This is a genomic window from Cellulomonas algicola, assembly GCF_019024305.1.
In the GTDB taxonomy this organism is placed as follows: domain Bacteria; phylum Actinomycetota; class Actinomycetes; order Actinomycetales; family Cellulomonadaceae; genus Cellulomonas; species Cellulomonas algicola.
Window position 1 is genome coordinate 1 of the sequence record NZ_JAHKSJ010000022.1, and the last position, 55,147, is coordinate 55,147.

Sequence of the window (55,147 nt, forward strand, 5' to 3'; positions counted from 1 at the left end):
CGGCGCCGGCCGCGCGGCGGGCGGCGACGCGGCGGGCGCGCGCGGTGCGCCACGACCCGACGACGCCGGCGGGGGCGGCGGCCATGAGGACGACGAGCGCGAGGCCGAACGCGAGCAGCGCGAGGTTGCCGTCGAGCCGCTGCGCGAGGTCGTCGGGTACGGGCAAGGCGTCGACGAGCGTCGCGACGAGCCACGGCAGCAGGACGACGAGCACCGCGCCGACCGCAGCACCGGCGAGCGAGCCGAGCCCGCCCACGACGACCGCGACGAGCAGCAGGAGCGACGTCGCGAGCCCGTACCCGCCGGGCGTGACGGACTGCGTGACGAGCACGAGGACGGCGCCTCCGAGCCCGGCGGCGGCGGACGCGACGACGAACGCGAGCACCTTGGTGCGGCCGGGCGCGATCCCGGCGAGGGCCGCGGCGGTCGCGTCGTCGCGGACGGCGCGCATCCGCAGCCCGGTCCGGCCGCGCGCGAGCACGTGCAGCGCGCCGACGACGGCGGCGGCGACGGCGATCGCGAGCCACGCGTGCCACTGCTCGAGGGCGGTGACCCGGTCCAGCGCGTCGGGTACGCGCTCGAGCGGCGCGCGCACCCCCTGGTCACCGCCGAGGCCCGGGACGGTGGACGCGACGGCGGGCAGCGCGACGACGAGCGTGAGCGTGAGGCCCGCGAGGTACGGGCCGTGCAGGCGCGCACCGGCGAGCCCGAGGAGCAGCCCGACCGCCCCGGACAGCGCGACGGCCCCGACGAGCCCGGCGAGGACGCGCACGACGCCCGGCGCGTCGGCCAGCGCGGACGCGGTGAGCGCATACCCGTACCCGCCCGCGGCCATGAGCGCGGAGTGGCCGAGCGAGAGCTGCCCGGACAGCCCGACGAGCACGGTGAGCCCGGCGGTCGCGCACAGGTAGGCCGCGACGAGCGCGAGCTGGTAGTTGCGGTACGGGTCGAGCAGGGACGTCCCGGCGACGCCGGCGAGCGTGCCGAGCAGGGCGACGACGACGACGCGCGGCGGGCCGGCGGCGGGCAGCAGGCTCATGCGCGCCTCGCCTCCACCCCGGCGACCAGACCCTGCGGCCGGACCAGGAGCACGACGACGAGCAGCGCGAGCACCGCGATCGGCGTGACGCCCGCCCCGAGGTACCCGGTGACGAGGCTCATGAGGACGCCGACGCCGGTCCCCCCGACGAGCGCGCCGCCCGGGGAGTCGAGCCCGCCCACGACGGCGACGGTGAACGCGAGGACGAACAGCACGTCGGTCGCGTGCGGGTCGAGACCGAGCTCGGTGGGCAGCAGCAGCAGCGCCGCGAGCGCGGCGACCGCCGACGCGAGCGCCCAGGCGACCGTCCGCATGCGCGCGACGCGCACGCCGAGCAACCGGGAGACCTCGGGCGCGAAGGCGGACGCGCGCAGCTGCAGGCCGAGCGTGGTGCGGGTGAACAGCAGCCGCAGGCCGAGCATGAGCCCGAGCGCCACGGCGACGACGAGCACGTCGTAGGGCGACCCGAGGGGCACCCCGCCGACGGACCACGGCTGGTCGCTCACGGGCGGCGCGACGGGGACGTGCTGCGGCCCGGCGACGATCCCGAGCGCGGACTGCAGGACCATGACGAGCCCGATCGCGAGGATCACGCCGCCCAGCGGCGTCGTCGCGTACCGCATGAGCCCGCGTTCGACCGCGGCGCCGAGCAGCCCGCCCGCGACGACCCCGGCGAGCGCGCCCCACCACCACCCGCCGGTGGCCTGCGCGACCCCGACCGCGACGTACGCGGCGACGACGGCCATCGCCCCGGCCGCGAAGTTGACGAGGCGCGCGGCCCGCCAGATGAGCACGAGCGACAGCGCGAAGAGCGCGAGCACCGTGCCGCGCGCGACACCGCCGCCGACGAGGAAGACGAACCGGTCCACTCAGAACCCCAGGTAGGCGTGTCGGAGGGCCTCGTCGTGCGCGAGGTCCCGGGCGGGTCGGGACGCGACGACGCGCCCCAGGTCGAGCACGACGCCACGATCGGCGACGGAGAGCGCGGCGGCGACGTTCTGCTCGGCCAGCAGGACGGCGAGCCCGTCGTCGCAGCGGGCCCGCAGGAGCGCCATGATCTGCGCGACGACCTGCGGCGCGAGGCCGAGCGACGGCTCGTCGAGCAGCAGCACCCGCGGTCGCGCGACGAGCGCGCGGCCGATCGCGAGCATCTGCCGCTCCCCGCCCGAGAGCTGGTGCCCGAGGGCGGCACGTCGTCGGTCGAGCGACGGGAACAGCCCGTACACCTCCTCGACCGCCGCACGACGGGCGCCTGCTGAGCGGTGCGCCGTGAGCCCGCCGAGCTGCAGGTTCTCGTCGACCGTGAGCTCGACGACCACGCCCCGGCCCTCGGGGACGTGCGCGAGCCCGCGTCGGGCGCGGTCCTCGACGCCGACGCACTGCAGGTCGTCGCCCGCGAGCGCGACCGCGCCGGCCGCGAGCGGCAGCAGCCCCGAGGCGGCCCGGAGCAGCGTGGTCTTGCCCGCGCCGTTGGCACCGACGAGCGCGACGAGCGCCCCCGGCCGGACCTCGAGCGTGACGTCGTGGAGCACGGGCGCGCCGCCGTACCCCGTCGTGAGGCCGTGCACGGCGAGCGCGGGGGTCATCGGCCTCCTCCCCCGGTCGCGCTCCCGAGGCCGCCCGTCGCGCCGGGTGCCCGCAGGTCCCGACCTGTGTGTGGGGCGGTGTCGGCGGCGATGCCGAGGTACGCCTCCTCGACACGCGGGTCGCGCCGGACGTCCTCGGGCGCGCCGGTCGCGATGACGTGCCCGAAGTCGAGCACGACGACCCGGTCGCTCACGCCCATGACGAAGTCGACGTGGTGCTCGACGAGCAGCACCGCGGTGCCGTCGGCGGCGACGCGCCGGACGACGGCGCCGAGCACGGCGATGTCCTCGTGACCGAGCCCGCCGGCCGGCTCGTCGAGCAGCAGCAGGCGGGGACGGGCGACGAGCGCGCGGGCGAGCGCGACGGCGGCGCGCTCGGCGTACGGCAACGAGCCGACGGGCTGCGACGCGCGCGCCGCGAGCCCGAGGTCCGCGAGCTGCGCGTCGGCGCGCGCGGCGGCGTCGACCCCGCCGCCCGGCACGCCGACGGCGACGTTCTCCCGCACGCTCAGGCCGGGGAACAGCCCGAGGCCCTGGAGCGTGCGGGCGACGCCGCGGCGCGCGAGACCTGCGGTGGGGCCCAGCGGGCGCCCCTCGAAGGTGACCGTCCCGCGCGCGGGTCGCACGAGCCCGCAGACGGCGTTGAAGACCGTGGTCTTGCCTGCGCCGTTGGGGCCGATGAGGGCGACGACCTCGCCGTCGGACACGTCGAGGTCGACGTCCTCGACCGCGGTGAGCCCGCCGAAGCGGACGGTGAGACCCCGGACGACGAGGCGCGGCCCGGTCGGCGCCGCCCCCTCGATGGGCGGTCCGGCTGTCGGGCTGCGCAGACTCACGGTCGACCTCTCGTGCACCTCGTCGTGACGCGATGCGCCGAGGCTACAACAGAAACCGACCAGCCGGTATGCCCCCCACCGCGCAGGGTGCCCTGCGGGCGTCAGCCTCACGGGTCAGGCGTGCGGCACGCCGGCGATCATGCCGCCGTCCACCACCAGCTCGGTCCCGGTCACGTACGCGGAGTCCGCCGACGCGAGGAAGAGCACCGCCCCCACGACGTCCTCGGGCGTCGCCGTGCGCCCGAGCGGGATGCGCTGGCGCGACGCGTCGAGACGTTCGGTCATGGGCGTCACCACGAACCCCGGGTGCACCGAGTTCACACGGATCCCCGCGGGGCCGAGCTCGACCGCGAGCGACTTCGTCAGGCCGCGCACGCCGAACTTCGACGCCACGTACCCGTGCAGCCCCGCGTCGCCCCGCATGCCCTCGACCGACGAGATGTTGACGATCGAGCCGCGCCCGGCAGCCCGCATGCCCGGCACCACCGCCCGCGCACCGAGGAACGTGCCCGTGAGGTTGACCGCGATCACGGCGTCCCACTGGTCCTTGCCGTACCGCTCGAGCCGCCCCGCGTTCGCGATCCCTGCGTTGTTGACGAGCACGTCGACGACACCGAGCGCCGCCGCCGCCCCGACCGCCGCGGCCCACGACTCCTCCGACGTCACGTCGAGCGGCACCGCGAGCGCGCCCGGCCCGAGCTCGGCCGCGAGCCGCTCGGCCTCGTCGACCAGCACGTCGCCCACGACGACGGCCGCCCCCGCTGCGTGCAGCGCGCGCACGTACGCCGCGCCGAGCCCGCGTGCGCCGCCGCTGACGAGCGCCACCGATCCGTCGAGCCGTGCCATGCGGACCTCCGGAGGTCGTCGGCGTGGTCCCGGGACGCGGCAGGAGCGCCGGGCCCGGCTGTCCCGGGTCAGGCGACGCGCACGACGAGCCGCCCGGTCGTCCCGCCGCCCGCGAGCCGCGCGACCGCCTCGGGCGCCCGCTCGAACGGCACGACGTCGCTCACGACGGGGCGCACCGCACCCTGCTCGACGAGGCCCGTGAGCGCCCGGTGCGCGAGCCGGACGAGGTCCGGTCGCCGCCGCGCGTAGAGCGCCCAGTGCAGCCCGAGGACGCCGTAGTTCTTCACGAGGGCATGGCCCGCGCGGGCGTCCTGGATCGTGCCGCCCGCGAAGCCGACGACCACGATGCGCCCCTCGAACGCGACGCACCGCGTCGCCGCCTCGTACGCGTCACCGCCGACCGGGTCGACGACCACGTCGACGCCCGCCCCGCCGGTGGCGTCCCGCACGGCGGCGGCGACGTCCTGCGCGGACCGGTCCACGACCACGTGCGCGCCGGCGTCACGGGCCGCGGCAGCCTTCGCCTCCGACCCGACGACACCCACGACCCGCGCCCCGGCAGCGGCGGCGAGCTGCACGGTGGCGGTCCCGACACCGCCCGCGGCGGCGGTGACGAGCACGCTCTCGCCGCGCCGCAGGCCCGCCCGCCGGTGCAGCGCGAACCACGCCGTCTGGTACGCGATGACGAACCCGGCGGCCTGCTCGTCGGACAGCCCGGCGGGGGCGGGCCACACCTCGTGCGCGTCGAGCACCGCGCGCTCGGCGAGCACCCCGATCCGCGACCCGACGACGCGGTCGCCGACGGCCACGTGCTCGACGCCGTCGCCGACCGCGAGCACGTCCCCGCACAGCTCGATGCCGGGCACGAACGGCAGCGGCGGCCGCTCCTGGTACTGCCCGCGCGCGAGCAGGACGTCGGGGAAGTTCACCGCGACCGCGCGGACGCCCACGAGCACCTGCCCGGGCCCCGTGGCCGGGTCGGGCACCTCCGCGAGGCGCAGCACGTCGACGGGCTCGCCGTACCGCTCCACGTGCCACGCGCGCACGGCTCAGCCCTCCGGACGGGCGGCGATGCCCGCGAGGAACAGGTCGGTGAGCTGCGCGGCGACCTGCTCCTTGGTCTCCGGCCCGTCGGACGAGAACCACGTCGGCAGGTAGTGCACGTCGGCGAAGAAGTGCGCGACGATCACGCCGCGCGGCACGTCCGTGCGGTAGTACCCCTCGGCCTGGCCCTTCTCCAGCAGCGCCGCGAACGTGTCGTGGTACGCGCGGCGGCGTCGCGTGACCTCCTGCTGACGCGGCTGCGACAGCATGTGCACGCTGCGGAAGAAGACGGTGCCCTCGAGCAGGAAGTCGATCGACGTCTCGATGACGTCGACGCACGCCTCCCGCAGGAGGACGTCGGCGGGCTCGTCGCGCGCCGCGATCGCCTCGAGGTGGTCGGTCTGGAGCGTGAGCATCCGGTCGTAGACGGCGAAGAGCAGGTCGTCCTTCGACTGGAAGTAGTGGTACATGGCGCCCTTGGTGACGCCCGCCGCGTCGACGACCTGCTGCACGGAGGTGTTCGCGTACCCCTGGGCCGCGAACAGCCCGAGTGCGGCCCGCAGGACGTCGTCGGCCACGCTGGTCTGCTTCATGCGGTCATCCTTCCCCCCACGGGCGCACGCTGACGCCACCGTCGAGCACGAGCGTCTGCCCCGTCACCCAGGCGGCGTCACCGGACAGCAGGAACGCGACGGGTCCGGCGACGTCCTCGGGCTCCCCGATCCGCCCGAGCGGGTACCGCGCCGCGACGGCCGTCTCGTCGTCCTCGTAGAGGCGGCGGGCCAGCTGCGTGCGGACCACGGCGGGCGCCACCGCGTTGACGCGCACGCGCGGCGCGAGCTCGACCGCGAGCTGCGCGGTGAGGTTGAGCAGCGCGGCCTTGGAGACGCCGTACAGCGCGATGCCGGGGCTCGACGTCAGCCCCGCGGCCGACCCCGTGCACACGACCGACGCACCCTCGTGCGCGCCGAGCCCGGCCGCGACGGCGTCCCGCGTCCACTCGAGGGCGGCGACGACGTTGACCGCGAGGATCTTGTCGACGGCAGCCCGCTCGATGTCGAGCAGCGGACCGTAGACCGGGTTGATGCCGGCGTTGTTGACGAGGTGGTCGAGCCGGCCGAACCGGTCGACGGCCGTGGCGACCGCGGCGGCCCGGTGCTCGGGGTCGTCGACCTTGCCGGCGACGCCGACGGCACGGTCGGGCCCGATCGCGGCGACGGCCTCGTCGAGCGTCTCGGCGCGCCGGCCGGTGAGGACGACGCGCGCCCCCTCGTCCGCGAGCCGCTGCGCGACCGCGAGCCCGATGCCCCGGCTCGCACCCGTCACCAGGGCGACCCTGCCGTCGAACCTGTTCATCACGTCCTCTCGCCGCGGCCTGCCGGACGCCCGTGCGACCGCCACGCAGGCTGTCGATGCGCGGGCGAGCGCGAAACCGACCGTTCGGTATGTCGCGACAGTACACGACCCGGCCCCGGAGCGATGCGCGCGCGGCCAGGACGCGCAGCACCCGGCCCGCCGACCACTACCGTGTGAGCGTGAACACGAGCACCGCCCCCCACCGGCCCGCGCGCGCGCTGCCCACGGGCACCCAGCACACCCTCACCCGCGGCGACGCCCGCGTGGTGGTCGCCGCCGTCGGCGCGAGCCTGCGCGAGTACACCGTCGGCGGCGTCGACGTCGTCCTGCCGTTCGCCGAGACCGAGTCGGCCCCCGCGTACTCGGGCGCGGTCCTCGCCCCCTGGCCCAACCGGCTCACGGACGGCGAGTACGCGTTCGACGGCACCGACTACGAGGTGCCCGTCACGGAGCACGCACGCCGGACCGCGCTGCACGGCCTCGTCGCGTACGTCGCGTTCACCGCGAGCGAGCACACCGACGACCGGCTCGTCCTCGAGCACACGATCGTCCCGACGCCGGGCTACCCGTGGTCCGTGCACCTCGCGGTCGCCTACACGCTCGACGACGAGGGCCTGCGCATCGAGGTGACCGCGGCCAACGTCGACGAGACCACCGCCCCCTACGGCATCGGCTTCCACCCGTGGCTCTCCCCGGGCGACGCGACCGTCGACGAGTGCACCCTGCAGGTCGACGCCGACGTGCACGTCACCGTGGACGACCGGCTGCTCCCGACCGGCGCCGAGCCGGTGAGCGGCACGTTCGACCTGCGCACCGCCGTCCCGCTGCGCGGTGTGGAGCTCGACGACGCGTGGGTCGGCGTCACGCGCGACGACGCGGGCCTGTCCTGGATCCGCCTGGGACGCCCCGACGGCCGGACGGTCGCGATGTGGGCCGACGAGAGCTTCGTCGCGTGGCAGGTGTGCACGGGCGACGGCATCCCGCGCCTCGACCGCCGCGGCGTCGCAGCCGAGCCGATGACGTGCGTCGCCGACGCGTTCCGCACGGGCACGGACCTGGTCCGGCTCGAGCCGGGGGCGAGCCACCGGGTCGCATGGGGTCTGCGCCTGCTCTGACCGCAGCCGCCGTCGAGGGCGTCCGGGCTCCCGCCTGGGCGCCCTCGTCATGTCCGAGGCGAGGCGCACCGAGTCGCGGGGGGCCGAGCGGCGCCGACGAGGCGCGCGAGGCGCGGGGGCCGAGCGGCGCCGACGGGGCGCGCGAGGTTCAGCGCACGCGAGGATCAGCGCACGCGCGGACCAGCGGATGCGAGGACTAGCGGATGCGGCGGGGTGAGCCGGGCGCGGTGGTCGGCCGGTCAGCGGCCGTAGTACTCGCCGTCCTCCTGGACGCCCTTGGCGTACTCCCAGTGCCACGGCTCGAACGGCCCGCTGCCGCCGCGCTTCGCCCAGGCCGGGTTCTCCCAGCCGAACGCGGGCCCGTTGTCGAGGATCCACGCCCACTTGGCGCCCGACGTCTGCGTCTGGCAGAGGTCGACGGCGAGGCCCCAGCCGTGGTTGCTCTTGCCGGGGGCGGCGGCGAGGCCGCCCTTCTGCGCCTTCACGACGCGCTGCTGCGCGAGCGAGCGGTAGCCGGAGCTGAGGCACAGGTCGCCGCCGAACCGCGCGACGAACGCCTGGTTGAACTCGGCGAGCGAGACGGCCGCGTCCGCGCGGAGCTGCGTGTGCCCGTCCCACAGGGTGCACAGGTCGGCCGTCCGGAGCAGGCCGTTCTCCCCCGCGGGCCGGTCGGTGCCGTCGCAGCCGGGGAGCGCGGAGCGGATCTCGGTGCGGCTCGTGCCCGCGGCCTCACGGGCGGCGAGCGCGCCGTCGGCCGAGACGAGGGACGACGGCGGGAGGATCGACAGCGACGACGCGGTGAGCGCCGAGACGGTGTCGGGCAGGGACTCCTCGGCCGCGCGCGAGTCGGAGCCCGGCACGCCGACCCCCTCGAGCGCACCCTGGCTGACGGTCGGGATGACGACGGTGACGCCGGCGAGCGCACCGAGGACACCGAGGCGGACCGCGAGGCGCGGCATCCGGGCCGGGTGGCGGTCGGTCGGGCGGACCGTCGCGGTGCGCGAGCGGGTCGGTCGCTCGACGTCGGCCTCGGTCTCCGTGGCGACGGCCGCGCGCGCCGAGGCCCAGGGGGCGGCGGGCTCGGGCTCGTCGTCGAGCGGCAGCGGTGCCATGACGGTCGTCTCGACGGCGGACCGGGCGGCGGGAGCGGACGACGCGGTGGAGGCGAGCGCCGACCACGCCGGTGCGGGCGCGGGGCGCGGGTGGGCGGCGGTCGCGCCGGGCTCGGTCGCGTGCGGCGCGCGCTCCTCGGCCACGACGTCCGGCCGGGCGACGGGCGCCTGCGGCGCGGCGGCGGGCGAGAAGGGCCGCGGGGAGGGTGCCGAGGTCGTGGGCGCGGACGCGGTCCAGGACGGGCCGGGGTTCGCGGGGACCCGCGGCGACGCGGCGCGCGCTCCGGCACCGGTCGCCGGCGTGGCCGTCCGTGGCGCGGGCGCCGTCACGCGGGAACCGGGTGCGGGCGGCGTGGTGCGCGAGCCAGGTGCGGGCATCGTCGTGCGCGTACCGGGCGCGGGCACCGTCGTACGCGAGCCGGGCGCGGGCACCGTCGTGCGCGGACCGGGCGCGGGGAGCGTCGTGCGCGAGCCCGGCGCGGGCAGCGTCGTGCGGGAGGCGCCGGACGCGGGAGAGGTCCGTGCGGTCGCGGCGACCCCGTAGGTCGAGCGCGGGGCCGGCTGGGCGGACCCGCCGTCGGGCCGCGGCTGGCTCCACGACGGGAGCGCAGGTCCGGCGGGCTGCGGGGCGGAGGTCACGGGGACGCCCGGGGGCGTGAGCACGGCGGTGGACGTCTGCTCGGCGGCGCGACGCTCGGCCTCACGGAGGCTGCGACGGGTCGGCCGGGGGGTCGCCTCGTTGTGCTCGGGCCCCACGACACCTCCACTCGCTCGGTCCACGCTGGCGGACGTCCGCGGCCGGGGAGGCGTCCCTCTCGGGGCGGCTCCGGCGACCGCGGTCACGAAACCATAACGGGTCGCGGTCGCGCTTCCAAGCCCCCTGGACAGCCGTCCAGGGCCTGCGCACGGCGACACGCGGTGCACATCGGGCGGATCTGGGCCACCGGGTGACCGGACCCACAGGTCAGCGTCGCATCCGACCCGGACCGGCGTCCGGGTCGGATCAGAACGCCTGGCCGCGCTGCATGGCGTCACGGACCTCGCCGACGAGCTCCTCGAGGATGTCCTCGAGGAAGACGACGCCGACCGTCCGACCGTCGTCGTCGACGCGCGCGAGGTGCGCCCCGGACCGCTGCATCGCGGCGAGCGCGTCCTCGACCTCGTCCCCCGGCGCGACGACCGCGAGCGCGCGCACGCGCCACGTCGGCACCGGCACCTGGCGGGCGTCCGCGTCGGCGTAGAGCACGTCCTTGAGGTGCAGGTAGCCCGCGGGGTGGCCGTCGTCGTCGAGCACGGGGAACCGGCTGTACCCGGTGCGCGCGACGAGCCGCTCGACCTCCTCGGGCGTCCCCCCGGGACCCACGGTGACGAGGGAGTCGACGGGCACCATGACGTCGCCCGCGGTCCGGTCCGAGAACTCGAGCGCGCCCGCGAGCAGGCCCTGCTCGTCCTCGAGAAGCCCCTCGGCCTGCGACCGCTCGACGATCGAGTGGACCTCCTGCGCGGTGAACGCCGACGACACCTCGTCCTTCGGCTCGACCCCGGCCAGCCGCAGCGCGTGGTTGGCGAGCCAGTTGAGCGCGGCGATGACGGGCCGGACCATGCGGGCGATCCAGACGAGCGGCGGGCCGAACATCAGCACGGCGCGCTCGGGTCCGGCGACCGCGAGGTTCTTCGGCACCATCTCGCCGAGCACGACGTGCAGGTAGACGACGATCGCCAGGGCCAGCACGAACGCGATGGGGTGCGTGAGGTCCTCGCTCACGCCCAGCGCGTGCAGCGGGTCCTCGATGAGGTGCGCGAGCGCGGGCTCGGCGACGACGCCGAGGCTCGTCGAGCACACGGTGATGCCGAGCTGCGCGCACGCGAGCATGAGCGAGACGTGCTCCATCGCCCACAGCACCGTGCGCGCGCGGCGGTCGCCGGCCTCCGCGAGCGGCTCGACCTGGCTGCGTCGCGCGGAGATGATCGCGAACTCGGCGCCGACGAAGAAGGCGTTGCCGGCGAGCAGGAGCGCGCCGACCAGGAGGGCGAGGTTGCTGCTCACGCGTCGCCCTCCTCGTCCTCGCCGGTCGCGACGGCCTGGACCCGGACGCGCTCGACGCGGCGGCCGGCCATGCGCTCGACGACGAGGCGGACGCGGTCGACGACGATCTCGTCGCCCTGCTCGGGGATCCGGCCGAGCACGTACATGAGCAGGCCGCCGAGCGTCTCGTAGGGGCCGTCCTCGGGCACCCGCAGGCCGGTGACCTCGGCGAGCTCGTCGGGACGCAGCACCCCCGCGAGCACCCAGGAGCCGTCGGCGGACTGCGCGGCGGACTGCCGTCGCCGGTCGTGCTCGTCGGCGACGTCCCCGACGAGCTCCTCGACGACGTCCTCGAGCGTGACGACGCCCGAGGTGCCGCCGTACTCGTCGACGACGACCGCGAGCTGCCCGCCCTGCCGCAGCTCGACGAGCAGGGGTCCGAGGTGCACGGTCTCGGGGACGCGCGGCACGTCGACCATGAGCGCCGCGGCGGGGACCTCGGCGCGCTTCTCGTAGGGCACGGCGACGGCGCGACGCAGGTGCACGAGGCCCACGACGTCGTCGGCGGAGTCGCCGATGACGAGGAACCGGGAGTGCCCGCTCGTGCGCGCGAGCGCGATGACGTCGGCGGCCGAGTCCTCGTCGCGTCGCACGAGCACGAGCCGCCCGCGGTCGGTCATGACGTCGACGGCCGTGAGCTCGGAGAACTCGACGGAGTTGATGAGCAGCGTCGCGGTCGACTCGTCGAGCGTCCCGACCTCGGCGGACCGCCGGACGAGCGCGGCGAGCTCCTGCGGCGACCGTCCGCCGGCGAGCTCCTCGCGCGGCTCGACGCCCACGCGCCGCAGGATCGCGTTCGCGCTGCCGTTGAACAGCGAGATGAGCGGCCGCAGGGTCGTGGTGAACCCGCGCTGGAGCGGGGCGACGGCGCGCGCGGTCCCGAGCGGGCGGCTGATCGCGAAGTTCTTCGGGATGAGCTCGCCGACGACCATCGAGAAGCCGTTGACCAGCACGATCGCGAGCAGGCCCGCGAGCGCGCCGCCGATGACCCGGCCGAGCGGCGACGACTCGAGCGGCCCGCCGAGCAGGCGGACGACCGCGGGCTGCGTCGTGTAGCCGAGCAGGATCGTGGTGATCGTGATGCCGACCTGCGCGCCGGACAGCTCGGTCGACAGCCGCCGCAGCGCCTTGACGACGGACTGCCCGCGCCGGTCGTCGGGTGCGGTCTGCTTGTCGACGACGCCCGGGTCGAGCGTGACGAGCGAGAACTCGGCGGCGACGAACACCGCGGTGCCGAGCGTGAGGAGGACGCCGAGGCCCACGAGGAGCCACTCGGTCAGCACGGGTCACCGCCCGGGGGTGCGACGGGCGAGGGGTCGACGTGCGGGCGGGAGGGGACGGGGAGGCCGGCGCCGTCGCCACCGGGCTGGTCGGCCCGCTGGGGTCGCCGGCAGCTACTTGAGCCGCTCATGGTGGCGACATCCTACGGTCCGGTCCGCCGCCGCGCCGGGTGCGCACGGGGGTCGGTCCTGCACCGGTCCGACACGTCTTCCCCCCGCCTCCCCCGCCGAGGTTCCGGGTGCGGGAGGGGTGGCTGTGCCACGCTGACCTCATGACGAACAGCAGCGGTGCGCAGCCGCCCGCGCCGTCCGGAGGTGCCGCGACGACCGTCCTCGTGGTCGAGGACGAGCCGGCCATCGCGCAGGCGATCGCGCACCGCTTCTCCGCCGAGGGGTGGCGCGTCGAGGCCGCCGCGGACGGCCCGTCGGGCGTCGCCGCCGCGACGCGGGTGCGCCCCGACGTCGTCGTCCTCGACATCATGCTGCCGGGCATCGACGGCCTCGAGGTGTGCCGCCAGATCCAGGCCGAGCGCCCGGTGCCGGTCCTCATGCTCACCGCGCGCGACGACGAGACGGACATGCTCGTCGGCCTGGGCGTCGGCGCCGACGACTACATGACGAAGCCGTTCTCGATGCGCGAGCTCGTCGCCCGCACGAAGGCGCTGCTGCGCCGTCAGGAGCGCGCCGCGCGTGCCGCGGAGATCGCGGTCGCGACGACGCCCGACCCGCCGCTCGTCATCGGCGACGTGTCGATCGACCGCGCGCAGCGCCGCGTGCAGCGCGGCGACCAGGAGGTCCACCTCACGCCCACGGAGTTCGACCTGCTCGTCGCGCTCGCGAACTCGTCGCGCACGGTGCTCACGCGCGAGCGGCTGCTCGCGGAGGTGTGGGACTGGGTCGACGCGAGCGGCACGCGCACGGTCGACTCCCACGTGAAGGCGCTGCGCCGCAAGCTCGGCGCGGACCTCATCCGCACGGTGCACGGCGTCGGCTACGCGTTCGAGCCCGCGGACGAGGGCTCGGCGGCGAGGTCCGAGGGGTCGTGAGCGCGCCGCGTCACGTGCGCGGCGAGGGGAGGTCACGGTTGCCGGACGTCCGCCCGCTGGACCGGTTCCGCTCGATCAAGATCAAGCTCGGCGTGCTCGTCGCGGCGTCGGTCGCGCTGGCGTCGTTCATCACGTGGGTCGGCCTGTCGCAGTTCCACCTGGGTCCGAGCCGCACGCTGCCGATCGCGATCGCGCTGTCGCTCGTCGTGACGCAGCTGCTCGCGCGCGGCATGACGTCGCCGCTGCGGGAGATGACGCACGCAGCGGGCCGGATGGCCGACGGCGACTACAGCCAGCGGGTGCAGGCGACGAGCAACGACGAGGTCGGCCAGCTCGCCGAGGCGTTCAACACGATGTCGGACGACCTCGAGCAGGCGGACACGTTCCGGCGCGAGCTCGTCGCGAACGTCGCGCACGAGCTGCGCACCCCGGTGACGGCGCTGCAGGCGCAGCTCGAGAACATCGTCGACGGCGTGAGCGAGCCCGACCCGGTGACGATGCAGGCGGCGCTCGCGCAGACGGAGCGCCTGGGGCGGCTCGTCACGTACCTGCTCGACCTGTCCCGCCTCGAGGCGGGCGACGTGCCGCTGCAGATCGAGGAGGTCCGGCTCGACGACTTCCTGCACGAGGCCGCGGACGGCGCGGCGCTCGTGGGGTCGACCAAGCGGCTGCGTTTCCCGGTGCACGTCGAGCCCGAGGACCTGTCGGTCCAGGCGGACCCCGAGCGGCTGCACCAGGTGGTCGCGAACCTGCTGCACAACGCGGTCCGGCACTCCCCGCCGGACGACGAGGTGCTGCTGGTCGCGTCGCGCGTCGGCACGGACGTCCGGATCGACGTCGTGGACCACGGTCCGGGCATCGCGCCGGAGCAGCGGGCGCACGTGTTCGAGCGGTTCGTGCGCGGCAACACCCCGGCGATCACCGGGCAGGGCTCGACGGGCGGCACCGGGCTGGGGCTGGCGATCGTGCGCTGGGCGGTCGACCTGCACGGCGGCCGGATCGAGGTCGCGGACGAGGGTCCGGGCTGCACGATGCGCGTGACGCTCCCGGGCCGTCCGGCGACGCCGCGGGCGCGCACCGCCTGACCCCATTGTTCTAGTCGCGTTAGAACAGTAGGGTCACGGCATGGCCACGACGAAGCCCTTGCCGAGCCACGACCGCGTCATCGCGGTCTCCCACCTGTCGAAGACCTTCGGACCCGTCCGGGCGGTCGACGACCTGACCTTCGAGGTGCACCCCGGCCGCGTGACCGGGTTCCTCGGCCCGAACGGCGCCGGCAAGACGACGACGCTGCGCATGCTGCTCGGGCTCGTCCGCCCGACCTCGGGCACCGCCACCATCGGCGGCCGCCCGTACCACCGCCTTCCCCGCCCGCTGCGCTCCGTGGGCGCCGCCCTGGAGGCGTCGAGCTTCCACCCCGGCCGCACCGCGCTCGACCACCTGCGCACGTACGCGCCGCAGGTCGGCGTGCCCGACGCACGCGCGAGCGAGGTCCTCGACCTCGTCGGGCTCGGCGGCGCGGCGGACCGCCGCGTCGGCGGGTTCTCGCTCGGCATGCGCCAGCGGCTCGCGCTCGCCACCACGCTGCTCGGCGACCCGCCCGTCCTGCTGCTCGACGAGCCGGCGAACGGCCTCGACCCCGAGGGCATCCGCTGGCTCCGCGTGTTCCTGCGCGCCCTGGCCGCCGAGGGGCGCACGGTCCTCGTCTCGAGCCACGTCCTGTCGGAGGTCGAGCAGACCGTCGACGACGTCGTGATCATCGCGCGCGGCCGCCTCGTGCACGCGTCGCCGCTCGACGACCTGGTCCGGCTCGCGCGCCCGCAGGTGCGCGTCGTCTCCCCCGACGCGGCCGGCCTCACCGCGCTGCTGGCGCGCGGCGGCTGGACCCGTGCGGGTGACCCGGACACGACCGGGCACGCCGTGGACCTCGTCGACGTCGACGCCGCGACCGTCGGCGCCGCGGCGTTCGCGGCGGGGCTCGAGCTGCACGAGCTGAGCACGCGGAACCCCGGGCTGGAAGGACTGTTCCTCGACATGGTCGCGACGCCGGCCGCCCCGACGCACCCGGAGGTGGCGGCCTGATGGGCGCGGCACTGAGGACCGAGTACCGCAAGCTCGTCACGACCCGCCTGTGGTGGGTCCTGCTGCTCGCGATGGTCGGCTACATGGCGTTCATCGCCCCGATCATGGCGTTCGTCGTCACGCAGGGCGGCGACATGGGCACCGTCCCGGGCGGCGAGGGCGGCGGTCCCCTGCCGCCCGACGCGATCGTCCGCACCGTCTACACGATCGCCGTCACGCTCGGCTACACGTTCCCGCTCGTCGTGGGCACCCTCGCCGTCACCACGGAGTTCCGGCACCAGACGATCACACCGACCCTGCTCGCCGAGCCGCGACGCAGCGTCGTGCTGGGCGCCAAGCTGCTCGCCGGCGCGGTGCTCGGGCTCGTCTTCGGCGTCGTCGGCACGGCGACCGTCGCGGGCGCCGGGGCGCTCGTCGTCTCGCTCGCGGGCCAGCCGACGTACCTCGACCTCGCGTCGACGTGGCGGGTGCTCGCGCTGTCCGCGGTGGCGCTGGCCCTGTGGGCCGTCGTCGGGGTCGGGTTCGGCAGCGTCCTGACCAACCAGGTCGCGGCCATCGTCGTGATCCTCGCGTTCACGCAGTTCCTCGAGCCGCTGCTGCGGTTCGGCCTCGCCGCCACGTCGTGGGGCGACGGCATCGCGCGGTTCTTCCCCGGGGCCGCGGCCGAGGCGCTGTCCGGCGGGAGCCTGTACGCCGAGATGGGGGCGACCCAGCTGCTCAGCCCGCTCCAGGGTGCCGCCGTCCTGACCGGGTACGCGCTGCTCTTCGCGGCGATCGGCCGGTTCACGACGTTCCGCCGCGATATCACCTGACGGGATCCGCTCGTCTCGCATGCTGTCGGGAGCGGGCCAAGCCATGACCTCCGCAGGTCTCGCGGCGACCTCGGCTTGAGCCCGCACCGACGGCGGCGTTGCCCGCCGTTGACCCTCGTGTGCCGACCAGGTGAAGACGGTCGGCAGATCGTCCGCCACCCCGTCCCCCGGCCGGGCCGAAGCCCCGACAGGCCGTAATGTTGTCATCAACAGATCCGGCGACGACGCGGTCACGAACCGCAGCGGAAGTGGGCGATCCCAGCGTGACCCAGAAGGCGGAGCCTGACTCGACCCGTGCCGACTTCGGCGCGAACGAGTGGCTCGTGGACGAGCTGTACGAGCAGTTCAAGCAGGACCGGAACGCGGTGGACCCCGCGTGGTGGGACTTCTTCGAGGGCTACAAGCCCGGCGAGACCGAGACCCCGAGCGGGTCCAACGGGTCGCCGGCCCCGGCGGCCGCCCCGTCGGCCCCCGCCCCGCAGACGCCCCCGCCGTCCCCGGCCCCCGCAGCCCCGCCGGCGGTGAGCGCCCCCGCGGCGCCCGCACCCACCGGGACGACCGAGCCGCCCGCCATCACGTCGCCGATCGCGACCGCGCAGCCGGCGACCGCGCCCTACGCGCAGGTCGCGCAGCGCCCGACGCGCATCGAGGCCGCCGAGTCGGGCGACGACGTGCAGAAGCTCCGCGGCCCGGCGGCGCGCGTCGTGACCAACATGGAGGCCTCCCTCGAGGTCCCGACCGCGACGTCGGTGCGCGCCGTGCCGGCCAAGCTCATGGTCGACAACCGCATCGTCATCAACAACCACCTCGCCCGCGGCCGCGGCGGGAAGGTGTCGTTCACGCACCTCATCGGCTACGCGCTCGTCGAGGCGCTCGCCGACATGCCGGCCATGAACGCGGCGTACACGCTCGTCGACGGCAAGCCCGGCGTCCTGCAGCCCGCGCACGTCGCGCTCGGCATCGCGATCGACCTCGCGAAGCCCGACGGCACCCGCCAGCTCCTCGTGCCGTCGATCAAGAAGGCGGACACGCTCGACTTCGCGCAGTTCTGGAACGCCTACGAGGACGTCGTGCGCCGGGCGCGCGGCAACAAGCTCGCGGTCGACGACTTCGCGGGCACGACGATCTCGCTCACCAACCCGGGCACGATCGGCACGGTCCACTCGGTCCCGCGCCTCATGCAGGGTCAGGGCACGATCATCGGCGTCGGCGCGATGGACTACCCCGCCGAGTTCGCGGGCACGTCCGAGGACCGCCTCAACGCGATGGGCGTCTCGAAGGTCCTCACGCTCACGAGCACCTACGACCACCGGATCATCCAGGGCGCGCAGTCGGGCGACTTCCTGCGCATCCTCGGCCTCAAGCTGCTCGGCGAGGACGGCTTCTACGACCGCGTGTTCGCGGCGCTGCGCGTCCCGTACGAGCCCGTGCGCTGGGTCCGCGACACGTCGAACGACCCCGACGACGAGGCCATGAAGCCCGCCCGCATCGGCGAGCTCGTGCACGCCTACCGCTCCCGCGGGCACCTCATGGCGGACACCGACCCGCTCGCCTACCGCCAGCGCAAGCACCCCGACCTCGACGTGCAGAACCACGGCCTCACGCTGTGGGACCTCGACCGCACGTTCCCGACGGGCGGGTTCACCGGCAAGCCCCGCGCGCGCCTGCGCGACGTGCTCGGCCTGCTGCGCGACTCGTACTGCCGCAGCGTCGGCGTCGAGTACATGCACCTGCAGGACCCGCGCCAGCGCCGCTGGCTGCAGGAGCGCCTGGAGTCCGGCTACGCCCGCACGCCGCGCGAGGACCAGCTGCGCATCCTGCGTCGCCTCAACGCCGCCGAGGCGTTCGAGACGTTCCTGCAGACCAAGTACGTCGGCCAGAAGCGCTTCTCGCTCGAGGGCGGCGAGTCCGTCATCGCGCTGCTCGACGCGATCCTGTCGAAGGCCGCGAACGCGGGCCTCGACGAGGTCGGCATCGGCATGGCGCACCGCGGCCGGCTCAACGTGCTCGCGAACATCGCCGGCAAGTCGTACGCGCAGATCTTCAGCGAGTTCGAGGGCAACCAGGACCCGAAGTCGGTCCAGGGCTCGGGCGACGTGAAGTACCACCTCGGCACCGAGGGCACCTTCACGGCCGAGTCGGGCGCGACCACCCAGGTCTACCTCGCCGCGAACCCGTCGCACCTCGAGGCCGTCGACCCGGTCCTCGAGGGCATCGTGCGCGCCAAGCAGGACCGCATCGACCTGGGCGGCGACGGCTTCTCCGTCCTGCCGATCCTCGTGCACGGCGACGCGGCGTTCGCGGGCCAGGGCGTGGTCTTCGAGACGCTCAACCTGGCGCAGCTGCGCGGGTACCGCACGGGCGGCACGATCCACGTCATCATCAACAACCAGGTCGGCTTCACGACGGGCCCGTCGTCGTCGCGCTCGTCGCAGTACGCGACCGACGTGGTCAAGGGCCTCCAGGTCCCGGTGTTCCACGTGAACGGCGACGACCCCGAGGCGTGCGTCCGCGTCGCCGAGCTCGCGTTCGAGTACCGCGAGCAGTTCGACCGCGACGTCGTCATCGACATGCTGTGCTACCGCCGCCGCGGTCACAACGAGGGCGACGACCCGTCGATGACGCAGCCGCTCATGTACAACCTCATCGAGGCCAAGCGCTCGGTCCGCAAGATCTACACCGAGACGCTCGTCGCGCGCGGCGACATCTCGCTGACCGAGGCCGAGCAGGCGCTGCAGGACTACCAGCAGCAGCTCGAGCGCGTGTTCGCGGAGACGCGCGAGGACGGCTGGACGCCGCCGCCCGCCGAGGCCGAGGCCGTCGCGGGCCTCGAGCGCCCGGAGTCGCAGCTCGAGGACGCCGGCATCATGGTCGGCTGGAAGACCGCGGTCGACCGGGGCACGCTCGAGCGCATCGGCAAGGCGCACGTGCGCCCGCCGGAGGGCTTCACCGTCCACCCGAAGCTGCAGCAGCTGCTCAACAAGCGCGAGCAGATGTCGCGCGACGGCGGCATCGACTGGGGCTTCGGCGAGCTGCTCGCGTTCGGCTCGCTGCTCGTCGAGGGCACGCCCGTGCGCCTCGCGGGCCAGGACTCGCGTCGCGGCACGTTCGTGCAGCGGCACGCCGTGTTCCACGACCGCGAGACCGGCGCCGAGTGGACGCCGCTGCTCTACCTGTCCGCGGACCAGGCGAAGTTCTGGGTCTACGACTCCTCGCTGTCGGAGTACGCGGCCCTCGGGTTCGAGTACGGCTACTCGGTCGAGCGCCCCGACGCGCTCGTGCTGTGGGAGGCGCAGTTCGGCGACTTCGTCAACGGCGCGCAGACCGTCATCGACGAGTTCATCTCCTCCGCCGAGCAGAAGTGGGGCCAGCGCTCGTCCGTCGTGCTGCTGCTGCCGCACGGCTACGAGGGCCAGGGACCGGACCACTCGTCGGCGCGCATCGAGCGGTTCCTCCAGATGGCCGCCGAGGACAACATGGTCATCGCGCAGCCGTCGACGCCCGCGTCGCACTTCCACCTGCTGCGCCGGCAGGCGTACCACCGGCCGCGCAAGCCGCTCGTGGTCTTCACGCCGAAGTCGATGCTGCGGCTCAAGGCCGCGTCGTCCGCGGTCGAGGACTTCACGACCGGCACGTTCCGCCCGGTCATCGGCGACGACCTCGCCGCGGCCAAGGCCGGCCAGGTGAACCGCGTGGTGCTGTGCTCGGGCAAGGTCTACTGGGACCTCCTGGCGGAGCGTGTCAAGACCGGCGACGAGCACACCGCGATCGTGCGGTTCGAGCAGCTCTACCCGCTCGACGAGGACGCCGTCCGCGAGGCGCTCGCGCCCTACGGCGACGCCGAGCTCGTGTGGGTCCAGGACGAGCCGCGCAACCAGGGCCCGTGGACGTACCTGTCGACGCACCTGCCGCAGCTCATCGGCCGCGAGCTGCGGGTCGTGTCCCGCCCGGAGTCGGCGTCGCCGGCCGCCGGGTCCGCCAAGCAGCACCAGGCGCAGCAGGCCCGGCTCCTCGAGCAGGCGTACGCGCGCTGACGTCCCCGCGGACGACACGAACCCCTCGGCCCTTCGTCGGAAGGTGCCGGGGGGTTCGTCGTCGGTGGCGCGCCGGCAGCGCGGGCGTCAGCCGACCGGGACCTCGACGCTGAACGTGCGGCGGTAGGCCTGCGGGCTCGTGCCGAGGGTGCGTGCGAAGTGGTGCCGCAGCACGGCCGCGGTGCCGAAGCCGCAGAGGCGGGCGATCTCCTCGACGGTCGCGTCGGAGCGCTCGAGCATCTCCTGCGCGCGCACGAGCCGCTGGCGGGTGATCCAGGCGGCGGGCGTCGTGCCGGTCTCCGACTTGAAGCGGCGCGCGAAGGTCCGCTCGGAGACGAACGCGCGCGCGGCGAGGTCAGGGACGGTGAGGTCCTGGTCGAGGTTCTCGACCATCCACGCGAGCAGCGGGGCGAGCGTGTCGGCGTCGCACGGCAGCGGCGTGTCGACGTACTGCGCCTGGCCCCCGTCCCGGTGCGGGGGCACGACCATGCGGCGCGCGACGGCGGAGGCCATCGCGGCACCGAGCTCGCGGCGCACGAGGTGGAGCGCGGCGTCGATGCCGGCGGCGGTCCCCGCGCTCGTGATGACGCGGTCGTCGTCGACGTACAGCACCGCGGGGTCGATGACCGCGGAGGGGTACCGGCGCGCGAGCTCGGTGGTGTACATCCAGTGCGTCGTGCAGCGTCGCCCGTCGAGCAGCCCGGCCTCGCCGAGCGCGAACGCGCCGCTGCAGATGCTCATGACCCAGGCACCCCGGTCGTGGGCGCGGCGCAGGGTGTCGAGGACCGCGTCGGGGACCTGCGTCGGCTCGCCGTACGCGGTCATCACGACGAGGTCGACGTCGTCGGCGGCCTCGAGCCCGTGCTCGACGAGCAGGGAGAAGCCGGCCTTGGTGGTGACGAGACCGGGCTCCGGGGCGCACACCGTGAAGTCGAAGCGCGGGCCGCCGGTGTCGGTGCGGTCGATCCCGAACACCTCGCAGGTGACGCCGAGCTCGAAGGGGGCCGTGTTCGGCAGGACGATCGCGGCGACGGAACGGAGCATGCCGCCAGTATCCCCACAGCAGTGGCGGAAACTCAACGGTCATCGTCAGTTCTGCCACTCGTGGCGCGACTTCGATGGTCGGAGAATTTCTGCCATGACCACTTTCTGGATCCTCGTCGCACTCGCCGCCGCGGCCTGGTGGGTCACCCGCCTCGTCCTGGCCGTCCGCGGGGACGGTCTCGGCACCACGCCGCCGCCGTCGTCGCACGCCGACTGGTCCGACGCAACCTCGGACCTCCCGTCCGAGCCGTTCCGCGTCGCCGGCTGACGCCGCACCCGCAGCCACCCGTGGGGCGGCGACGCCGGTCCACCGCCGGGGTCGCCGCCCCGCGACCGTCGACCACCCCCCACCCCGTCGGGCGACAGGCCCACCGATGAGCCGCGTCCGGCGCCCCCGCCCTGAGAGACTGTCCGCGGGACGGTGCCGCAGGCGCCGCACGACGGCGAAGGCGAGGGCACGGTGGGCGAGCTGCGGCTGGCGGTGGTCGGTGACGAGCTGGCCGCCGGCGTCGGCGACCCGAAGGGGCTCGGCTGGGTCGGTCGCGTCGTCGCCCGCACCCCCACCCCGGAGCCGCTGACCGCCCTCACGCTCGCCGTCCCGGGCGAGACGACGTCCGGGCTCGGCGCCCGCTGGGAGGACGAGGTCGGCCGCCGGGTCTCCGCCGACGCCGACAACCGCCTCGTCGTGGCGCTCGGCCGCGCCGACGTCGACGCGGGCCTGTCGCTCGCGCGCTCCCGGCTCAACCTCGCCAACATCCTCGACGTCGCCGAGCAGCGCCGGATCCCCGCGTTCGTCGTCGGCCCTCCCCCGGGCTCGACGGCGGACGCCGAGAAGCTGGCCGACCTGTCGGCCGCGTTCGCCGACGTCGCGACCCGCCGCCGCGTGCCGTACGTCGACACGTTCACGCCGCTCGCGGCCCACGACCAGTGGCTGGGCGACCTCGCCGCGGGCAACGGCGTGCTCCCCGGTCAGGCCGGGTACGGCCTCATCGCCTGGCTCGTCCTGCACACGGGCTGGCACGCCTGGCTCGGGCTGCCGGACGACGCGGCCTGACGCCCCTTCCGGCGCGCCTCACGCGCGACATCCGCTCCGCGCACGACGACGCCCGCACCCCTCGACGGGGCCGGGCGTCGCTGCTGCTCAGCGCAGCGTCTGGCGGACCGCGGCGAGCGCGGTGTCGAGGACGGTCCGCAGCGTGTCGACCGTGAGCTGCTCGACCTTCCCCTGGGCGTCCGCCCGGCGCAGGTCGGCGCGCAGCTCGTCCCGGAAGCGACCGAGCATCGCCTCGGCGTCGGTGCGCCGCACGTGCGAGGCCGCGTGCGCGTCGGTCGGCGCGGGCGGCTGGTGCTGCACGGCCGTGGCGCGGGCTTGCTGCGCGGCGGCGGCGAGGTCGGCGCGCAGCCCGCGCATCTCCCCCCGGACGTCGGCGCGCACCGATGCGGCACGGTCGCGCACCGTGTCGGCGATGCCCTCCTCGAGGTCGGCGAGGTCGGCCTCGCGCGCGGCGAGCTCGGCCCGCCCGGCGTCGGTCAGCGAGTAGGTGCTCTTGCGCTCCTGGTCGACGCGGACGACCAGGCCCTCCTCCTCGAGCCGGGCGAGGCGGGGGTAGATCGTGCCGGCGCTCGGACGGTAGGTGCCGCCGAACCGGTCGGAGAGCGCGGTGATGAGCTCGTACCCGTGCTTGGGCCCGGACTCCAGCAGGGACAGCAGGTAGAGCCGCAGCTGCCCGTGCGCGAACACGGGAGCCATCATCGTGCGGCCCCGCGCAGCACCGTGATGTGGCCGGAGACCGAGCTCGCCTGCACGAAGCACGCGCCGTCGCCGGTGCGCAGGTCGACCTTGCGCTGGCCCGGCATCGAGCCCTTGTACTCCTCGTCGTCGACGACGAGACGCCCGGACACCGACTGCGCGCGGACCTGGACGCCCTTGCCGTACGGCAGGCGCACGGTGACGTCGCCCGAGACGCTCGACGCGGTGAGCGACGAGGTCCCGGAGGTGACGTCGAGCGTGAGCGCGCCGGACACGGTGTTCGCCTGGACCAGGGTCAGCTCGCCGGACGCCGCGAGCTCGCCCGACACGGAGTTGAGCTTGAGGTCGCCCGCGTGGTCGCGGACGACGACCTCGCCCGAGACGGTGTTGGCCGACAGCCGGCCGCGGGTGCCGTCGACGACGAGCGACCCGGACACGGTCGACACCGACGAGTCCGACACCGTGCCGGCGAGCAGGCCCTCGGCGCTGACCGTGCCGACCTTGGCGTAGACCTCGCGCGGGACGGCGATGTGCACGTCGGCGCGATCCTTGTCGCGGAAGTTGCGGACCTTCTCGAGCCACCCCTCCCAGCCGCTGAGGGTGAACGAGTAGCCGACGCGGAGCTCGCCGTCGACGAGCGTGATCTCGAGCGGCCGTCCCTCGACGTCGTGCACCTCGATCCGCGCGCCAGGCTCGTCGCGCGCGACGACGTCGACGCGACCGCCGACGAGCTGCACGCGCAGGGCTGCGACCTGCTCGACCTCGATGATCTGGGGGTGGGCGACGACCCACGTCTCGGTGGCCATGCTGCTGCTCCTCTTCGCGATATATCTCGTTCCGTCGAACACGTTATATCGCGTCTGTCGCGACACGCAACCCCCGGGTACGACGAAGGCGCGCACCCCGCCGGTCGGTCGGGTGCGCGCCTCGCCGGGGGCACGCAGGTGGTGCAGAGGTCAGGACACGAGGCCCGCCTGCCGCAGCTCGACCGTGAGGTCGTGCGGGTTCGACGACGCCGCCATGGCCTCCTCGTACGTGATGACGTCGTCCCGGACCAGCTGGAACAGGTGCTGGTCGAACGTCTGCATCTTGTAGAAGTCGCCGTCCTTGATGAGGTCGATGAGCGGCGGGCCGCCCAGCGGGTCGAGGATCGCCTCGGCCGTACGGCCGGTGTTGACCATGACCTCGACCGCCGCACGCCGGCCCGTCCCGTCGGCCCGACGCACCAGACGCTGCGACACGATGCCGCGCAGCGCCTGCGCCAGGGCCACGCGCACCTGCTTCTGCTCGTGGGGCGGGAAGAAGTCGATGATGCGGTTGATCGTCTCCGGGGCGTCGATCGTGTGCAGCGTCGAGAGGACCAGGTGGCCGGTCTCCGCGGCGGACAGCGCCGCGCGGACCGTCTCCACGTCACGCATCTCGCCGACCAGGATCACGTCGGGGTCCTGCCGCATCGCGGCGCGCAGCGCGACCGTGAAGTCGGCGGTGTCCTGGCGGACCTCGCGCTGCGACACGATCGCCTTCTTGTCGTGGTGCAGGATCTCGATCGGGTCCTCGATCGTGACGATGTTGACCTCGCGGTACGTGTTGATGAGGTCGACCATCGACGCGAGCGTCGTCGTCTTGCCCGACCCCGTCGGGCCCGTCACCAGCACCAGGCCGCGCGGCTCGAGCGCGAGCTCCCCCACCACCTCCGGCAGCCCCAGCGTGCCGAGCGACTCGGCGCCCACGGCGACCCGCCGGAACACCAGGCCGTACGTGCCGCGCGCCTGGTAGGCGTTCACGCGGAACCGCCCGACGCCCGAGAGCGAGTACGCGAAGTCCGCCTCGTGCGTCGTGCGGAACTTCTCCACCAGGTCGTCGGGCAGGACCTCCTCGAGCATCCGCTCGGTGTCCGACGGGCGCAGGTCCGGCACCTGCAGCTTGCGCAGCCGCCCGTCGACGCGCACGCGCGGCGCGGAGCCGACCTTGCAGTGCAGGTCGGAGCCGCCCGTGCTGGCGAGGGCGTGCAGGAACGGGATGACGGACTGCGTGCTCTGGGTCACGCAGCCCTTATCGGCCGGATTGCCCGCCGACTTGAGCGGACGTCAGGGGGCCTCGTGCGATGTGGGACGATGGAGGGCAACCAGCACACACGTCGAGGAGACGATCCATGAGCAAGCGCGGCCGCAAGCGTCGTTCCCGAGCGGGCAACGGCGCGAACCACGGCAAGCGTCCCAACGCCTGACACAGGCCGGGACGCTCCCGCACGCACGAAGGCCCGGACCCCTCGCGGGGACCGGGCCTTCGGCACGTCAGGGCTGCGGCGAGCGCAGGTGCACCGTCAGCTGCTCGTGGATGCGGACCCGCAACGTGTCGGGTGCCACCTCCTGGCAGCCGCGTCGCACCAGGTGCTTCACGACGACGTCGAGGTCGTACTCGTGCAGGCACCCCTGGCACTCGGCCAGGTGCGTCCGCACCGTCTGGGCGTCGACGTCGGCCAGCTCGGCGTCCAGGTACTCCCAGAGCCGGTCCAGCGCGTCCTCGCAGTTGTTGCCGCACCCGCCGGTCAGCTGCGCGACCGACTCGTCCATCTCGCTCATCGAGCACCCTCCGGCGCACTGGGTGCCGCCGCCACCAGGCCGCGCTCGCGCGCGTAGTCCGTGAGCAGCTCCCGCAGCTGCGCACGCCCCCGGTGGAGCCGGGACATCACCGTCCCGATCGGCGTCCCCATGATCTCGGCGATCTCCTTGTACGCGAACCCCTCGACGTCGGCGAGGTACACCGCGATCCGGAACTCCTCAGGGATGCGCTGGAGCGCGTCCTTGACGTCGGAGTCCGGGAGGTGGTCCAGCGCCTCCGCCTCGGCGGAACGCAGGCCGCTCGACGTGTGCGACTCCGCACGCGCGAGCTGCCAGTCCTCGATCTCCTCCGACCGCGACTGCTGCGGCTCGCGCTGCTTCTTGCGGTAGGAGTTGATGTACGTGTTCGTCAGGATCCGGTAGAGCCACGCCTTGAGGTTCGTGCCCGGCCGGTACTGGTGGAACGCCGCGAACGCCTTGGTGAAGGTCTCCTGCACCAGGTCCTCGGCGTCCGCCGGGTTGCGCGTCATCCGCAGGGCAGCGCCGTACAGCTGGTCCAGGTAGACCAGCGCCTCGGCCTCGAACCGCTCGGTCCGGGCGCCCTCGTCCTCGGCGTCGGGTGCGCGGTGGGTGTCCTCGCTCATCGCCCACGAGCCTAGCCCCGCCGACGGGGTCGCACCGGTGGGGGCACCGTCGGTGGACGGCACACCCGCCCAGCCGATGAGGACGCCGGGCACGACGGGGGCGGGCGCACGGGTCGGCGCCTGGACTGTCGGGCTCATGCGCTGCACAACGACACGTACGCGCGACGCATTCCCGCCCGCGCGGCGCGTCGGCATCCCGCCCCCGCGGCGCGTCGCCCTCCCGCCCTCGCGGCGCGACGCCCCCGCGCGCACTAGCGTGGCCGACATGACGACACCGTCGACCGGTTCGGAGTTCCTCCGGCTGCTGCGCGAGCAGATCGGGCACGAGTTCGACGCCCACCAGCAGTACGTCGCGATCGCGGTGTGGTGCGACGGCCAGGACCTGCCGCAGCTGGCCCGGCACTACTACCGGCAGGCGCTCGAAGAGCGCAACCACGCGATGATGCTCGTCCAGTACCTGCTGGACCGGGACCTCGACGTCGAGATCCCGCCGGGCAGCGCGGTCCGCAACCACTTCTCCTCGGTCGTCGAGCCGGTCGCGCTCGCGCTCGCGCAGGAGCAGCAGGTCACCGAGCAGATCGAGGCGATCTTCCGGGCCGCCCGCACCGAGGGCGACGCGCTCGGCGAGCAGTTCCTGCTGTGGTTCCTCAAGGAGCAGGTCGAGGAGGTCGCCTCCGCCCGCACCCTGCTCACCGTCGCCACGCGCGCCGGCGACAACCTGTTCGACCTCGAGAACTTCGTCGCCCGGGAGACCATCGGCGACGGCGGCGAGTCACCCGACGCACCGGCCGCGGCCGGCGGCGTCCTGTAAGGAGGAGCTCCCGTGCTGCTGCGCCGTATCGCCCGACCCCTGTTCGCCACCTGGTTCGTCGTCGAGGGCCTCGACGTCGTGCGCCACCCCGCCGTGCACGCGGCCCACGCGCGCGCCGCGCTCGACACGGTCGACGCCCGCGTGCCCGCGGCCGTGCGCGGTGCCGGCGCCACGCGCGGGGTCCTCGGCCTCGAGCTCACCGAGCGCCAGCTGCGGTCCGCGGTCCAGGCGCACGGCGCCGCGCTCGCGGTCGCCGGCGGGCTGCTCGCGATCGGGAAGGCGCCGCGCACCGCGGCGCTCGCCCTCGCGGCGCTCACCGCGCCGCTCGTCGTCGTCAACCTCCCCGACAAGGGCCTCGACCGGGACCCCGTGGTCAAGGCCGAGCGACGCACGCGGCTCGTGCGTGCCGTGTCCGCCCTCGGGGGCGCGCTGCTCGCCGCGGCCGACTACGAGGGCCGTCCGGGCCTGTCGTGGCGCGTCCAGCAGCACCGCGCGCACCACGCGTCCGACGACTGACCCGGCCGGACGCCGTCACGCGGTGCCCGTCGGGTGGTCGCTCCGATCGGCGCGCGGGCCGTCCTCGGTAGCCTGGCGCCATGACCGCCCTCGACTCCCACCCGCAGCCGACCGCCGCGCTCTGGACCGCCCCGCAGGCCGCCGGACCGCTCGACGCGCTCGTCGAGGTGCCCGGGTCGAAGTCGCTCAGCAACCGCTACCTCGTGCTCGCCGCGATCGCCGACGGTCCGAGCCGGCTGCGCGCGGTCCTGTCCTCGCGCGACACGCGGTTGATGGGCCAGGCGCTCGAGACCCTCGGCGTGGGCGTCGAGACGGGGACGGACTGGCTCGTCTCGCCCGCACCCCTGCGCGGGCACGTGACGATCGACTGCGGGCTCGCCGGGACGGTCATGCGGTTCCTGCCCGCCGTCGCTGCCCTGGCCGACGGCCCGGTCCACTTCAAGGGCGACCCCGAGGCGCTCGTGCGCCCGATGGGTCCGGTGATCCAGGCGCTGCGCGCACTGGGCGTGCGCGTCGACGAGGACGGCGAGCCCGGCCACCTGCCGATCACGGTGCACGGCCGCGGCGCGGTGCGCGGCGGTCACGTCGACGTCGACGCGTCCGGGTCCAGCCAGTTCGTGTCGGGCCTCCTGCTCGCGGGCGCCCGGTTCGACCAGGGCCTGACGGTCCGGCACACGGGCCGCACGCTGCCGAGCCTGCCCCACATCGAGATGACCGTCGACGTCCTGCGCGCGGCGGGTGTCGAGGTCGACGACTCCCGGCCGGACATCTGGCACGTCGCCCCCGGGCGGGTCGCCGGGCGGGACGTGCGCGTCGAGCCCGACCTGTCGAACGCCGGCGCGTTCCTGGTCGCCGCGCTCGCCGTCGGGGGGACGGTGCGCGTGCCCGGCTGGCCGTCGGCGACGACGCAGCCCGGTGGCCTGCTGCCCGGCATCCTCGAGCGCATGGGCGCGACGACGCGGCTCGACGGCGACGTGCTCTCGGTGACGGGCACCGGGACGGTGCGCGGCGTCGACCTCGACCTCAAGCCCGCGGGCGAGCTCGCGCCGACGATCGCGGCGCTCGCGGTGTTCGGCGACTCCCCCACTCGGCTGCGCGGCATCGCGCACCTGCGCGGGCACGAGACCGACCGGCTCGCGGCGCTCGCGAACGAGATCACGCGGCTCGGCGGGCAGGCCGAGCAGACCGCCGACGGCCTCGTCATCACGCCGCGCCCGCTGACCGGCGGGGTGTGGCGGACGTACGCGGACCACCGCATGGCGACCGCGGGCGCGCTCGTCGGGCTGCGCGTGCCCGGGGTGCAGGTCGAGGACGTCGCGACGACCGGCAAGACGCTCCCCGACTTCGTCGGCATGTGGCAGCGGATGCTCGGACCCGCCGACGCGGGGACCCAGGCGTCCTGATGCCGACCCGCCGCTACGACGAACGGGACGTGCGCATCCGTCCCGGACGAGGGACGCGGCCCCGCACCAAGATCCGGCCCGAGCACGCGGACGCCGAGACCGCGCTCGTCACGGGCGTCGACCGCGGACGCTACGCGGTCCTCGTCGACCCGGACGGCCCCGGCGAGCGACGCGCGACCGCGATGAAGGCGCGCGAGCTCGGACGCGAGCGGGTCGTGCCGGGCGACCGGGTCGACGTCGTCGGCGACACCTCGGGCGACGAGGGCTCGCTCTCGCGCATCGTGCGGATCACCGAGCGCCGCACGGTCCTGCGGCGCACGGCCGACGACACCGACCCCGTCGAGCGGGTCATCGTCGCGAACGCCGACCAGCTCGTCGTCGTCACGGCGCTCGCCGACCCCGAGCCGCGCACGCGCATGATCGACCGGTGCGTCGCCGCGGCGTACGACGCGCGCATGGACGTGCTGCTCGCGCTCACGAAGGCCGACCTCGCGGACCCGTCGGAGCTCGTCGCGATGTACGCGCCCATCGGCGTCCGCGTCGTGGTGACCCGCACGGAGGGCCCGCGCGACGAGCGCGTCATCCACGGCTTCGACGACCTGCGCGCGGCGCTCGACGGCCGCACGTCGGTCCTCGTCGGGCACTCCGGGGTGGGCAAGTCGACCCTCGTGAACGCGCTCGTCCCCGACGCCTACCGCGCCACCGGTGCGGTCAACGACGTCACGGGCCGGGGGCGGCACACGTCGACGTCAGCGGTCGCGCTGCGGGTGCCCGGCACGGACGCGCCCACGTGGGTCATCGACACGCCCGGCGTCCGGTCCTTCGGGCTCGCGCACGTGGACCCGACGCACCTGCTCCGCGCCTTCGCCGACCTCTCGGAGGTCGCCGAGGAGTGCCCGCGCGGCTGCACGCACGCCGCCGACGCCCCGGACTGCGCGCTGGACGACTGGGTCACGGACGCGCCCGACGACGAGACCCGCGACGCACGGGCGGCCCGCGTCGAGTCGTTCCGCCGCCTCCTGGCCAGCCGGCTCGGCTCCGGGGACAACGACCCGCGCGAGTCGCGCGAGACCGCGCGCCCCTGACCTGGGGGGCGGCGCTACGGTGTCCGCCATGAGCCTGCGCCCCGGGTACGACGACGACCTGCGCCTCGCCCACGTGATGGCCGACCAGGTCGACTCCCTCACGATGTCGCGGTTCAAGGCGCAGGACCTGCGCGTCGAGACGAAGCCGGACCTGACGCCCGTGTCCGACGCGGACCGTGCGGCGGAGGAGCTCATCCGCGGCCAGCTCGCCCGGGCGCGCTCGCGCGACGCGGTGCAGGGCGAGGAGATGCCCGACACCGGGCACGGCCCGCGGCGGTGGGTCGTCGACCCGATCGACGGCACCAAGAACTTCGTGCGCGGTGTGCCCGTGTGGGCGACGCTCATCGCGCTCCTCGACGGCGACGAAGTCGTCGTCGGCCTCGTGAGCGCGCCCGCGCTCGGCCGGCGCTGGTGGGCCGCGCAGGGCTCGGGCGCGTGGACGGGCCGGTCGCTCGCGTCGGCGTCGCGCATGCAGGTCTCGGCCGTCGACCGCCTGGAGGACGCGTCCCTGTCGTACTCGAGCCTGAGCGGCTGGGAGGAGGAGGGCCGGCTCGACGCCTTCCTCGACCTCACCCGGCGGGTGTGGCGCACGCGCGCGTACGGGGACTTCTGGAGCCACGTGCTGGTCGCCGAAGGGGCCGTCGACCTGTCGACCGAGCCCGAGCTCGCGCTGCACGACATGGCCGCGCTCGTCCCGATCGTCACCGAGGCGGGCGGCCGGTTCACGTCGGTGCGGGGGGTCCCGGGCCCGTTCGGCGGCTCCGCGCTCGTGTCCAACGGGCTCCTGCACGACCAGGCCCTGGAGCTGCTCGACCCCATGCCCTGAGCGAGATGGTGAGCCCTGGCGACGACCGCCGTCGAGCAGGCTCGCGGCCAGCCCCTCCCTCGAGGTCGCCCGGACAGGTGAGGCGCGTCGGCGCGTCGTACCGTCGGTCCCAGGGGCGAGAGGGGTGCCGGATGGACCAGCGGGCGGTGCGGGCGGCGTCGTTCGAGCACGGCGTCGCGGCGTACCAGGCGGCGCGACCGACCTATCCCGACGAGGTCGTGCGCTGGTGCGTCCCGCACGACGCGCGCGACGTGCTGGACCTCGCGGCGGGGACGGGCAAGCTCACGAGCAGGCTCGTCGCGTTCGGCTACGACGTCGTCGCCGTCGAGCCGTCGGACGCGATGCGTGCCGAGCTCGAGCGCACGGTCCCGGACGCCGACGCCCGCCCCGGCACGGCGGAGGCGACCGGCCTGCCCGACGCGTGCGTCGACGCCGTGACGGTCGCGCAGGCCTGGCACTGGTTCGACGCACGCGCGGCGTCCGCCGAGGTCGCACGCGTGCTGCGGCCTGGCGGACGGGTCGCCGTCGTGTGGAACGTGCGCGACGCGCGCACCGACTGGGTCGCGCGGTGGACGGAGATCGTGCACACGGGCGACCCGCTCGACACGAGCGCGCACGAGCCCGACCTGGGACCCGCGTTCACGCCGTCCGAGCACCGCGAGACGTCCTGGTCCTCACGCATGCGCACGGGCGACCTGCGGGTCCTCGCCGCCAGCCGCAGCCACCTGCTGACGCTGCCGGACGACGAGCGCGACGCGCTGCTGGACCGCGTCGACGACCTCGTCGCGCACCACCCGGACCTGCGCGGGCGGGACGAGGTCGACGTGCCCTACGTGACGCGCGCCTGGCGAGCGACGCTGCGCTGACCGGCCGGGCGGGTCGTCAGCCGACCAGGCCGAGCGCCGCCATCGCCTCGGCGAACGCCCCGGTGACGAGCACCGCGACCCCACCGTCCTCCGCCGGACCGGTGACCTGCTGGAGCGTCCCGTCGGGTGACCGGTAGAACACCTCCGGGCTGACCGGGCCCGGTCCGTCGAACTCGCCGCGTGCGAGCGAGATCAGGGTCGACATCGCGTGCGTCACCTCCGGCCCGGCCAGCACGTGCAGAGCCAGCAGGTGGCGGTTCGGGACGGCGACGAGGACGCCGTGGGCGGGCCGCTCCAGGTGCAGGTGCGACGCCAGCAGGTCGTCGAGGAGCAGCAGCCGGCTGGCGCCGAACAGGTCGTCGGACGCGAAGACGTGCACCTCAGCCCCGCGTGCGGGCCGGAGCACCTGGTGGTCGGGCGCCGGGAGGGCCCGCAGGTTCGCGGTGGCGTACGGCTCGACGGCCGCCCAGCCGCCGAACTTCGCGAGGTCGGTCACCGTCGAGACGTGCGTCGGGAAGTCGAGGCACGCACGCACCACGAGACCAGGGCCGAGGTCCGGCCCCGCGTCCCCGTCGGGGTCGCGCGGCGCGTGCGCCGGGTCGTCGGGCAGCACCCGGGCGACGACGATCCCGGTGATCTCCTCGAGCGTCTCGGGCTCGCGGAAGTCGCGCATCGTCAGGAGGCCGCCCACGTGCGTCGCGACCACCGCGTCGCGCTCGCGGCGCGGCGCCGTCGCGACCATCGCCGCGAGGTTGCCGAGCCCGTACACCTGCCCGTCGGCGGCGACCAGGTGGTCCCCCCGCGCCTCGACGCCCACACCGGCGACGCCGAGCTCGGCGACGACCCGCGCGCGGAGCCAGTCCGCCTGCTCGGCGCTCAGCGACGGCAGGTCGGGGTCGGGACGGTCGGCGGCACGGTCACGCCCACGGGAGAAGAGGCCCATGCCGCGCGAGTGTAGAGACGTCGCCGGGACGGCCGGGCCGGCGACGTCGCGGCAGCCGGGTGATCCTGCCGGCGCCGCTCAGACCCCGAGCAGCGCGGGCAGCTCGGCGAGCGTGCGGATCGTGCGGACGTCGGCCGCGGTGATCTGCTCGTCCGAGATCGGGTGCCGACGGCCGTCGGGCCGGTCGAGCCACACGCCCACGAGGCCGGCCTCCCGGGCGGCGGCCGCGTCGACGTCGAGCTCGTCGCCCACGTACGCGGTGCGCGCGGGGTCGGTGCCGAGCAGCCGGCACGCCTCGGCGAACACGCGCGGGTCGGGCTTGCCGAAGCCGAGCGTGTCGACGCCGACGAGCATCGGCACGCGGTCGACGAGCCCGACGCGCTCGAGCTTGGCCGTCTGGTACGCGACGGAGGCGTTCGACAGCGCGCCGACCGCGATCCCCGCCGCGAGCAGCGCGTCGACGACCGCCTCGGCGTCGTCGTGCGCCGTCCACGCGCCGCTGAAGCCGTCCTGGAACACCTCGTCCCAGCGCGCGAAGCCGTCCTCGTCGAGCGTCCGCCCGCCGAACCGAGCGTGCAGCTCGTTGGCGCGCGCCATCCTCTGCTCCTCGTACCCGGCCTCGCCGCGCGTGTACCGGGAGTAGTGCCCGTTGACGTCGGCACGCCACACCGTGAGGAGCTCGTGGTCGCGCTCGGGCGGCACGTCCGGCAGGTAGCGCCGGGCGATCGCCGCGAGCGCCGACCCGAACGCGCCGCGGGTGTCGACGAGCGTGTCGTCGATGTCGAAGAGCACGCCGTCGACGAGCGCCCCGGGAGCGCCCGTCACAGCGTCGCGCGGAGCCGGTCGATCCGGGCCAGCGTGGCGTCGCGGCCCAGGATCTCCATCGACTCGAACAGCGGCGGCGACACGCGACGGCCCGACAGCGCGACGCGCAGCGGCGTGAACGCGAACCGCGGCTTGATGCCGAGGCCGCCCTCGTCGACCAGCGCGGCCTGCAGGACCTCCTGCGTCGCGGCCGTCGTGAAGCCGTCCGCGGGGAGGGCCGCGAGGGCCGCACGCGACGCGTCGAGCACGGTCGCGGCGTCGTCGCGCAGGGCCGCGCGCGCGTCGTCCGCGACCTCGAGCGCGTCGTCGGCGACGAACAGGAAGCCGAGCATCCCGACGGCCTCACCGAGCAGCGTGACGCGCGTCTGGATCAGCGGGGCGCCCGCGTCGAGCAGCGCGCGGTGCGCGGCCGACAGGTCGGCGTACGAGTCGGCCGGGACGAGCCCGCCCGCGTGCAGGTACGGCACGAGCCGGTCGCGGAAGTCGTCGGGCGCGAGCAGGCGCACGTGCTCGGCGTTGATCGCCTCGGCCTTCTTGAGGTCGAAGCGCGCCGGGTTCGGGTTGACGTCGGCGACGTCGAACGCGTGCGCGAGCTCGTCGAGCGTGAAGACGTCCCGGTCGGGCGCGATGCCCCAGCCGAGCAGCGCGAGGTAGTTGAGCAGGCCCTCGGGCGTGAAGCCGCGCTCGCGGTGCAGGAAGAGGTTGGACTCCGGGTCGCGCTTCGAGAGCTTCCGGTTGCCCTCTCCCATGACGTACGGGAGGTGGCCGAACTGCGGCACGACGGACGCGACGCCGAGCTCGACGAGCGCGCGGTACAGCACGACCTGGCGCGGCGTCGACGACAGCAGGTCCTCGCCGCGCAGCACGTGCGTGATGCCCATGAACGCGTCGTCGACGGGGTTGACCAGCGTGTACAGCGGGTGCCCGTTCGCGCGCACGATCACGTAGTCCGGCACCGAGCCGGCCTTGAACGTGATCTCCCCGCGGACCAGGTCCGTGAACGTGACGTCCTCGTCGGGCATCCGCACGCGCAGCACGGGCGAGCGACCCTCGGCGCGGTACGCCGCCTTCTGCTCGTCGGTCAGGTCGCGGTCGAACCCGTCGTACCCGAGCTTCGGGTCGCGGCCCGCGGCGCGGTGCCGGGCCTCGATCTCCTCGGGCGTCGAGAACGACTCGTACGCGTACCCGCCCTCGACGAGCCGGCGCACGACGTCCGTGTAGAGGTCGTACCGCTGCGACTGCCGGTACGGCGCGTGCGGGCCGCCGACCTCGACGCCCTCGTCCCAGTCCAGCCCGAGCCAGCGCAGCGCGTCGAGCAGCTGCAGGTAGCTCTCCTCCGAGTCCCGCTCCGCGTCCGTGTCCTCGATCCGGAACACGAACGTCCCGCCCGTCCTCCGGGCGTACGCCCAGTTGAACAGCGCGGTGCGGATGAGACCGACGTGCGGGGTGCCGGTCGGCGACGGGCAGAAGCGGACGCGCACGGCGGAGCCGGCGGGAGCGGGGGTGGTCACGGGTACAGGTTAGTTGCGGCTGTGGCCACGGTCAGTCCGCTGCCGGTGCAGCCGTCGAGCCGCGCCACTCGAACGCTCCTCTGTCCCATGTCGCGCCGTCTCCGACGTCGCCCGTGTAGACCGGGTCGATGAATGCGACGACGAGCGCGACCTGGTCGTCGAGCTGGACCTCGGTGCGGTCCTCCAGCTGCCACGTGCGCCGCCACGCCGCCCACTTCGCCTGACCGACGTCGCCGTACCCGACCACGTGCGGCGCTAGAGGTCCCGGCTCGACTCCGCGATGCTGCGCGGTCGCCGCGCCGGCGTCGGCGAGCTCACTTGCGTCGAACCCGTGGTGCGAGCGAGCGAGACGACGTCCATGAGGTCGCGCCAGCGGGTGCTGGTGACACCCCTCTGGAGGATCGTCACGGTCTTCTCGGCGACGACCGTGGGCAGCGGGTGCGCACGCAGCGTGACGGGTTCGTCTCCGAGGATCGAGGGAAGTGCGACGGTGTCGACGCGCGGTCTGATGGGGTCACCGGTGGAGACGTCGATGGTGAACGTCCTGACGTCGAACGTGTGCACGTGCGCGGGCACGTGAAGCCGCAGGCCGGCGTAGTCGTCCTCATCGCGGATCTGCTCGACCCACGCATCCTCGACGTGCAGCACGAGCGCGTCGTCGACCGGCAGCTCGGCGACTGCTCGGACGACGGCACGCAGGTGCACCTCGTCGAGCGTCTGGTCGACGAGCTGGGCGTCGATGTCGCGAGTCGGCCGGCGCAGTCCGTGGGCAGCGAGAAGGACGCCACCCTTGAGGACGAAGTCGTCGCGGTACGGCGTTTGCGTCAGACGCGCGAGGAACCGTTCGAGCGCGTAGAGCGTGACGATCTCGCCGAACGCCCGACCTCGTGCCGTGGCCTCGCGCTTCAGAGCGGCGTACGTCTGTCCTGGTCTCACGTGAGGTAGTTCAGCGCCTCTCGAAGCGGTCCCTGCGCGCGTGGAAGCGTCCTAGCGACGCTCAACAGGGCAGCCGGCGTGTTGCCGCGCCGACGCAGCCATGTTCGGAGAGCCTCGATGCCGGTCTCGTAGCCGATCTCGTGGCGCAGTCGGAACGCGTCGACGATGGACCGCTCGGCCGTGTACAGCCCGACGGTCGAGCCCGTGCCCTCGATGTTGGTCGTCGTGCGCCCGACCGAGAAGGTCTCGGCGTCGAACAGGTGCCACCGGACCGTGCTCGCCGAAGCGGGGCGACGAGAGCCGCGGGGCAGCGCGAGGTCGGTCCACGCGGGGATCGCGTCGATCAGCTCGTGGTGCACGAGTGCGGATGTGAGGCAGAGGGTAGCCTCGGGCGCCCGGGACACCGCCGCGTAGAGGTCGACGTCGTACGTGGCGGAGTCGGGACGTTGGTACAGCCCCTGCGCGACGCGCTCGAGGAGACCGTCAGCGGCGAGGCGCTGGATGGTCCGCGCGCTGAGACCTGCTGCTGCGGCGTCGTCCAGCGTGAAGGCGGTCCGCGGGAGGGCGTCGATGCGGTCCATGAGCCCCCTGACCTGTCGCTATCCGTGCACACGTATTCTTATGTGTTATCAGATTGCGACACAAGAGGGGGTTTCTCGTCCACCGAGGGGCCGTGGGCGCCGAACCGACGGTCACCGCCGGGTGCGAGACGGGCCCTAGCCGCGGCGCAGGACCGGGTTGCGCAGGACGCCGATGGACTCGACCTCGACCTCGACGACGTCGCGGTCGACGATCGGGCTGACGCCCGCAGGCGTGCCGGTGAGGATGACGTCGCCGGGCAGCAGCGTGAACACCTCGGAGACGTACGACACCAGGTACGCGGTGTCGAAGACCATCTGCGACGTGCGCCCGTCCTGCTTCGTGACGCCGTTGACGCGCGCGGTGACCGCGAGGTCCTCGACGTCGAGGCCGGGGACGATCCACGGGCCGATGGGGCACGAGCCGTCGAAGCCCTTGGCGCGGGTCCACTGCAGGTCGCTGCGCTGGATGTCGCGCGCCGTCACGTCGTTGGCGACGGTGTAGCCGAACACGTGGTCGAGCGCGCGCTCCGGGCTGACGTCCTTGGTGACCTTGCCGATCACGACGGCGAGCTCGGCCTCGTGCTCGACGTGCTCGGTCCAGTCGGGCAGGACGATCGGGTCGTCGGGGCCGATCACGGACGTGTTCGGCTTGAGGAAGAGCAGGGGCGAGGTCGGGACCTCGTTGCCGTGCTCGGCCGCGTGGTCGGCGTAGTTGCGACCGACGCCGATGATCTTGGACCGCGGGATCACGGGCGCGAGCAGGCGGACGCCGTCGTCGTCGAGGCGGCGCCGCTCCCCCGTCGGCTGGATCGGCGTGTAGATCGGGTCGCCGGTGAGGACGACCAGCTCCTCCGCGCCGGGGTCGCCCTCGACGACGGCGTAGCGCGGGTCCTGACCTGTGGTGAAGCGGGCGATGCGCACGTGACCAGCCTACGGGTCAGGCGCGCGCGACGACCTCGCCGTGCAGCACGGCGAACCAGCCGTCGGGCTGGGCACCCCACTCGTGCCACGCGTCGGCGAGCAGCTCGAGGCCGACCTCGTCGGCGAGGTGGTGGTCGATGGCCTGCGCGGCGAAGTTCGACTTCGTGCAGCGGTCGGCCCACAGGTCGGCCCACCAGGTGCGGTCCTCGGGGGTCGCGTAGCACCAGACGCCCGCGGAGGGCGCGATGCCGGCGGGGTCGAAGCCGGCGGCGCGCACCCACGACAGGAGGCGGCGGCCGGCGTCGGCCTCGGCGCGGTTGGCCTCCGTGACCTCCTGGTACAGCGCCTGCCACTCGTCGAGCCCGGGCGACGGCGGGTACCACGTCATGCCGGAGTAGTCGGCGTCGCGGACGGCGACGACGCCACCGGGCTTCGCGACGCGGCGCATCTCGCGCAGGGCGGCGACGGGGTCGGACAGGTGCTGGAGGACCTGGTGGGCGTGCACGACGTCGAACGAGTCGTCGGGGAACGGGAGCTCGTACGCGTCGGCGACGTCGAACGTGACGTCGGTCCCGGCGTCGGCCGCGGCGGTGCGCGCGACGTCGACGACCGTGGCGGAGACGTCGACACCGACGACCCGGCCGGGCGCGACGCGGGCCGCGAGGTCGATGGTCACGGAGCCCGGTCCGCAGCCGACGTCGAGCAGGCTCTGCCCCGGCGTCAGGTGCGGCAGCAGGTAGGCCGCGGAGTTCTGGGCGGTACGCCAGCGGTGCGACCGGAGCACCGACTCGTGGTGCCCGTGCGTGTAGACGTCGGCGTGGACGGGGGTGTTCACACCAGACTCTAATCACCTGAGCGGAGTCGGTTTCAAGGCACGGGACGAATCGTTCCGAGCCTTGAGACCCCGACGGTCCGCAGCGCGAGCGCACGGCGCAGGCGGCACGCACACGGCGCGCACGGTCCGCCGCACCCGACGGACCGGCATGATCGACCCATGCGCCGCATCGCCGGAGTCGACGTCGCGCGCGGCCTCGCCGTGCTCGGCATGATGACCGCCCACGTCGGGCCGGACGACCCGGGCTCGCGCGTCGTCCCGGGCGGGTTCGCGCAGCTCGCCGACGGCCGGCCGTCCGCGCTGTTCGTCGTCCTGGCCGGCATCGGCCTCGCGCTGCTGTCCGGCGGCGCGTCCCCCGTCGCCGGCACGCGGCTGGTCCAGGCACGGCTGCGCGTGCTCGTGCGTGCGGTGCTGCTGTTCATGCTGGGCGAGCTGCTCGTCATGCTCGGCACGCCCGTCGCGGTGATCCTGCCGACGTACGCGGTGCTGTTCGCCGTCGGCTGCCTCGCGCTGCGGTGGTCCGTGCGGACCCTGCTGGTCGTCGCGGCCGCGGTCGCGGTCGCCGGGCCGGTGGTGCGCACGCTGCTCGAGGCCGGGCAGGAGGCGTGGCAACCGCGGCCGACGCTCCTCGCCGAGATCGCCGTCGGCCACTTCTACCCGGCCGTCGTGTGGCTCGCCTACCTGCTCGCCGGCCTCGCGGTGGGCCGGTGCGACCTGCGCTCCCCACGCGTGCGGCTCGTCGCCGCCGCGACCGGCGCGGGGCTCGTCGTGCTCGGCCACGTGGGCGCGTGGGTCGCGCGCGACGCGCTGGGCTGGCCGGTGTCCGTCGCGACGACCGAGCCGCACTCCTCGACGACGTTCGAGGTGCTCGGCAACACGGGCGTCGCGCTGCTCGTGCTCGTCGCGTGCCTCGTCGTCGCCGAGGCCGCGCCGCACGTCGTCAGCCCCGTCGCCGCCGTCGGCGAGCTCGCGCTGTCGGCCTACACCGTGCACGTCGTGGTGATCGCCCTGCTCGGCGACGGCGTCGTCTACGCCCCGGCCGTCGCGTCGTGGCTCGCGTTCCTCGTGACGACGACGGTGCTGTGCTGGTCGTGGCGGGCCGCCCTCGGGCGCGGGCCGTTCGAGCGGGTCCTGCACGGCGTCTCGACGCGCGCCGCCGACGTCCGGCCCGACCCGCTGCCCGACCCGCCCGCGCGGACCGGGGCGGGAGCGCCGGTCGGCTCCCCGTCAGGCCAGGAACGCCCGTAGCAGCAGGATGACGACCGTGAGCGCGCCCGCGACCAGCGCGATCGGCACGAGCCGCCGCTCGGCCCGCAGGTTGACGCGGATCTCGTCCTCGAGCGCGTCCGGCGCGAGCGTCGCCCACCAGGCTCCGCGCTCCTCCTCGGTGCGTGACGTCGGGGTGCTCATGCCGCCACCGTGCCCTTCTTCTCGGTCTTGTCCCACACCTGCGCCGCGCCCTGCCACTCCTTGAGGTAGGCGTCCGCGGACACCGCGCACAGCACCGGCCCGTACCCCACGAGGTAGATGAGGAAGCGCACCGCCCGACGGCCGCCCGGTGCGCGCTCGAGCTGCTTGAGGCCCCACGCGCACACCATCGACAGCACGGGCCACGCGTACAGCAGCAGCGTCCAGGCGGTGACCGCGACGGGCCCCAGCTGCAGGTCCAGCGCCGCGGGGATGCGCTCGTCCCAGAGCCCGGGCACGAACACCGCGGCCATGATGATCAGGAAGCCCAGCCCCGGGAACATCAGCGCCTCGAGCCACGACCGCCGTGCCGTCTCCCGGTCGAGCATGAGCGTCGTCGCCGTGATGAAGACGTACGCGGTGATCGCCGCCCACCACAGCGCCTGGAACATCCAGGTCGCGAGCAGCTCGTCGAGCAGGAAGAGACCGATGAGGCCCACGCTCGCCGCGGTCATGAAGAACGGCAGCAGGTAGATCGCGAACCACATGAAGCCGAAGAGGAACGAGCCGAGCCGGTGCTGCCGGGTCGGTCGGAACCACATCCGCCGGAACCGGCTGGAGATCTGCACGTTGCCGCGCCCCCACCGCAGCCGCTGCTTCCACAGGCCCGTGACCGAGTCCGGCTCCTCCGCGAGCACGACCGCCGACGGATCGAACACGACCAGTCGCCCGTCGAGCTGCGTCATGAACGTCGTCATCGTGTCCTCGGCCAGCGTCGAGGTGTCGACCTGCCCGCCGATCGCCTCGATGTTGACGCGCGAGTGCAGCTGCGCACCGCCCGCGAGGCAGTCCATCGCCCCCACGACGTTCTCCGCGCGACGCGCGGCCGCCTGTCCCGTCACGTACTCGTAGCCGATGAACCGCGTGACCGCGCTCGGCCGCCGCGAGCCCTCGCGGATGTACGCCGACACCGCCCCCACGCGCGGGTCCGCGAGGTGCCGCGTCATGCGGCGCAGCGAGTCGGGCCGGTAGACGACGTCGGCGTCCATGATGAGGAGCGCCTCCATCCAGTCGTCCGCGAGCGCCCGCCGGATCCCGTGGTTGAGCGTGTGCGCCTTGCCCTGGCCGCCCTGCTCGCGCCGCAGGTGGACGATCTGCCCGGGGAACCGCTCGGCGACCGCGCCGACGACCGCGGGCGTGTCGTCGGTGCTCGCGTCGTCGATGACGAAGACGCGCAACCGGTCGGGCGGGTACTCGAGGGCCATGAGCCGCTCGAGCGACGCCGTGAGCACGGGCGCCTCGTTCCAGGCCGGGATCAGCACCACGACGCGCGGCAGGTAGGCACCCGCCCGGCGCAGGTGCGACCGCACCGCGTGGAACGGCACGATGCCGTACAGCACGATGCCCCCGACGACGGGGATGAGCGCCATGGCGACGCACGCCACGAGCAGCGCGACGAGCACGTCGCGCAGGATGTCGACCATCGGTCCTCCGGTCCGTCACGGGGCGGCCCGCCGCGTGCCGGACGTCTCTGCTGCGGATCGCGACGCCCCCTGCTGCACGCCCCTGCGGCCACGCTATCCAGGCCTGCGCCACCTCGCGTGCGCAGCGACGGCGCGTCGTCCGGACGGTGCGAGACCCCCGTAGCCTCGCGTCGTGCCCGATGCCGCGTTCACCGACCCCCGTCTCGCCGCGCTCTACGACCCGCTCGACCCCGACCGGTCCGACCTCGACGTGTACGCCGCGCTGGTCGACGAGCTCGGCGCCCGGACGGTGCTCGACGTGGGCTGCGGCACCGGCACGTTCGCGGTCCTGCTGGCCCGCCGGGGTGTGGACGTCGTGGGTGTCGACCCCGCGGTCGCGTCCCTGCACGTCGCGCGCGCGAAGCCGGACGCGGACCGCGTGCGCTGGGTGCACGGGGACGCGACGACGCTGCCGCCGCTCGCCGTGGACCTCGCGGTCATGACGGGGAACGTCGCGCAGGTCTTCGTCGCCGACGACGACTGGGCCGCGACGTTGTGCGGCCTGCACGCCGCGGTCCGCCCGGGCGGGCACCTGGTCCTGGAGACCCGGGTGCCGGCGCGCGAGGCGTGGCGCGACTGGGTGCGGGAGCGGACGTGGTCGCGCGACGACGTGCCCGGCGTGGGGGTCGTCGAGACGTGGACCGACCTGCTCGACGTCTCCCCCGGCCTCGTGACGTTCCGGTCCACGTACGCGTTCGCCGACGGGACGGTGCTGGCGTCGGACTCGACGCTGCGCTTCCGCGAGCACGACGAGGTGGTGGCCTCGCTCGCGGACGCGGGCTTCACGGTCCTCGAGGTGCGCGACGCGCCCGACCGCCCGGGACGCGAGTGGGTGTTCGTCGCGCGTCGCGACTGACCCGGTCGGGACGCGGCGGCTCAGGCCGCGAGCGCGACGACGGCCGCCACGACGGCGAGCAGCGGGATCGTGCCCTGGGACGCGGCCGCGCGCACCATCCGGCGGTCGGTGGCGACGAGGACCAGCGCCGCCGCGAGCATCGAGCCGCACGCGAGGAGCACGAGCGCGAGGCCCACGTCGTCCGGTCCGGTGGCCGCGACCAGGACGCCCGCGAAGGCCCCGACGGCGAGGAACAGGTTGTAGAAGCCCTGGTTGTACGCCCACGCGCGCACCGCGGGCACGTCCTCGGTCCGGGTGCGGAACCGCTGGTGGACCTCGGGACGGTCGAACCGCAGCGACTCGAGCACGAAGATGTAGACGTGCAGGAGGCCCGCGAGGGCGGCGAGGACCAGGGCGACGGTGAGCACGACGACAGTCTGTCGGTCCGGTCGCGCCGTGCGCCAGGCGGGCCCCGACGGGCGCGCGCCGGCTCCCGCTCGGTCGGCGTCGAGAGCCTCCGCGGGTCGACCTACCCTGGGGACGTGACCACGACCGCCGACGCGCCGCCGCGCGCGCTGCCCGCCGCCCGGTGGCAGGCGCTCGCGGCCGCGCACGCCGAGCGGGCCGACGCGTTCACGGCCGGCCACCGCGAGCGGCGCGCGCGCGGCGAGCGGCACGCGATCGAGGACTTCCTGTTCGAGTACTACCCGACCAAGCCCGCGACGCTGCGCCGGTGGCACCCCGGACCCGGTGTCGGGCTCGCGCCCGCGGACGACGTCCCCGCACCGCACGCGCAGTGGCGCTGGTACGCGGTGACCGACGACGGCGCGGTCGCGCTCGACGTCGACGCGTTCCTCGCCGACCGCGGCGACACCGTGCGGTTCGTCGCCGGGCTGCTGTCCGCCACGCTCGACCGGCCCGCGTTCACGGGCTGCTTCGGGCTGCACGAGTGGGCGATGGTCTACCGCGAGGGTGACGACGCGCACCGCCACCCGCTGCCGCTGCGGCTCGGCGGCGCGGGGACCGACGCGGTCGTCGAGTCGCACCGGATCCGCTGCTCGCACTTCGACGCGTTCCGCTTCTTCACGCCCGAGGCCGTCGCACGCAACGTCCTGCAGCCCACGCGCGAGCAGCAGGTCGCGCTCGAGCAGCCGGGCTGCCTGCACGCCGGCATGGACGTCTACAAGTGGGCGCTCAAGCTCGGGCCCGCCGTGCCCGGCGCGCTGCTGCTCGACTGCTTCGCCCTCGCGCGGCGCATCCGCACGCTCGACCTGCAGGCCTCCCCGTACGACGTGACGGCCTACGGGCTGCCGCCGGTCGCGATCGAGACGGTCGACGGCAAGGCCGAGTACGTCCGGCGTCAGCGCGAGCACGCAGCCGAGGGGAACGCGCTGCGGTCGCGGCTGCTCGACGTGTGCCGCACGCTCACGTCGACCGGGTGATATCCGGACGATCCGGACACACCACCCGGACATTCGTCTAGCGTCGTCTGGCGTGACGCACACGCCCGTCGGACCGCCCCGGCCGGACTCGCGGCGCCTCGCGTCCCTCGACGGACTGCGCGGCGTCGCCGCCCTGGTCGTCGTCGTCCACCACAGCTTCCTGACGTCCGCGGTCCTCCTCGGCCCGTACCTCAAGGACCCCGTGCGGTTCGACCCGTGGACGTGGCAGTGGTTCCTCACGGCGACGCCGCTGCACCTGCTGTGGGACGGCACCAGCGCCGTCTTCGTGTTCTTCGTGCTGTCCGGGCTCGTGCTCGCCCTCCCCGCCGCGTCGGGCGCGCCCGCCCGCTGGGACGTCTACTACGTGCGCCGGCTCCTGCGCCTCTACCTCCCCGTGTGGGGCTCGCTCGCGTTCGCGTGGGTCACGGCCGTCCTGGTCGACCGGCACCAGGGCGTCGGGTCGACGTGGTTGCAGCACCGCGAGTCGTGGTCGCCGTCCGGGGTGCCGCGCGACGCGCTCCTGCTGGGCGGCGTCGACGCGCTCAACGGGTCGCTCTGGACGCTCCAGTGGGAGGTCTGGTTCTCGCTGCTCCTGCCGGTGTACCTGCTGGTCGCGCGCCTGCTGCGCCGGTGGCTGCCCGCGGTCGCGGTCCTCCTGCTCGCCCTGGTCGGCGTGGGGTGGGTCGTGAACTCGCTCGGCCCCCTGCGGTACCTGCCCGTCTTCGGGCTCGGGGTCGTCATGGCGTTCGAGCGGGACCGCCTGCACCGGCTCGCGGCCGCGCTCGACGCACGCCGACACGGGTGGACGCTCGCGTACGCGGGTGTCGTGGTCGCCGTGAGCGCCTACTGGCTGATCTTCCTCGTCGCGACGCCGAGCGAGCTCGTCGCCGCGGTCGGGCACACGACCGGGGTCGCCGGCGCGACGCTCGCGGTGTTCTGCGCGTGGCACGGGCCGGTCCTCCGCCGCCTCCTCGAGTCCCCGCCCGTGCAGTGGCTCGGGACGCGCTCGTTCAGCCTCTACCTCGTGCAGGAGCCCGTGGTGACGGCTGTGGCGATCGCGTGGACCGCGACCGTCGGTCCCGGGCTGACGGTCGCCGTCGCGGTCCCCGTGTCGCTCGCGTGCGCGGCGCTGTTCTACGTCGTCGTCGAACGCCCGTCGCACCGGCTGTCGCAGCGCGCCGGGCGGGCGGTCGGACGGCGGCGGGCCCGCGTCCCCGCGCCGGAGCCCGCACCGACCGGGCCCACGCCCGCATCGACCGCCCCGGTGCCCGCACCGACCGGCGAGCGCCTGGGCACGTCCCGCTGACTCACCCCGCGTCGCGTGCCGGTCGCGGGTCACGCCGCCCGGGCCGCCACGTGGCGACGCGCCGCAGGAGCGTGGCGCGCCGCGGCAGGACCGTCAGCGCGTCCGCCGGCAGGCGGTGCAGCGCGGCCGCGTACTGGTCCGGGCCGAGCCGCGCCACGACCGACGTGCCCTCGTCGTTCGCCTCCAGCAGCGAGTCGCCGACGCCGCGCGCCCCCCACACGTCGGCGGTGTACACGTGCGGCACGACCGCACGGAACGCCGCCCACACGGCGTCGTCCACCGGCAGCCAGTCCACCGTGCGGTACCGGGTGTCGGCGGGCAGCCCCGCAGCGGCCCGGAGCACCGCCGACGCGGCGCTCGCCTCGGCCGTCCAGCTCCTCGCCTCGTCCTCGGGCAGGTCGAACGCGACCGCGACCGCGTCGGGCCGCACCGCGTCGAGCAGGGTCCCCAGGCCGGCCGCGCGCGAGGCGGGGCCGAGGGTCACGGCGAAGTCGACGCGCGGGGCGGCCGCGGCCACCGCGGACGGCGCGTGCACCTCGCACGCCACCGGCCGGTCGCCGTGCTCCACGTCGAGGACGCACCGCGCGCACGCGCCCACGACGGAGGCGGCGTGCAGCGCTCCCGGGTGCTCCGCCCACGCGTGGCGGCACTCCCCGCACACGGCCCGCGCGCGGGTCGCCCGTTCCTCGGTCGACGCCATGGACCACCGTCCTCCGGCCCGCGGCGGCCGCGCTGCCGGACCGCCAGCCTCATCATGGTCCCGGGGCGGGACGAAGGGGACGGTTCCGGCGGAACGACCACCCGACCGGCCCTGTGCGGGCGCGAACTCACCCGGCGGAGCGAGCGGACGCGGCCCACGGCACGTGGGCCCGGCCCGTGCCCGCGGCGCGGGCGTCGGGCGGCGTGTCGTCGGCGGGCACGCGCGGCATCGGGCGGTCAGCGTCCCTGCGCGGCCGGCACGTCGTCGCCGTACGTGACCCGGCCCGCGGAGTCGGCGGCCAGCAGCCACCGGATCGCGCGCGTCGCACCCGCGCCCGCGGCCGCGTCCACACGTCGCCGCACCCGGCCCGGGCGGGCCACGCCGAGGTCGTCGAGCGCCCAGCCGGGCAGGGACGCGACGGCGGCCCGTGCGAGCCCGACGTACCCCGCACGCATCGTCAGCGGGACGGGCGGCTCGTGCAGGAGGAAGTGGGCGGCGTCGCGCGCGGCGTCGCTCGGGCCGAGGACGGGACGGAAGTCCTCGATCGCGGCCGCCAGGTCCGCGACCGTCGTCGGCACGTCCGCGGCACCCAGCGCCCGCCCCACGACGGCGGCCTGCGCGACGTACGCGTCGGCGCCCCGCGCGTCGAGCGGGTGGCTGCCGTACCGGCGGTGCGCGCGCAGGAAGCTGTCGATCTCGGCGACGTGCACCCAGCGCAGCAGCTGCGGGTCGTCCGCGGCGTACGGCACACCGTCGGGGGTCGTCCCGCGGATCCGCCGGTGCACCGCGCGGACGCGCTCGACCGCGGCCTCTGCGTCGTGGGCCGTACCGAACACCGTGTCGGCGAGGAACGTGCTCGTGCGCGCGAGCCGCCCCCACGGGTCGCCCCGGTACCCGGAGTGGGCGCCGACGGCCGCCATCGCCGCGGGGTGGAGCGACTGCAGCAGCAGCGCGCGGATCCCGCCGACGAACATCGACGCGTCGCCGTGGACCGTCCGGATCGCGCTGCCCGTCGGGAACCACCGCGGCCCGGGCGTCCCGTGGATCCGGTCGCGCTGCTCGACCCCGTCGGGCCCGGCCACGCGCAGGAACAGGCGGGTGCCGACCTCGCGTCGGGCGGTGGCGACCCACCCCGAGGGCCGGAGCCGCGGTGCACGCGGCGCCGGCCGGTCGGTGCTGCGGTCGTCGGTCGTCGTCATGCGGCCGATCGTCTCCCGGCGTCCCCCGGTCCGCGAGCGCACGTTTCACCCGCCGAACCCGCCCGAACCGGTTGTTCCGGGACATCTCGGACGGGCAGGCTCGACGCATCGTGCCCGCGGCACCGACGCCGGCGGGCCGTCACGCCAGGGGGTCCGCATGCGTCGCCGTCCGCTCGTCCTGTCCACCGTCCTCGCGCTCGGCGCCGCGCTCGTGGCGACACCGGCGTCCGCACGCCCGCCGCAGCCGACCTGCGGGGAGACCCTGACCAGGAGCACGACCCTGCTCGCGGACCTCGTGTGCACGACCGGACCGGGCCTCCGCCTGGCCCCCGGGGTCACGCTCAACCTCGGCGGCCACGCGCTGCGCGGCCCCGGGACCGGGAACGGGGTCGAGGTCGCGTGGAGCGGGCCCGTGGTCGTGCGCAACGGCACGGTCGCCGGCTGGGGCAGCGGGATCGACACGTGGGCGGACGCCGACCCGGACGACCCCGGCGTGGAGTCGGGCCCGCTCACCGTCACGCGCGTGACCGTCCAGGACGCCCGCGTGGGCGTCGACGCGTCCGGCGAGTCGGGCACGGGCCGGTTCCGGAAGGCGACGACGATCGAGCGGTCGACGTTCCGCTCGCTCGACATCGCGGTCGAGGGCGGCTGGTTCGCGGAGGTGGACGTGCGTGCGTCGACCTTCAGCGACAACGGGTCCGGCATCTGGAGCGGCGGCGACGCGACGGTGTCCGACAGCACGTTCACGCGGAACGGTGCGGCCGTCCGAGCGTCCGAGGCGTCGCTGACGGTCACCCGCTCGACGTTCGTCGACAACGGGACGGGCGTCGGCCCGATGTACAACGGCTTCGCGACGGTCGGGTCCAGCCGGTTCGTCGGCAACGACGTCGGTGTGGACACGGCGAACGCGCTCGGCGGAGTGGTGCAGGGCTCGCACTTCACGTCGAACGGCCTCGGCGTGGGCGTGGGTCGGCTCGACGTGCACGTCGAGGGCAACGTCCTGCGGGGCAACGGCGTCGGGATCGGGACGCGACCCGCCGACCTGGAGGTCTACGACGCGACGATCCTGAACAACACGCTGCGCCTCAACGGGGACGGCATCGTGATCGAGAACGGCGACGAGTCGGTGCAGGTGGGCGGGAACGACGTCCGGCGCAGCACCGGCAAGGGGATCTGGACGCCCGGCGTCACGGACCTCGGTGGGAACGTCGCGCGCGGCAACGGCACCGAGCCGCAGTGCGTCGGGGTGGTCTGCACGACGTCCTGACGGCGACGACGGGGAGCCGGTGCGGCGGCGGGCTCACGGGCGCCGCGCACCGGCCCGCCGACCCCGCCGGCGGCCACCGTCGCCGTCCGGGTCAGTCGCGCGCGTACCGCCGGACGAACGCCGCGAGAATCCGGGGCGGCGCCCACACGTCGGCGCCGCGGACCCCCGCGAGCACGGCGTCGGCCTCGTCGGGCCGGAAGTAGCCGTACTCCCGGTAGACGCGGATGCGGGTCGAGATGCCGTCGACGTCGAGCTCGGGGTGGAACTGAGTCGCGTAGAGGTTCGTGCGGACGCGGAACATCTGCACGGGGCACGCCGGGGACGACGCGAGCAGCGTCGCGGTGGGCGGCAGCACGCGGCACGCCTCCTTGTGCCCGACGAACGCGTCGAACGTGTCCGGCACGTCGGCGAGCAGCGGGTCGGCGCGCCCGTCGGGCGTGAGCGTGACGCGCACCGCCGAGATCGGCTCGGCGTGCACGCGGTCGATCACACCGCCCTGGTGCACGCCGAGCGTCCCGACGCCGTAGCAGGCGCCCAGGAACGGCAGGTCACGGTCGACGACCTCGTCGAGCAGGGCGGACACCTCCGTCTCGACGCGCACCTGGACCGCGGACTTCTGGTCCTGCGGGGTGCTCGCGTCGAAGGGGCTGCCGCCGACGAGGATGCCGGACACCGCGTCGAGGTCGAGGTCCGGCAGCGGGCCGGCCTCCATGCGGACCCGGACGAGCTCCTCGGGTCGGAGGCCGCCGTAGGCGAGCATCGCCGCGTACTCCGCGTCGGCGGCGACGTCCTGCGACCGGGACGCGAGCAGGACGAACGGCTTCATGCGTCGAGCGTGCCACCGGCGTTCCGCGGCTTCTCGCCGGGCACGATTCACCCGGGCGAAGAAGGGGCATACCGGACATGCCGGGCCGCCGTCGCCGCCAGACTGGCGCCGACAGCCCCGCCTCGCCGGGGTGCCGCGTCCACAGGGGGATCCGTCATGCGTCTGCCGTCCGTGCTGTCCTGTCTCGTCCTCGCAGCGGGTGGTGCGCTCGTCGCCACGCCGTCGCTCGCCGCCACGCCCGTCCCGGGCTGCGGTGCGGTGCTCACCACCGACTCGGTGCTGACCGCCGACCTCACGTGTCCCGCGGGTGCGGGCGGGCTCGAGCTGGCCGAGGGGGTCACGCTCGACCTCGGCGGCCACACGCTGCGCGGCCCCGGCTCGGGCGTCGGCGTGCTGGTCCAGGTGCTCGGCGACGCGGGCGTCCACGACGGCACGATCGCCGGCTGGAGCACGGGGATCCGCAACGACGAGCCCGAGTTCGAGATCGACGGCGTCGTCACGATCGCCGACGTCACCTTCACCGAGAACGGCACGGGCGTCGACCCGTCCGGCCGCTGGGGCGCGTCCGGCAAGACGTACGAGGTGAGCGACTCGGTCTTCACCGCCAACTCCGACGGCATCGGGGCGTTCTACGGGTTCGCGCACGTCGTGCGGTCGGTGTTCACCGGCAACGGCACGGCGGTCAACCTCATCACGGCGGGCGTCGCGATCGAGGACTCGCGCATCGAGAACAACTCGACGGGCCTGCACTGCGACGAGTCCGGCTGCTCCGTCGAGCGGTCGACGCTCGCGGACAACGGCGTCGCGGTCGACGCCCGCTTCTTCGGCGCGGACATCGTCGACTCCGTCGTCGAGCGCAACGAGGTGGGGCTCGCGTCCTTCTCGGTGTGGGGCGTCAACCACGTGAGCGGCACCGAGTTCCTCGACAACGGCACGGCGATCGATCTGCAGTCCAGCTCGGCCGAGATCGTCGACAACGTGTTCCGCGGGAACGGCCTGGGCTTCCGCACCGACGGCTCCGACCCGACCTGGTTCCCCGAGACGCTGCTGCGCGGGAACCTGTTCGAGCGGAACGACGACGCGATCTTCTTCGACGAGATCGAGGGCGGTCCGAATACCCGGCTCACGAAGAACACCGCGAACTACAACCGGGGCTGGGGCATCCACGCGCCCGGCGTGGTCGACGGCGGCAAGAACAAGGCCAAGGGCAACGGCAACCAGCCGCAGTGCGTGGGCGTCGTCTGCAAGGGCTCGAAGCCGCAGTCGTGACGTGACGCCCGGGCCGGTGCGGGACCGTCCCCGTGCCGGCCCGGGCGACCTGACCCCGACCGCCACGGGCGCCACGGGGGCACGCGACCGCCCGTGCGCGTGGGAGCATCGACCGCGATGAGCACCGCGACCCTCGCCGAGCGGATCCCCGCCGACCCGACCGACGCCGACGCGCTGTACGAGGCGTTCACGGGGTGGGCCGCCGACCGCGGGCTCGCCCTGTACCCGCATCAGGAGGAGGCGCTCCTCGAGCTCGTCACGGGCGCGCACGTGATCCTGTCGACGCCGACGGGCTCGGGGAAGTCCCTCGTCGCGACCGCCGCGCACTTCGTCGCGCTGGCCCAGGGCCGTCGCACGTACTACACGGCACCGCTCAAGGCGCTGGTCAGCGAGAAGTTCTTCGCGCTGGTCGAGGCGTTCGGCTCGCAGAACGTCGGCATGATGACGGGCGACTCGGCGGTCAACCCGACGGCGCCGATCATCTGCTGCACCGCCGAGATCCTCGCGAACCTCGCGCTGCGCGACGGCGAGGACGCCGACGTCGGCCAGGTCGTCATGGACGAGTTCCACTTCTACGCCGACCCGCAGCGCGGCTGGGCGTGGCAGGTGCCGCTGCTCGAGCTGCCGCGCACGCAGTTCCTGCTGATGTCGGCGACGCTCGGCGACGTCACGTTCTTCCGCGACGACCTGCACCGCCGCACGGGCCTCGACGTGGCCGTCGTCGCGAACGCGCAGCGCCCGGTCCCGCTGACGTTCACGTACGCGGTCGAGCCGCTGCACGAGCTGCTCGACGAGCTCGTGACGACGCGCCGCTCCCCCGTCTACGTCGTGCACTTCACGCAGAAGGAGGCCGTCGAGCGCGCGCAGTCGCTGCTGTCGACGACGCTCGCGAGCCGCGAGCAGCGGGACGCGATCGCCGCGGAGCTCGGCGCGTTCCGGTTCGGGCCCGGCTTCGGCCGGACGCTGTCGCGCCTGCTGCGGCACGGCGTCGGCGTGCACCACGCGGGCATGCTGCCGAAGTACCGCCGGGTCGTGGAGCGGCTCACCCAGAAGGGCCTGCTGCCCGTCGTGTGCGGCACGGACACGCTCGGCGTCGGCATCAACGTGCCCATCCGGACCGTGCTGCTCACGAGCCTCGTGAAGTACGACGGCGTGCGCATGCGGCACCTGTCGGCGCGCGAGTTCCACCAGATCGCCGGGCGCGCGGGCCGTGCCGGGTTCGACACCGTCGGCGAGGTCATCGTGCTCGCGCCCGAGCACGTCATCGAGAACCGTCGGGCGCTGGAGAAGGCGGGCGACGACCCGCGCAAGCTCAAGAAGATCGTCCGCAAGCAGGCGCCCGCCGGTCACGTGAACTGGACCGACAAGACGTTCGAGCGCCTGCGCGACGCGCCGCCCGAGCCGCTGACGTCGTCGTTCGCCGTGTCGCACGCCATGGTCCTGCACGTGCTGGCCCGCGCCGGCGACCCGGTCGCGCACATGACGCGTCTGCTCACCGACAACCACGAGCCGGAGTCCGCGCGCGGCCGGCACGTGCGCCGCGCGATCGCCGTCTACCGGTCGCTGCGTGCGTCGGGCGTGGTCGAGCGGCCGTGGGTCGAGGACCGGTCGGCGCCCCACGGCCGCCGCCGCGCGGTCCGTCTGACGCAGGACCTGCCCGCGAACTTCGCGCTCAACCAGGCGCTGTCGCCGTTCGCGTACGCCGCGCTCGACCTGCTCGACCGCGACGACCCGGCGTACGCGCACGACGTGGTCTCGGTCCTCGAGGCGACGCTCGACGACCCGCGCCAGGTGCTCGCGGCGCAGGAGAACCGCGCCCGCGGCGAGGCCGTCGCCGCGATGAAGGCCGACGGCCTCGACTACGACGAGCGCATGGCGCTGCTCGAGGACGTCACGTACCCGAAGCCGCTCGCGGAGCTGCTGGAGGCCGCGTTCACGACCTACCGGCAGACCAACCCGTGGGTCGCCGACCTCGCGCTGTCGCCCAAGTCGGTCGTGCGCGAGATGCACGAGAAGGCGATGACGTTCGCCGAGTACGTGTCGCACTACCAGCTCGACCGCACGGAGGGCGTGCTGCTGCGCTACCTCGCCGACGCGTACCGCGCGCTGCGCCAGACGGTCCCCGAGGACGCCCGCACCGAGGAGCTGTGGGAGATCGTCGAGTGGCTCGGCGACCTGGTCCGCCGCACGGACTCGAGCCTGCTCGACGAGTGGGAGCGCCTGTCGAACCCGCTCGACGAGCCCGGCGCCGACGCGCCCGGCGGCACCGACGACGACACCCCCGAGCCGATCACCGCCAACCCGCGGGTCTTCCGCGCGCTGGTCCGCGGCGCGCTGTTCCGCCGCGTCGAGCTGCTCGCCCGGGAGGCGTACGACCCGCTCGCCGCGCTCGGGGACCGCGACGACGAGGGCACGCCGTGGACGTCGGACCGCTGGGCCGAGGCGCTCGACCCGTTCTACGACGACCACGACGAGGTCCTCACCGGGCCGGCGGCACGCGGACCGGCGCTCTTCCAGGTGACGGCGACCCCGACGACGTGGCAGGTCCGGCAGCTGCTCGACGACCCCGAGGGCGACCACGACTGGCGGGTCGACGCCGTCGTCGACCTGGCGGGCTCGGACGAGACGGGCGAGGTGCAGCTCCGCGTGACGGCCGTCGGGCCGCTCTGACGGACCCCGCGCACGGGCCTCCCGCTGGCCGTCGGCGGCGGTGAGGCGAGGCTCAGTGAGGTAAGGCTCGACTGTGTTTCCGCAGGTCAGGCCAGCCTTTCCTGCGATGACAAGGCCCGGCGACGTGCCTACGGTGGACGCATGAGCGTCCTGTCGACCCACCTCGTCGGACCGCGTCGCTCCCCCGCCGGGAGCCCTGTCGAGCCGTCCGCACCGGCCCCCGAGCCCCTGAGCGCCGGCCGCCTCAACCGGCTCCGCGCCGCCGTCCTCGGCGCGAACGACGGCATCGTGTCCGTCGCCGCGATGGTCGTCGGCGTCGCCGGCGCCGCACCCGCCCGGTCCGCGGTCGTCACCGCGGGCATCGCAGGCCTGGTCGCCGGGGCGCTCTCCATGGCCGCGGGCGAGTACGTCTCCGTCTCGTCGCAGCGCGACGCCGAGCGCGCGGGCATCGCGACGGGCGCCCTCGACGACGACACCGAGCTCACCGACCCGTGGCACGCCGCCGGGGCGTCGCTCGTCGCGTTCCTCGTCGGCGGGCTCGTCCCCGTCCTCGCGGTGCTGCTCGTCCCGACCGCCGGTGCGCGCGTGCCGGTCGTCGCTGCGGCCGTGATCGTCGCGCTCGTCGTGACCGGCGCGCTGAGCGCCCGGGCCGGCAGCGCACCCGTCCGCCGGGCCGTGCTGCGCAACGTGATCGGGGGCGGTCTCGCGATGGCCGTCACCTACGGCGTCGGCAGCGTCGTCGGGCTCGCGCTCTGACGCCGGCGGGTGGCGCGCGGCGACGCCGGCGTCAGGCGCCGTAGGCCGCGAACGGGCGGTCCGTGGGGACGATCTCCTTGCCGAGCGGCAGCAGCGACACCGGGATCATCTTGAGGTTCGCGATGCCCATCGGGATGCCGATGATCGACACGAACAGCGGGATCGCCGTGACGACGTGGCCGATCGCGAGCCAGATCCCCGCGACGACGACCCAGATGACGTTGCCGATCGTCGACCACGCGCCCGCGGTCCGCTTGTCGACGACCGTGCGCCCGAACGGCCACAGCGCGTACCCGGCGATGCGGAACGACGCGATCCCGAACGGGATCGTGACGATGAGCAGGCAGCACAGCACGCCCGCGGCGACGTAGCCGAGCGCGAGCCAGAATCCCGCGAAGACGAGCCAGATGACGTTGAGCAGGGTGTTCACGCCCCCAGCCTCGCACCTCGCGAGACCCGCGTGACGGCCCGGACGGCCCGCCCGGTGCGTGCGTGCGCGTCCTAGGCTGGCGCCCGTGGCCAAGAAGGACGCGAAGCACGCCCCGACCGGCACCCCCGCGCTCGTCGCGCTCGCCGCGGCTGGGGTGCCGCACACCGCGCATCCCTACGATCACGACCCCGCGAGCGACGTCGGGTACGGGCTCGAGGCCGCGCAGGTCCTCGGGGTCCCCGCGGAGCAGGTCTTCAAGACGCTCATGACGAGCGTCGACGGCCGCCTCACGGTCGCGGTCGTGCCGGTCACCGGGAAGCTCGACCTCAAGGCGCTCGCGCACGCGGCCGGCGGCAAGAAGGCGGCGATGGCGGCGAAGCCGGACGCCGAGCGCGCGACCGGCTACGTCGTCGGCGGCATCTCGCCGCTCGGCCAGAAGACCGCGCACCCGACCGTCGTCGACGAGACGGTGTGGCTGTTCGACACCGTGTTCGTCTCGGGCGGTCGCCGCGGCCTCGACGTCGAGCTCGCGCCCGACGACCTCGTCCGGCTCACGTCCGCGACCGTCGCCGACATCGCGCGCGGCTGACCGCGGGCCGCGCGGTACCGTCTGACGCCGTGACCGAGACCGCGTCCGGCGCCGACGACGAGCGCACCTTGCTGGCCGACCGCCTCGCCGCCGTGCGCGCGCGCGTCGCGGCGGCCTGCGCCGCGGCCGGACGTGACCCGCGGTCCGTGCGGGTGCTGCTCGCCACGAAGACGGTCGACGCCGCGCGCGTGCGTGCCGCGCTGGCCGCCGACGCGTCGGCGGTCGAGGCGGACCCGTCGCTCGCCCCGGTCCTGATCGGCGAGAACCGCGTGCAGGAGCTCGTCGCGAAGGGGCCGGACCTGGCCGACCTGGCGCCCGTGACGCACCTCATCGGCCCGCTCCAGTCGAACAAGGTGAACGCCGCCCTGCGCTGGGTGTCGTGCGTCGAGTCGGTCGAGTCGATCGCGCTCGCGCGGCGCCTGTCGGAGCGCTGCACCGACCGGGCCGTCCCGCTCGACGTCCTGGTGCAGGTCAACGTCTCGGGCGAGCCGACCAAGCACGGCGTGCCGCACGAAGCGGCGACCGACCTCGCGATCGCGGTCGCGGCCCTCCCCGGCCTGCGCCTCGCGGGGTTCATGACCGTGGGGCTCCGGTCG

Annotated in this window: 58 protein-coding genes (1 of these 58 cut by a window edge); 26 read left to right on the plus strand and 32 right to left on the minus strand. The window is 74.6% G+C overall.

Annotated features, from left to right (window positions below):
- The 8 genes from KOV94_RS16390 to KOV94_RS16425 form a co-directional block, all read right to left on the minus strand.
- On the minus strand, window positions 1–1,039 hold a 1,039-nt coding region (locus KOV94_RS16390; RefSeq protein ID WP_218052633.1), incomplete at its 3' end, for an ABC transporter permease subunit.
- Window positions 1,036–1,908 carry a branched-chain amino acid ABC transporter permease gene (locus KOV94_RS16395; protein WP_218052634.1) on the minus strand — a complete coding sequence of 291 codons (873 nt, stop codon included), beginning with the start codon at window positions 1,906–1,908 and terminating at the stop codon, window positions 1,036–1,038. The genes KOV94_RS16390 and KOV94_RS16395, both read right to left, overlap by 4 nt.
- Window positions 1,909–2,625, minus strand: a complete 717-nt coding sequence (locus KOV94_RS16400; protein ID WP_218052635.1) for an ABC transporter ATP-binding protein — start codon at window positions 2,623–2,625, stop codon at window positions 1,909–1,911.
- Window positions 2,622–3,461: an ABC transporter ATP-binding protein gene (locus KOV94_RS16405; RefSeq protein ID WP_308160610.1), complete on the minus strand. Its 840-nt coding sequence runs from the start codon at window positions 3,459–3,461 to the stop codon at window positions 2,622–2,624. Before KOV94_RS16405 ends, KOV94_RS16400 begins: the two co-directional genes overlap by 4 nt.
- Window positions 3,462–3,575: 114 nt before the next feature.
- Window positions 3,576–4,307 carry an SDR family NAD(P)-dependent oxidoreductase gene (locus KOV94_RS16410; RefSeq protein ID WP_218052636.1) on the minus strand — a complete coding sequence of 244 codons (732 nt, stop codon included), beginning with the start codon at window positions 4,305–4,307 and terminating at the stop codon, window positions 3,576–3,578.
- Window positions 4,308–4,375: 68 nt separating this feature from the next.
- On the minus strand, window positions 4,376–5,353 hold the full coding sequence (locus tag KOV94_RS16415) for an NADPH:quinone oxidoreductase family protein (protein WP_124344194.1): 978 nt from the start codon (window positions 5,351–5,353) through the stop codon (window positions 4,376–4,378).
- Window positions 5,354–5,356: 3 nt separating this feature from the next.
- A complete protein-coding gene (locus KOV94_RS16420) occupies window positions 5,357–5,944 on the minus strand; it encodes a TetR/AcrR family transcriptional regulator (protein ID WP_124344195.1) in 588 nt (195 codons plus the stop codon).
- Window positions 5,945–5,948: 4 nt separating this feature from the next.
- Window positions 5,949–6,707, minus strand: a complete 759-nt coding sequence (locus KOV94_RS16425; protein ID WP_124344196.1) for an SDR family oxidoreductase — start codon at window positions 6,705–6,707, stop codon at window positions 5,949–5,951.
- Window positions 6,708–6,886: 179 nt separating this feature from the next.
- Between KOV94_RS16425 and KOV94_RS16430 the strand changes: the two genes are divergently transcribed.
- Window positions 6,887–7,822, plus strand: coding sequence for an aldose 1-epimerase family protein (locus tag KOV94_RS16430; protein WP_308160611.1), 936 nt, complete (start codon window positions 6,887–6,889; stop codon window positions 7,820–7,822).
- Window positions 7,823–8,061: 239 nt separating this feature from the next.
- On the opposite strand, the gene KOV94_RS16435 is transcribed toward KOV94_RS16430, so the two are convergent.
- Window positions 8,062–8,934 carry a M15 family metallopeptidase gene (locus tag KOV94_RS16435; RefSeq protein WP_218052638.1) on the minus strand — a complete coding sequence of 291 codons (873 nt, stop codon included), beginning with the start codon at window positions 8,932–8,934 and terminating at the stop codon, window positions 8,062–8,064.
- Here KOV94_RS16435 and KOV94_RS16440 point away from each other — a divergent pair.
- Window positions 8,933–9,478 (plus strand): hypothetical protein, encoded by a 546-nt coding sequence (locus KOV94_RS16440; protein WP_218052639.1) that lies wholly within the window; start codon window positions 8,933–8,935, stop codon window positions 9,476–9,478. The two genes, KOV94_RS16435 and KOV94_RS16440, sit on opposite strands and share 2 nt — an antisense overlap.
- 459 nt (window positions 9,479–9,937) lie before the next feature.
- Here KOV94_RS16440 and KOV94_RS16445 read toward each other — a convergent pair whose 3' ends face one another.
- Together KOV94_RS16445 and KOV94_RS16450 are read right to left on the minus strand one after the other, a co-directional pair.
- Window positions 9,938–10,981, minus strand: a complete 1,044-nt coding sequence (locus KOV94_RS16445) for a hemolysin family protein (protein WP_124343711.1) — start codon at window positions 10,979–10,981, stop codon at window positions 9,938–9,940.
- On the minus strand, window positions 10,978–12,303 hold the full coding sequence (locus tag KOV94_RS16450) for a hemolysin family protein (protein WP_124343712.1): 1,326 nt from the start codon (window positions 12,301–12,303) through the stop codon (window positions 10,978–10,980). Before KOV94_RS16450 ends, KOV94_RS16445 begins: the two co-directional genes overlap by 4 nt.
- A 269-nt stretch (window positions 12,304–12,572) precedes the next feature.
- On the opposite strand from KOV94_RS16450, the gene KOV94_RS16455 reads away from it, so the two are divergent.
- The 5 genes from KOV94_RS16455 (at window position 12,573) to KOV94_RS16475 (ending at window position 20,274) form a co-directional block, all read left to right on the plus strand.
- Window positions 12,573–13,346: a response regulator transcription factor gene (locus KOV94_RS16455; protein WP_124343713.1), complete on the plus strand. Its 774-nt coding sequence runs from the start codon at window positions 12,573–12,575 to the stop codon at window positions 13,344–13,346.
- The gene (locus KOV94_RS16460; RefSeq protein ID WP_218052640.1) at window positions 13,343–14,431 is read left to right on the plus strand and encodes a HAMP domain-containing sensor histidine kinase; all 1,089 of its coding nucleotides are present in this window, start codon (window positions 13,343–13,345) and stop codon (window positions 14,429–14,431) included. Before KOV94_RS16455 ends, KOV94_RS16460 begins: the two co-directional genes overlap by 4 nt.
- Window positions 14,432–14,471: 40 nt before the next feature.
- Window positions 14,472–15,428, plus strand: a complete 957-nt coding sequence (locus KOV94_RS16465; RefSeq protein WP_218052641.1) for an ABC transporter ATP-binding protein — start codon at window positions 14,472–14,474, stop codon at window positions 15,426–15,428.
- Window positions 15,428–16,240 (plus strand): ABC transporter permease, encoded by an 813-nt coding sequence (locus tag KOV94_RS16470; RefSeq protein WP_218052642.1) that lies wholly within the window; start codon window positions 15,428–15,430, stop codon window positions 16,238–16,240. Before KOV94_RS16465 ends, KOV94_RS16470 begins: the two co-directional genes overlap by 1 nt.
- Window positions 16,241–16,503: 263 nt before the next feature.
- Window positions 16,504–20,274, plus strand: coding sequence for a multifunctional oxoglutarate decarboxylase/oxoglutarate dehydrogenase thiamine pyrophosphate-binding subunit/dihydrolipoyllysine-residue succinyltransferase subunit (locus KOV94_RS16475; protein WP_218052643.1), 3,771 nt, complete (start codon window positions 16,504–16,506; stop codon window positions 20,272–20,274).
- 87 nt (window positions 20,275–20,361) lie between these two features.
- Here the strand turns inward: KOV94_RS16475 and KOV94_RS16480 are convergent, their stop codons facing one another.
- Window positions 20,362–21,318 carry a GlxA family transcriptional regulator gene (locus KOV94_RS16480; RefSeq protein WP_124344119.1) on the minus strand — a complete coding sequence of 319 codons (957 nt, stop codon included), beginning with the start codon at window positions 21,316–21,318 and terminating at the stop codon, window positions 20,362–20,364.
- 94 nt (window positions 21,319–21,412) lie between these two features.
- Here KOV94_RS16480 and KOV94_RS16485 point away from each other — a divergent pair, with 94 nt between their 5' ends.
- Window positions 21,413–21,586 (plus strand): hypothetical protein, encoded by a 174-nt coding sequence (locus KOV94_RS16485; protein WP_160142930.1) that lies wholly within the window; start codon window positions 21,413–21,415, stop codon window positions 21,584–21,586.
- Window positions 21,587–21,778: 192 nt separating this feature from the next.
- Window positions 21,779–22,372: a GDSL-type esterase/lipase family protein gene (locus KOV94_RS16490; RefSeq protein WP_218052644.1), complete on the plus strand. Its 594-nt coding sequence runs from the start codon at window positions 21,779–21,781 to the stop codon at window positions 22,370–22,372.
- Window positions 22,373–22,459: 87 nt separating this feature from the next.
- Here KOV94_RS16490 and KOV94_RS16495 read toward each other — a convergent pair whose 3' ends face one another.
- The 3 genes from KOV94_RS16495 to KOV94_RS16505 form a co-directional block, all read right to left on the minus strand.
- Complete coding sequence (locus KOV94_RS16495; protein ID WP_162354163.1) at window positions 22,460–23,068, minus strand: PadR family transcriptional regulator; 609 nt, start codon at window positions 23,066–23,068, stop codon at window positions 22,460–22,462.
- Complete coding sequence (locus KOV94_RS16500; protein WP_218052645.1) at window positions 23,068–23,874, minus strand: DUF4097 family beta strand repeat-containing protein; 807 nt, start codon at window positions 23,872–23,874, stop codon at window positions 23,068–23,070. The genes KOV94_RS16495 and KOV94_RS16500 overlap by 1 nt, the downstream gene beginning before the upstream one ends.
- A gap of 150 nt (window positions 23,875–24,024) precedes the next feature.
- Window positions 24,025–25,113 (minus strand): type IV pilus twitching motility protein PilT, encoded by a 1,089-nt coding sequence (locus KOV94_RS16505; RefSeq protein WP_124343765.1) that lies wholly within the window; start codon window positions 25,111–25,113, stop codon window positions 24,025–24,027.
- A gap of 107 nt (window positions 25,114–25,220) precedes the next feature.
- Between KOV94_RS16505 and KOV94_RS21425 the strand changes: the two genes are divergently transcribed.
- On the plus strand, window positions 25,221–25,295 hold the full coding sequence (locus tag KOV94_RS21425) for a 50S ribosomal protein bL37 (RefSeq protein WP_370521008.1): 75 nt from the start codon (window positions 25,221–25,223) through the stop codon (window positions 25,293–25,295).
- Between the two features lie 67 nt (window positions 25,296–25,362).
- On the opposite strand, the gene rsrA is transcribed toward KOV94_RS21425, so the two are convergent.
- Both rsrA and KOV94_RS16515 read right to left on the minus strand, forming a co-directional pair.
- Complete coding sequence (gene rsrA / locus KOV94_RS16510) at window positions 25,363–25,650, minus strand: mycothiol system anti-sigma-R factor (protein WP_218052646.1); 288 nt, start codon at window positions 25,648–25,650, stop codon at window positions 25,363–25,365.
- Window positions 25,647–26,411 carry a sigma-70 family RNA polymerase sigma factor gene (locus tag KOV94_RS16515; RefSeq protein ID WP_124343767.1) on the minus strand — a complete coding sequence of 255 codons (765 nt, stop codon included), beginning with the start codon at window positions 26,409–26,411 and terminating at the stop codon, window positions 25,647–25,649. Before KOV94_RS16515 ends, rsrA begins: the two co-directional genes overlap by 4 nt.
- Window positions 26,412–26,538: 127 nt before the next feature.
- Here KOV94_RS16515 and KOV94_RS16520 point away from each other — a divergent pair, with 127 nt between their 5' ends.
- The 6 genes from KOV94_RS16520 (at window position 26,539) to KOV94_RS16545 (ending at window position 31,780) form a co-directional block, all read left to right on the plus strand.
- A complete protein-coding gene (locus tag KOV94_RS16520; RefSeq protein WP_124343768.1) occupies window positions 26,539–27,084 on the plus strand; it encodes a ferritin in 546 nt (181 codons plus the stop codon).
- Window positions 27,085–27,096: 12 nt separating this feature from the next.
- A complete protein-coding gene (locus KOV94_RS16525; protein ID WP_218052647.1) occupies window positions 27,097–27,600 on the plus strand; it encodes a DoxX family protein in 504 nt (167 codons plus the stop codon).
- A gap of 80 nt (window positions 27,601–27,680) precedes the next feature.
- The gene (gene aroA, locus KOV94_RS16530) at window positions 27,681–29,003 is read left to right on the plus strand and encodes a 3-phosphoshikimate 1-carboxyvinyltransferase (RefSeq protein WP_218052648.1); all 1,323 of its coding nucleotides are present in this window, start codon (window positions 27,681–27,683) and stop codon (window positions 29,001–29,003) included.
- The gene (gene rsgA, locus KOV94_RS16535; protein WP_124342618.1) at window positions 29,003–30,088 is read left to right on the plus strand and encodes a ribosome small subunit-dependent GTPase A; all 1,086 of its coding nucleotides are present in this window, start codon (window positions 29,003–29,005) and stop codon (window positions 30,086–30,088) included. Before aroA ends, rsgA begins: the two co-directional genes overlap by 1 nt.
- A gap of 28 nt (window positions 30,089–30,116) precedes the next feature.
- Complete coding sequence (locus KOV94_RS16540) at window positions 30,117–30,914, plus strand: inositol monophosphatase family protein (RefSeq protein ID WP_218052649.1); 798 nt, start codon at window positions 30,117–30,119, stop codon at window positions 30,912–30,914.
- A 131-nt stretch (window positions 30,915–31,045) separates the two neighbouring features.
- Window positions 31,046–31,780, plus strand: a complete 735-nt coding sequence (locus KOV94_RS16545) for a class I SAM-dependent methyltransferase (RefSeq protein ID WP_124342616.1) — start codon at window positions 31,046–31,048, stop codon at window positions 31,778–31,780.
- A 16-nt stretch (window positions 31,781–31,796) separates the two neighbouring features.
- On the opposite strand, the gene KOV94_RS16550 is transcribed toward KOV94_RS16545, so the two are convergent.
- From KOV94_RS16550 to KOV94_RS16585, 8 genes are all read right to left on the minus strand, one after another.
- A complete protein-coding gene (locus KOV94_RS16550; protein ID WP_124342615.1) occupies window positions 31,797–32,723 on the minus strand; it encodes a hypothetical protein in 927 nt (308 codons plus the stop codon).
- A gap of 78 nt (window positions 32,724–32,801) precedes the next feature.
- A complete protein-coding gene (locus tag KOV94_RS16555; RefSeq protein WP_124342614.1) occupies window positions 32,802–33,548 on the minus strand; it encodes an HAD family hydrolase in 747 nt (248 codons plus the stop codon).
- Entirely contained in the window at window positions 33,545–35,059 is a 1,515-nt protein-coding gene (gene gltX / locus KOV94_RS16560; protein WP_218052650.1) for a glutamate--tRNA ligase, read from the minus strand. Before gltX ends, KOV94_RS16555 begins: the two co-directional genes overlap by 4 nt.
- A 31-nt stretch (window positions 35,060–35,090) precedes the next feature.
- Window positions 35,091–35,306, minus strand: coding sequence for a hypothetical protein (locus tag KOV94_RS16565; protein ID WP_218052651.1), 216 nt, complete (start codon window positions 35,304–35,306; stop codon window positions 35,091–35,093).
- Window positions 35,307–35,314: 8 nt separating this feature from the next.
- Window positions 35,315–35,995, minus strand: a complete 681-nt coding sequence (locus tag KOV94_RS16570; RefSeq protein ID WP_218052652.1) for a nucleotidyl transferase AbiEii/AbiGii toxin family protein — start codon at window positions 35,993–35,995, stop codon at window positions 35,315–35,317.
- Window positions 35,992–36,576, minus strand: a complete 585-nt coding sequence (locus tag KOV94_RS16575) for a type IV toxin-antitoxin system AbiEi family antitoxin domain-containing protein (RefSeq protein ID WP_218052653.1) — start codon at window positions 36,574–36,576, stop codon at window positions 35,992–35,994. Before KOV94_RS16575 ends, KOV94_RS16570 begins: the two co-directional genes overlap by 4 nt.
- Before the next feature lie 135 nt (window positions 36,577–36,711).
- Window positions 36,712–37,497 carry a fumarylacetoacetate hydrolase family protein gene (locus KOV94_RS16580; RefSeq protein WP_162351375.1) on the minus strand — a complete coding sequence of 262 codons (786 nt, stop codon included), beginning with the start codon at window positions 37,495–37,497 and terminating at the stop codon, window positions 36,712–36,714.
- A gap of 16 nt (window positions 37,498–37,513) precedes the next feature.
- The gene (locus tag KOV94_RS16585; RefSeq protein ID WP_124342610.1) at window positions 37,514–38,332 is read right to left on the minus strand and encodes a methyltransferase domain-containing protein; all 819 of its coding nucleotides are present in this window, start codon (window positions 38,330–38,332) and stop codon (window positions 37,514–37,516) included.
- 159 nt (window positions 38,333–38,491) lie between these two features.
- Here KOV94_RS16585 and KOV94_RS16590 point away from each other — a divergent pair, with 159 nt between their 5' ends.
- Window positions 38,492–39,580 (plus strand): heparan-alpha-glucosaminide N-acetyltransferase domain-containing protein, encoded by a 1,089-nt coding sequence (locus KOV94_RS16590; protein ID WP_218052654.1) that lies wholly within the window; start codon window positions 38,492–38,494, stop codon window positions 39,578–39,580.
- On the opposite strand, the gene KOV94_RS16595 is transcribed toward KOV94_RS16590, so the two are convergent.
- The gene (locus KOV94_RS16595) at window positions 39,560–39,742 is read right to left on the minus strand and encodes a hypothetical protein (RefSeq protein ID WP_218052655.1); all 183 of its coding nucleotides are present in this window, start codon (window positions 39,740–39,742) and stop codon (window positions 39,560–39,562) included. The genes KOV94_RS16590 and KOV94_RS16595 overlap by 21 nt on opposite strands.
- Complete coding sequence (locus tag KOV94_RS16600; RefSeq protein ID WP_124342607.1) at window positions 39,739–41,223, minus strand: glycosyltransferase family 2 protein; 1,485 nt, start codon at window positions 41,221–41,223, stop codon at window positions 39,739–39,741. The genes KOV94_RS16595 and KOV94_RS16600 overlap by 4 nt, the downstream gene beginning before the upstream one ends.
- A 172-nt stretch (window positions 41,224–41,395) precedes the next feature.
- Here KOV94_RS16600 and KOV94_RS16605 point away from each other — a divergent pair, with 172 nt between their 5' ends.
- Window positions 41,396–42,118 (plus strand): class I SAM-dependent methyltransferase, encoded by a 723-nt coding sequence (locus tag KOV94_RS16605; RefSeq protein ID WP_218052656.1) that lies wholly within the window; start codon window positions 41,396–41,398, stop codon window positions 42,116–42,118.
- 20 nt (window positions 42,119–42,138) lie between these two features.
- Here the strand turns inward: KOV94_RS16605 and KOV94_RS16610 are convergent, their stop codons facing one another.
- Window positions 42,139–42,525 (minus strand): DUF1304 domain-containing protein, encoded by a 387-nt coding sequence (locus tag KOV94_RS16610; protein ID WP_124342605.1) that lies wholly within the window; start codon window positions 42,523–42,525, stop codon window positions 42,139–42,141.
- Window positions 42,526–42,639: 114 nt separating this feature from the next.
- On the opposite strand from KOV94_RS16610, the gene KOV94_RS16615 reads away from it, so the two are divergent.
- Both KOV94_RS16615 and KOV94_RS16620 read left to right on the plus strand, forming a co-directional pair.
- Window positions 42,640–43,539: a 3-methyladenine DNA glycosylase gene (locus KOV94_RS16615; protein ID WP_218052657.1), complete on the plus strand. Its 900-nt coding sequence runs from the start codon at window positions 42,640–42,642 to the stop codon at window positions 43,537–43,539.
- A gap of 52 nt (window positions 43,540–43,591) precedes the next feature.
- Window positions 43,592–44,845: an acyltransferase family protein gene (locus KOV94_RS16620; RefSeq protein ID WP_160142898.1), complete on the plus strand. Its 1,254-nt coding sequence runs from the start codon at window positions 43,592–43,594 to the stop codon at window positions 44,843–44,845.
- A 1-nt stretch (window position 44,846) separates the two neighbouring features.
- On the opposite strand, the gene KOV94_RS16625 is transcribed toward KOV94_RS16620, so the two are convergent.
- Window positions 44,847–45,545, minus strand: a complete 699-nt coding sequence (locus KOV94_RS16625) for a hypothetical protein (protein ID WP_218052658.1) — start codon at window positions 45,543–45,545, stop codon at window positions 44,847–44,849.
- A 236-nt stretch (window positions 45,546–45,781) separates the two neighbouring features.
- Window positions 45,782–46,744 (minus strand): oxygenase MpaB family protein, encoded by a 963-nt coding sequence (locus KOV94_RS16630; RefSeq protein WP_124343213.1) that lies wholly within the window; start codon window positions 46,742–46,744, stop codon window positions 45,782–45,784.
- A gap of 157 nt (window positions 46,745–46,901) precedes the next feature.
- On the opposite strand from KOV94_RS16630, the gene KOV94_RS16635 reads away from it, so the two are divergent.
- Window positions 46,902–48,011, plus strand: a complete 1,110-nt coding sequence (locus KOV94_RS16635) for a right-handed parallel beta-helix repeat-containing protein (RefSeq protein ID WP_160142894.1) — start codon at window positions 46,902–46,904, stop codon at window positions 48,009–48,011.
- A gap of 91 nt (window positions 48,012–48,102) precedes the next feature.
- On the opposite strand, the gene KOV94_RS16640 is transcribed toward KOV94_RS16635, so the two are convergent.
- A complete protein-coding gene (locus KOV94_RS16640) occupies window positions 48,103–48,837 on the minus strand; it encodes a glutamine amidotransferase (protein WP_218052659.1) in 735 nt (244 codons plus the stop codon).
- Between the two features lie 156 nt (window positions 48,838–48,993).
- On the opposite strand from KOV94_RS16640, the gene KOV94_RS16645 reads away from it, so the two are divergent.
- The 3 genes from KOV94_RS16645 to KOV94_RS16655 all read left to right on the plus strand — a co-directional run bounded on the left by KOV94_RS16645 (window position 48,994) and on the right by KOV94_RS16655 (window position 53,532).
- Window positions 48,994–50,106, plus strand: coding sequence for a right-handed parallel beta-helix repeat-containing protein (locus tag KOV94_RS16645; RefSeq protein WP_218052660.1), 1,113 nt, complete (start codon window positions 48,994–48,996; stop codon window positions 50,104–50,106).
- 117 nt (window positions 50,107–50,223) lie between these two features.
- Window positions 50,224–52,776 (plus strand): DEAD/DEAH box helicase, encoded by a 2,553-nt coding sequence (locus KOV94_RS16650; protein ID WP_218052661.1) that lies wholly within the window; start codon window positions 50,224–50,226, stop codon window positions 52,774–52,776.
- A gap of 141 nt (window positions 52,777–52,917) precedes the next feature.
- On the plus strand, window positions 52,918–53,532 hold the full coding sequence (locus KOV94_RS16655) for a VIT1/CCC1 transporter family protein (RefSeq protein ID WP_218052662.1): 615 nt from the start codon (window positions 52,918–52,920) through the stop codon (window positions 53,530–53,532).
- A 31-nt stretch (window positions 53,533–53,563) separates the two neighbouring features.
- Here KOV94_RS16655 and KOV94_RS16660 read toward each other — a convergent pair whose 3' ends face one another.
- The gene (locus tag KOV94_RS16660) at window positions 53,564–53,962 is read right to left on the minus strand and encodes a YccF domain-containing protein (protein ID WP_124342031.1); all 399 of its coding nucleotides are present in this window, start codon (window positions 53,960–53,962) and stop codon (window positions 53,564–53,566) included.
- A gap of 85 nt (window positions 53,963–54,047) precedes the next feature.
- On the opposite strand from KOV94_RS16660, the gene ybaK reads away from it, so the two are divergent.
- Window positions 54,048–54,551: a Cys-tRNA(Pro) deacylase gene (ybaK, locus tag KOV94_RS16665; protein WP_218052663.1), complete on the plus strand. Its 504-nt coding sequence runs from the start codon at window positions 54,048–54,050 to the stop codon at window positions 54,549–54,551.
- A gap of 29 nt (window positions 54,552–54,580) precedes the next feature.
- Window positions 54,581–55,147, plus strand: the 5' portion of a protein-coding gene (locus tag KOV94_RS16670) for a YggS family pyridoxal phosphate-dependent enzyme (RefSeq protein WP_218052664.1). 201 nt of this gene lie beyond the right edge of the window; only the first 567 of its 768 coding nucleotides appear in the window; the start codon lies at window positions 54,581–54,583; the stop codon falls past the right edge of the window.

What these genes read in the sequence shown, in the direction of transcription:
- KOV94_RS16400 (WP_218052635.1), bottom strand. Translation starts at nt 2,625, where the DNA reads ATGACCCCCGCGCTCGCCGTGCACGGCCTCACGACGGGGTACGGCGGC.
- KOV94_RS16410 (WP_218052636.1), bottom strand. Translation starts at nt 4,307, where the DNA reads ATGGCACGGCTCGACGGATCGGTGGCGCTCGTCAGCGGCGGCGCACGC.
- KOV94_RS16420 (WP_124344195.1), bottom strand. Translation starts at nt 5,944, where the DNA reads ATGAAGCAGACCAGCGTGGCCGACGACGTCCTGCGGGCCGCACTCGGG.
- KOV94_RS16425 (WP_124344196.1), bottom strand. Translation starts at nt 6,707, where the DNA reads ATGAACAGGTTCGACGGCAGGGTCGCCCTGGTGACGGGTGCGAGCCGG.
- KOV94_RS16440 (WP_218052639.1), top strand. Translation starts at nt 8,933, where the DNA reads ATGACGGTCGTCTCGACGGCGGACCGGGCGGCGGGAGCGGACGACGCG.
- KOV94_RS16435 (WP_218052638.1), bottom strand. Translation starts at nt 8,934, where the DNA reads ATGGCACCGCTGCCGCTCGACGACGAGCCCGAGCCCGCCGCCCCCTGG.
- KOV94_RS16455 (WP_124343713.1), top strand. Translation starts at nt 12,573, where the DNA reads ATGACGAACAGCAGCGGTGCGCAGCCGCCCGCGCCGTCCGGAGGTGCC.
- KOV94_RS16465 (WP_218052641.1), top strand. Translation starts at nt 14,472, where the DNA reads ATGGCCACGACGAAGCCCTTGCCGAGCCACGACCGCGTCATCGCGGTC.
- KOV94_RS16470 (WP_218052642.1), top strand. Translation starts at nt 15,428, where the DNA reads ATGGGCGCGGCACTGAGGACCGAGTACCGCAAGCTCGTCACGACCCGC.
- KOV94_RS16480 (WP_124344119.1), bottom strand. Translation starts at nt 21,318, where the DNA reads ATGCTCCGTTCCGTCGCCGCGATCGTCCTGCCGAACACGGCCCCCTTC.
- KOV94_RS16485 (WP_160142930.1), top strand. Translation starts at nt 21,413, where the DNA reads ATGACCACTTTCTGGATCCTCGTCGCACTCGCCGCCGCGGCCTGGTGG.
- KOV94_RS16495 (WP_162354163.1), bottom strand. Translation starts at nt 23,068, where the DNA reads ATGGCTCCCGTGTTCGCGCACGGGCAGCTGCGGCTCTACCTGCTGTCC.
- KOV94_RS16500 (WP_218052645.1), bottom strand. Translation starts at nt 23,874, where the DNA reads ATGGCCACCGAGACGTGGGTCGTCGCCCACCCCCAGATCATCGAGGTC.
- rsrA (WP_218052646.1), bottom strand. Translation starts at nt 25,650, where the DNA reads ATGAGCGAGATGGACGAGTCGGTCGCGCAGCTGACCGGCGGGTGCGGC.
- KOV94_RS16515 (WP_124343767.1), bottom strand. Translation starts at nt 26,411, where the DNA reads ATGAGCCCGACAGTCCAGGCGCCGACCCGTGCGCCCGCCCCCGTCGTG.
- KOV94_RS16520 (WP_124343768.1), top strand. Translation starts at nt 26,539, where the DNA reads ATGACGACACCGTCGACCGGTTCGGAGTTCCTCCGGCTGCTGCGCGAG.
- aroA (WP_218052648.1), top strand. Translation starts at nt 27,681, where the DNA reads ATGACCGCCCTCGACTCCCACCCGCAGCCGACCGCCGCGCTCTGGACC.
- rsgA (WP_124342618.1), top strand. Translation starts at nt 29,003, where the DNA reads ATGCCGACCCGCCGCTACGACGAACGGGACGTGCGCATCCGTCCCGGA.
- KOV94_RS16540 (WP_218052649.1), top strand. Translation starts at nt 30,117, where the DNA reads ATGAGCCTGCGCCCCGGGTACGACGACGACCTGCGCCTCGCCCACGTG.
- KOV94_RS16545 (WP_124342616.1), top strand. Translation starts at nt 31,046, where the DNA reads ATGGACCAGCGGGCGGTGCGGGCGGCGTCGTTCGAGCACGGCGTCGCG.
- KOV94_RS16550 (WP_124342615.1), bottom strand. Translation starts at nt 32,723, where the DNA reads ATGGGCCTCTTCTCCCGTGGGCGTGACCGTGCCGCCGACCGTCCCGAC.
- KOV94_RS16575 (WP_218052653.1), bottom strand. Translation starts at nt 36,576, where the DNA reads ATGGACCGCATCGACGCCCTCCCGCGGACCGCCTTCACGCTGGACGAC.
- KOV94_RS16590 (WP_218052654.1), top strand. Translation starts at nt 38,492, where the DNA reads ATGCGCCGCATCGCCGGAGTCGACGTCGCGCGCGGCCTCGCCGTGCTC.
- KOV94_RS16595 (WP_218052655.1), bottom strand. Translation starts at nt 39,742, where the DNA reads ATGAGCACCCCGACGTCACGCACCGAGGAGGAGCGCGGAGCCTGGTGG.
- KOV94_RS16600 (WP_124342607.1), bottom strand. Translation starts at nt 41,223, where the DNA reads ATGGTCGACATCCTGCGCGACGTGCTCGTCGCGCTGCTCGTGGCGTGC.
- KOV94_RS16625 (WP_218052658.1), bottom strand. Translation starts at nt 45,545, where the DNA reads ATGGCGTCGACCGAGGAACGGGCGACCCGCGCGCGGGCCGTGTGCGGG.
- KOV94_RS16630 (WP_124343213.1), bottom strand. Translation starts at nt 46,744, where the DNA reads ATGACGACGACCGACGACCGCAGCACCGACCGGCCGGCGCCGCGTGCA.
- KOV94_RS16635 (WP_160142894.1), top strand. Translation starts at nt 46,902, where the DNA reads ATGCGTCGCCGTCCGCTCGTCCTGTCCACCGTCCTCGCGCTCGGCGCC.
- KOV94_RS16640 (WP_218052659.1), bottom strand. Translation starts at nt 48,837, where the DNA reads ATGAAGCCGTTCGTCCTGCTCGCGTCCCGGTCGCAGGACGTCGCCGCC.
- KOV94_RS16645 (WP_218052660.1), top strand. Translation starts at nt 48,994, where the DNA reads ATGCGTCTGCCGTCCGTGCTGTCCTGTCTCGTCCTCGCAGCGGGTGGT.
- KOV94_RS16650 (WP_218052661.1), top strand. Translation starts at nt 50,224, where the DNA reads ATGAGCACCGCGACCCTCGCCGAGCGGATCCCCGCCGACCCGACCGAC.
- KOV94_RS16655 (WP_218052662.1), top strand. Translation starts at nt 52,918, where the DNA reads ATGAGCGTCCTGTCGACCCACCTCGTCGGACCGCGTCGCTCCCCCGCC.